Source organism: Carboxylicivirga mesophila (genome assembly GCF_018271975.1).
In the GTDB taxonomy this organism is placed as follows: Bacteria; Bacteroidota; Bacteroidia; order Bacteroidales; family Marinilabiliaceae; genus Carboxylicivirga; species Carboxylicivirga mesophila.
The window spans coordinates 1-57,671 of record NZ_JAGUCN010000028.1; the positions used below are offsets into that span (position 1 = coordinate 1).

The 57,671-nt window shown below is 41.1% G+C and carries 37 protein-coding genes (1 of these 37 running past the window's edge); 17 read left to right on the plus strand and 20 right to left on the minus strand.

Translation table 11 applies throughout. From position 1 onward, the window contains the following. Positions 1-412: 412 nt before the first annotated feature. From KEM09_RS18790 to KEM09_RS18815, 6 genes are all read left to right on the plus strand, one after another. Positions 413-1,141 (plus strand): hypothetical protein, encoded by a 729-nt coding sequence (locus KEM09_RS18790; RefSeq protein ID WP_212230653.1) that lies wholly within the window; start codon positions 413-415, stop codon positions 1,139-1,141. A gap of 123 nt (positions 1,142-1,264) precedes the next feature. Further along, positions 1,265-4,129 (plus strand): ELWxxDGT repeat protein, encoded by a 2,865-nt coding sequence (locus KEM09_RS18795; RefSeq protein ID WP_212230655.1) that lies wholly within the window; start codon positions 1,265-1,267, stop codon positions 4,127-4,129. Between the two features lie 243 nt (positions 4,130-4,372). Next, positions 4,373-4,723 (plus strand): hypothetical protein, encoded by a 351-nt coding sequence (locus KEM09_RS18800; RefSeq protein WP_212230657.1) that lies wholly within the window; start codon positions 4,373-4,375, stop codon positions 4,721-4,723. A gap of 58 nt (positions 4,724-4,781) precedes the next feature. Then, on the plus strand, positions 4,782-6,314 hold the full coding sequence (locus KEM09_RS18805; protein ID WP_212230659.1) for a TlpA family protein disulfide reductase: 1,533 nt from the start codon (positions 4,782-4,784) through the stop codon (positions 6,312-6,314). A gap of 11 nt (positions 6,315-6,325) precedes the next feature. Then, positions 6,326-7,390 carry a hypothetical protein gene (locus KEM09_RS18810; RefSeq protein WP_212230661.1) on the plus strand — a complete coding sequence of 355 codons (1,065 nt, stop codon included), beginning with the start codon at positions 6,326-6,328 and terminating at the stop codon, positions 7,388-7,390. A gap of 86 nt (positions 7,391-7,476) precedes the next feature. Further along, positions 7,477-8,310: an alpha/beta hydrolase gene (locus KEM09_RS18815; RefSeq protein ID WP_212230663.1), complete on the plus strand. Its 834-nt coding sequence runs from the start codon at positions 7,477-7,479 to the stop codon at positions 8,308-8,310. A 114-nt stretch (positions 8,311-8,424) separates the two neighbouring features. Here the strand turns inward: KEM09_RS18815 and KEM09_RS18820 are convergent, their stop codons facing one another. The 7 genes from KEM09_RS18820 to KEM09_RS18850 all read right to left on the minus strand — a co-directional run bounded on the left by KEM09_RS18820 (position 8,425) and on the right by KEM09_RS18850 (position 14,291). Then, complete coding sequence (locus tag KEM09_RS18820) at positions 8,425-9,447, minus strand: glycoside hydrolase family 2 protein (RefSeq protein ID WP_212230665.1); 1,023 nt, start codon at positions 9,445-9,447, stop codon at positions 8,425-8,427. A 5-nt stretch (positions 9,448-9,452) separates the two neighbouring features. After that, complete coding sequence (locus tag KEM09_RS18825; RefSeq protein WP_212230667.1) at positions 9,453-10,535, minus strand: beta galactosidase jelly roll domain-containing protein; 1,083 nt, start codon at positions 10,533-10,535, stop codon at positions 9,453-9,455. A gap of 64 nt (positions 10,536-10,599) precedes the next feature. Beyond that, positions 10,600-10,965 carry a hypothetical protein gene (locus KEM09_RS18830; protein ID WP_212230668.1) on the minus strand — a complete coding sequence of 122 codons (366 nt, stop codon included), beginning with the start codon at positions 10,963-10,965 and terminating at the stop codon, positions 10,600-10,602. A gap of 318 nt (positions 10,966-11,283) precedes the next feature. After that, entirely contained in the window at positions 11,284-11,976 is a 693-nt protein-coding gene (locus KEM09_RS18835) for a response regulator transcription factor (protein WP_212230671.1), read from the minus strand. Then, entirely contained in the window at positions 11,973-13,538 is a 1,566-nt protein-coding gene (locus tag KEM09_RS18840; protein WP_212230673.1) for a sensor histidine kinase, read from the minus strand. The genes KEM09_RS18835 and KEM09_RS18840 overlap by 4 nt, the downstream gene beginning before the upstream one ends. Before the next feature lie 8 nt (positions 13,539-13,546). Beyond that, the gene (locus KEM09_RS18845) at positions 13,547-13,771 is read right to left on the minus strand and encodes a hypothetical protein (RefSeq protein ID WP_212230675.1); all 225 of its coding nucleotides are present in this window, start codon (positions 13,769-13,771) and stop codon (positions 13,547-13,549) included. 67 nt (positions 13,772-13,838) lie between these two features. Continuing rightward, entirely contained in the window at positions 13,839-14,291 is a 453-nt protein-coding gene (locus KEM09_RS18850; protein ID WP_212230677.1) for a GNAT family N-acetyltransferase, read from the minus strand. Between the two features lie 155 nt (positions 14,292-14,446). Here KEM09_RS18850 and KEM09_RS18855 point away from each other — a divergent pair, with 155 nt between their 5' ends. The 9 genes from KEM09_RS18855 (at position 14,447) to KEM09_RS18890 (ending at position 39,092) form a co-directional block, all read left to right on the plus strand. Continuing rightward, positions 14,447-16,090, plus strand: coding sequence for a tetratricopeptide repeat protein (locus KEM09_RS18855; RefSeq protein WP_212230679.1), 1,644 nt, complete (start codon positions 14,447-14,449; stop codon positions 16,088-16,090). Between the two features lie 476 nt (positions 16,091-16,566). Then, the gene (locus KEM09_RS18860; RefSeq protein WP_212230681.1) at positions 16,567-24,093 is read left to right on the plus strand and encodes a S8 family serine peptidase; all 7,527 of its coding nucleotides are present in this window, start codon (positions 16,567-16,569) and stop codon (positions 24,091-24,093) included. 126 nt (positions 24,094-24,219) lie between these two features. Then, a complete protein-coding gene (locus KEM09_RS18865) occupies positions 24,220-24,642 on the plus strand; it encodes a DUF4625 domain-containing protein (protein WP_212230683.1) in 423 nt (140 codons plus the stop codon). A gap of 464 nt (positions 24,643-25,106) precedes the next feature. Next, positions 25,107-25,241, plus strand: a complete 135-nt coding sequence (locus KEM09_RS22045) for a hypothetical protein (protein WP_280516771.1) — start codon at positions 25,107-25,109, stop codon at positions 25,239-25,241. A 50-nt stretch (positions 25,242-25,291) separates the two neighbouring features. Further along, positions 25,292-32,884 carry a S8 family serine peptidase gene (locus KEM09_RS18870; RefSeq protein WP_212230685.1) on the plus strand — a complete coding sequence of 2,531 codons (7,593 nt, stop codon included), beginning with the start codon at positions 25,292-25,294 and terminating at the stop codon, positions 32,882-32,884. A gap of 77 nt (positions 32,885-32,961) precedes the next feature. After that, positions 32,962-33,387: a DUF4625 domain-containing protein gene (locus KEM09_RS18875; RefSeq protein ID WP_212230687.1), complete on the plus strand. Its 426-nt coding sequence runs from the start codon at positions 32,962-32,964 to the stop codon at positions 33,385-33,387. A gap of 176 nt (positions 33,388-33,563) precedes the next feature. Then, a complete protein-coding gene (locus KEM09_RS18880; protein ID WP_212230689.1) occupies positions 33,564-36,659 on the plus strand; it encodes a SusC/RagA family TonB-linked outer membrane protein in 3,096 nt (1,031 codons plus the stop codon). A gap of 14 nt (positions 36,660-36,673) precedes the next feature. Continuing rightward, positions 36,674-38,050: a RagB/SusD family nutrient uptake outer membrane protein gene (locus KEM09_RS18885; RefSeq protein ID WP_212230691.1), complete on the plus strand. Its 1,377-nt coding sequence runs from the start codon at positions 36,674-36,676 to the stop codon at positions 38,048-38,050. 88 nt (positions 38,051-38,138) lie between these two features. Beyond that, the gene (locus KEM09_RS18890; protein ID WP_212230693.1) at positions 38,139-39,092 is read left to right on the plus strand and encodes a Calx-beta domain-containing protein; all 954 of its coding nucleotides are present in this window, start codon (positions 38,139-38,141) and stop codon (positions 39,090-39,092) included. 453 nt (positions 39,093-39,545) lie between these two features. On the opposite strand, the gene KEM09_RS18895 is transcribed toward KEM09_RS18890, so the two are convergent. The 4 genes from KEM09_RS18895 to KEM09_RS18910 form a co-directional block, all read right to left on the minus strand. Next, positions 39,546-41,147, minus strand: a complete 1,602-nt coding sequence (locus KEM09_RS18895; protein WP_212230696.1) for a T9SS type A sorting domain-containing protein — start codon at positions 41,145-41,147, stop codon at positions 39,546-39,548. Between the two features lie 292 nt (positions 41,148-41,439). Next, entirely contained in the window at positions 41,440-42,318 is an 879-nt protein-coding gene (locus KEM09_RS18900) for a DMT family transporter (protein WP_212230698.1), read from the minus strand. Between the two features lie 76 nt (positions 42,319-42,394). Beyond that, a complete protein-coding gene (rarD, locus tag KEM09_RS18905) occupies positions 42,395-43,288 on the minus strand; it encodes an EamA family transporter RarD (RefSeq protein WP_212230700.1) in 894 nt (297 codons plus the stop codon). Positions 43,289-43,365: 77 nt separating this feature from the next. Then, a complete protein-coding gene (locus tag KEM09_RS18910; RefSeq protein WP_212230702.1) occupies positions 43,366-43,980 on the minus strand; it encodes an NUDIX hydrolase N-terminal domain-containing protein in 615 nt (204 codons plus the stop codon). Between the two features lie 317 nt (positions 43,981-44,297). Here KEM09_RS18910 and KEM09_RS18915 point away from each other — a divergent pair, with 317 nt between their 5' ends. Continuing rightward, positions 44,298-44,591 (plus strand): RNA recognition motif domain-containing protein, encoded by a 294-nt coding sequence (locus KEM09_RS18915; protein ID WP_212230704.1) that lies wholly within the window; start codon positions 44,298-44,300, stop codon positions 44,589-44,591. 70 nt (positions 44,592-44,661) lie between these two features. Here KEM09_RS18915 and KEM09_RS18920 read toward each other — a convergent pair whose 3' ends face one another. From KEM09_RS18920 to KEM09_RS18945, 6 genes are all read right to left on the minus strand, one after another. Continuing rightward, entirely contained in the window at positions 44,662-46,566 is a 1,905-nt protein-coding gene (locus tag KEM09_RS18920; protein WP_212230706.1) for a methyl-accepting chemotaxis protein, read from the minus strand. Positions 46,567-46,799: 233 nt separating this feature from the next. Then, positions 46,800-48,191, minus strand: a complete 1,392-nt coding sequence (locus tag KEM09_RS18925; RefSeq protein WP_212230708.1) for an MFS transporter — start codon at positions 48,189-48,191, stop codon at positions 46,800-46,802. Between the two features lie 113 nt (positions 48,192-48,304). Next, positions 48,305-49,762 carry a M28 family metallopeptidase gene (locus tag KEM09_RS18930; protein WP_212230710.1) on the minus strand — a complete coding sequence of 486 codons (1,458 nt, stop codon included), beginning with the start codon at positions 49,760-49,762 and terminating at the stop codon, positions 48,305-48,307. Positions 49,763-49,916: 154 nt separating this feature from the next. Continuing rightward, positions 49,917-50,492, minus strand: coding sequence for a porin family protein (locus KEM09_RS18935; RefSeq protein WP_212230712.1), 576 nt, complete (start codon positions 50,490-50,492; stop codon positions 49,917-49,919). Positions 50,493-50,548: 56 nt separating this feature from the next. Further along, complete coding sequence (locus KEM09_RS18940) at positions 50,549-50,950, minus strand: hypothetical protein (protein WP_212230714.1); 402 nt, start codon at positions 50,948-50,950, stop codon at positions 50,549-50,551. A gap of 57 nt (positions 50,951-51,007) precedes the next feature. Next, positions 51,008-53,419, minus strand: coding sequence for a DUF5916 domain-containing protein (locus KEM09_RS18945; protein ID WP_212230716.1), 2,412 nt, complete (start codon positions 53,417-53,419; stop codon positions 51,008-51,010). Positions 53,420-53,668: 249 nt separating this feature from the next. Here KEM09_RS18945 and tyrS point away from each other — a divergent pair, with 249 nt between their 5' ends. Continuing rightward, on the plus strand, positions 53,669-54,961 hold the full coding sequence (gene tyrS, locus KEM09_RS18950) for a tyrosine--tRNA ligase (protein WP_212230718.1): 1,293 nt from the start codon (positions 53,669-53,671) through the stop codon (positions 54,959-54,961). Positions 54,962-55,009: 48 nt separating this feature from the next. On the opposite strand, the gene KEM09_RS18955 is transcribed toward tyrS, so the two are convergent. From KEM09_RS18955 to KEM09_RS18965, 3 genes are all read right to left on the minus strand, one after another. After that, on the minus strand, positions 55,010-56,242 hold the full coding sequence (locus tag KEM09_RS18955; RefSeq protein WP_212230720.1) for a PP2C family protein-serine/threonine phosphatase: 1,233 nt from the start codon (positions 56,240-56,242) through the stop codon (positions 55,010-55,012). 155 nt (positions 56,243-56,397) lie between these two features. Continuing rightward, positions 56,398-56,964 carry an elongation factor P gene (gene efp / locus KEM09_RS18960; RefSeq protein WP_212230722.1) on the minus strand — a complete coding sequence of 189 codons (567 nt, stop codon included), beginning with the start codon at positions 56,962-56,964 and terminating at the stop codon, positions 56,398-56,400. A 109-nt stretch (positions 56,965-57,073) separates the two neighbouring features. After that, positions 57,074-57,671: the 3' portion of a DUF3108 domain-containing protein gene (locus tag KEM09_RS18965; protein WP_212230724.1), read on the minus strand. It continues 212 nt past the right edge of the window; only the last 598 of its 810 coding nucleotides appear in the window; its start codon lies off the right edge, out of view; it ends in the stop codon at positions 57,074-57,076.

Genomic DNA, 57,671 nt, shown 5'->3' on the forward strand with positions numbered 1-57,671 from the left:
TCGAAAATTATGAAAGAATAGCGGGCTATTTTGAATAAATTTCGGGAAGAAAATTGCTGTTTATAAGTGAAACATCTATGCATTGTCATAAAAAAACTAATCTACTGCGTTAAATTTTTCGAGCTAACTCGCTAGCCCTGCAAAATTTGCCTTGTATATCAATTCTTTATGACAATCTGAATTCTGAAATCTAAATCGAACTCAGGTTATTAGACAAAGCTAGAACATCCTGTGCGTTTATTTAATGATAAAAGTAATTAATGTACTGCCTTTGGTATGGTAATTAATTACTTGAGGTCTTTCACGCCAATAAAATCATCAGAATTTTTAAACCCCTTCCAACGTTTCGGCTAAAGCTTTCGTCATGCTAGTAAAGAAAGGAAAACAATTTACTAACAAATAATCTGAAAAAATGAAAGTACTTAAAAACCTATTTGTATTAGCCCTTGGATTGGTCATGCTAAGCAGTTGTAACGATGATGAAGGAAATGCCAACAGCAGTAAGGTGAAGGTGGCATTGAAGGCTTCTCAAACAGTGTTGAAGGCAGGTGGTGAAACTACTACAGATCCTTTATCATTGGAAACTTTCCAGATATGTCTGGGAGAGATTGAGTTTGATGTCAACGACGATATGGAAGATATGATACCGGGAGGCGACTCTATTTACAGTGATATTGAACTGGAAGGGCCTTTCCTGATTGACCTGCTATCGGCCGATGCCATTACCGGTATTGACCTGGCTACCGCCCATGTGCCTAATGCTGTATACGAAGAAATAGAGTTCGACTTTGCGCCTTACGACAAAAATGAGCCGGCCGGGATGACGGGCAATACTATCCTTGTAAAGGGCAGCTATGAAGGAACGGCTTTTACCATTGTTAGCGATGAGGAACTAGAGCTGGAGCTGGAATATGCCAATGGCTATGCGCTGGATGGGGCCGACTCGCGCCTGTTTATCGACCTCAACCTGGGACAGCTGAAAACCTTTGTGGCAGCCATTGATTTTACCAGTGCTGTGGCCGAGGAAGATGGCTCCATCCTGATTAGTAAAGACAAGAACAAGGTGATTTTAGACCAGTTTGAAACGGCCGTGGAGAATGCCTTTGATATTGATGAGGATGACGAAGAAGAGGAAGATTAATCACTCATATATCTGAATTCAATTAGCTTGATAAAGCGCTTCGGGATTGCTCGGGGCGCTTTTTTATTTTTTATTATATTTACTAATTAATATTATTCTATATCCCTTTATTCAAACTGTTCTATGAAGAAAATCTATCTACTAAGTCTGTTATTTGCTTTATTGTCAAATGTAAGTGGGCAGCGGCAAGTTACTAATATTCATAGTAATCCTGGCGATAAAAGCTCCTCTCCATCTGGATTTGTTGAATATAAGCAAATGTTATTTTTTAATGCCAGAACAGAAACTCATGGACGGGAGATATGGGTAAAAGCAGCTCATGATGAACCTGCTGCACAACTAAAAGATATTTATACAGGTAAACAAGGCTCTTTAATGAATTACCTCTCGGAGATGGCAGTTATATTAAATGGCGACATGTACTTTATTGCAACAGATGAAAAGTCGGCAGGCGAACTATGGAAAACGGATGGGACTGAAGCAGGGACGGTTAAGGTAACTGATTTTTTAAATCATAGAATATCTCAATTGACCTTGGTGGGCGATGAAATATATTTTCTCAGGCGGGATGATGATTTATTGCAGGTATGGAAGAGTGATGGTACAGCCCAAGGTACTGTTATGGTTAGAGGTGATTTAGCAATTTGGAACCAGCCCTCTTATGTTGGGAAGTGTAATAACTATTTTATATTCACTTTTCAGCCATATGGTACAAATGATAGCAAGGTATGGCAGAGTGACGGTACCCATGAGGGCACCTTCGCCCTGACCGATGAGATAGATGGCAATGGTGCAGGCCCCACCGGTACCTCCGATTTGACCCAATACATTGAGTTAAATAATGAACTGTATTTTGTTAGTCGTTACTACTTGCATAAAACTGATGGAACGCTGGCTAATACGCAGGAGCTTGCATACGTGCACAATGCTTCTACGCGTTTGATTGATTATGCAGATGTAGTAAAGTATAATGGAAAGCTGTATTTCTCCTTTTTTGAGGCTGACTACAATCGATTGTTTATATGGGAATCGGATGGAACTGATTATGGCACTAGGAAAGTATTTGATAGCTACACCAATGATTATTTTGTGCCTTCTAATCTGGTTGGTGAAGAGCAAAGCCTTGTATTTACATTTGGTAATGATGCAGGCGGAACCTCGCTGGTTAAACTAAATCTTGATGACCTGTCTTGGACGTATATTGATGAATTGTGCGATATTGTTGAACCTCCTTTTATTTTTATTGAGCATTGGGATACATATAAAATAAGTGCGTTTGGCGATGGTAAATTTCTGTGCGGGAGCTATGTGGCAGAAACTGACTTTAAGGCATGGATTTATGATTTTACTGGTAATACAATTCAGAGTCTTGATGCCTTGGAAGGAGTAACAGATATATTTGAGTATAATGGATTGTATTACACATCTATATTTAATAACAATATAGGCTATGAGTTATGGAGTACCGATGGTATAACTGCTAACCTGTCAGATAATATTAATACAGGTAAATATGGCTTATCTGATCAATCTTTATTGGCGTTAAATAATAAACTACTTTTTGTGGCCGATGAAGGTGAAACAGGCAGGGAACTTTGGGGCTATGATGGCTCTGCAACTTCACAGATTATTGATATTTATATCGGAAAAAACAGTTCGAGTCCTTATAACTTTGAACATATAAATAATGAGATCTATTTTACAGCTTTTCATCCTGACTATGGGCTGGAATTGTGGAAAACGGATGGTACAACAGAGGGCACCTTGATGGTTCAAGATATAATGGAAGGGGCTGCGTCTGGCTACCCAAGGTATCTTACTGAATATAATGGGGTGTTGTATTTTATTTACTACAAAGATGGGCATTATCATCTGTGTGAACTCAATGAAGGGAGTGTGGAGTTTATTTATGATTTGGGCGTAAACATGTATAATTCGCCGTTTAGTGTTTCTGAAATGACTGCCTCTGATGACGCACTCTACTTGGCCGTTGAAGGATCGGGTCATGATTTATGGACCAGCGACGGAACAGCAGCCGGAACAACAAAATTGATGGATTTAGGTAGGTGTAGTCAGTTAACCCCAACGGGCAATAATGTGTTTTTTGCGGCAGCATCAACCTATAATGGAGAAAATAAACTGTATGTGTCAGATGGTACTTCAGCAGGTACCGTTAAATTATCAGACGCCTCAAATGGGGCTCCTACGAATCCGCAAAACCTGACTGAACTTGGCAACCGCCTCTATTTTACGGCTGTTACGGCTGAACATGGGCGCGAATTGTGGTATACCGATGGTACCGTAGCGGGCACCAGCTTGTTGGCCGATTTGAATGCCGGCACCGAAAGTGCCTTCAGGAGCGGAAACTTATGCGCCCTCAGCGGTACGCTGTTTTTTTCATGCTCTGATGGTACTAATGGCTATGAATTGTGGAAGAGCGATGGCACAACCGCCGGGACTAAAATGGTTAAAGATATTGAAGACGGCAGTGGTAGTTCAAGCCCTTCAGGCTTAGTGGCAGTTAACGATTTGGTTTATTTCTCGGCTTACACAAGTGATGCTGGCTATGAGTTGTGGGCAACAGATGGCACCGAAGAGGGTACTATGCTGATGGCTGATGTTTGGAAGGGCCGTGAGAGCTCAACACCAACAAATATAATGACCATTGGAGATGAGGTGTTTTTTATAGCAGAAACAGCACAGTCTGGCCGGCAAATATGGCAAGTTGATTACAATGTGGTATCCGCCATAAAAAAAGTGGACCATAAGGCCGGCATAATATACCCTAATCCAGCCAATGGTTTTATTACGATTAAAAGTAACGAGCCGCTTACACGAATCGAAATTTATGATCAGCATGGGCGGCAGGTGTTGGCAAGTGATAAACCTACCGGACGAATTGATGTTGCACATCTGAAAAGCGGCTTGTACTTGGTGAAGATTTGCACAATAGAGCATTGTTTTATGGATAAATTAATAAAGCAATAAGATTGTAATGAGTATATGAATACAAAAAGCGCTCCGTTGTCCTGTAGGGCGCTTTTTTCCTTTAATTTGCTTCGTTGGATATGAGTTAGTGCGCGATTATAATTCGTTGATAATAATCATTAAAGGGATTTTAGGTTTTTATTAGACGATTATGCAACTATCATTATATTATAGTATAGGTAAATGCTACATTTGATATCGACTATAATTCTTAACCTTATGAAACCTAATAACCCAATCCTTATGAAACTGCCTGAATTTTACGTACTGGCAGTAGTTCTTTTGGCTGGTTATACACCGCCATTTCACTTTAATATCATAGCCATCGTATTGGCTGCATTGATTATTCTGCAAATCGTTTCTAAGAAACGCATCACAGGCATTTTGCTAAGTAGCTTGTTTATATTGGTCAACTTGTTTATGCTGGGTGCTTTAATTTCAGAGCTTTCCGAGTTTAGCCAGTTTAATAGTGATGCCCGACAAATGCTTTGGGGCGGATTGGCCATCTGGAGCATTAATATGTGCGCTGCAGGTTTGTTGTTGTATAAGTACTTTAAAAAGGATACGCTTAGCTGCAAACAAAACGGATTGTAGTTATTACCTGCCAAAAATATTATGTAAAAGTTTTTCCAAACCTAAACCTTACAATCGAATGAAGAAGTCGCTATTGCTCTTTTATCTCATGTTTCTATTTAGCCTTTTGTCAGCCCAAAAGCATAATGTCGTTATAGAAGGTCAGCTTTTGGGCTACGATGGTAGTGGTACAATTGGTTATACAATATCACCGGTGGCAGGTGCCAGGCCTTATACACTTTTGGAACCAGATAGTGCTGGGCGCTTTATTATTAGCACTCACATTAAAGAAACCGAGTATTTTAAAGTCTGCTGGACAGGAAAAGCTGCATCGCATTGGGTTGAATTGGTTGTGAGGCCTAATAATCGTTATTCATTTGTAAGTGAAGAGGATGAACGAGATAAGGATAAAGCCTGGGCAAGAATTAGTTTTCCGGATATATATTCATTGCAAACCGGTAACCAGGATGGCACGAAGCTATTTAAACTTGATAAAGGGCAGATGCTTTATAATATGATTGACAATGAAATTCATGGTACCTTATTTAATGTTAACTGGAATCTGCAGCAGCCACATACTTTACTCGATAGTCTTAATCATAAAATAAACAGGGAGTTGAGTCCCTTTAAAAAATTATTAAATCAGGGTGATATTGATCCTGAGTTTTATGAAATATCAAAGCTTAATATTGAATATAAATATGCAGAACGACTGGCCTCAACCATTCGTTCTGCTTTTTGGGCTCCAAAGTACATCATAAAGGATACCATTATTCAAAGGCAATTACTGGAAGTGTATCCTGAAATATTTATACGTTACCCTGTAGAGGCCTCAACAATACGCCACCTGGATAATATGGTATTTTATACGGATATGTATCTCGAGTTTTTGGAGGATTATCAGGATGGTATATATACCTACAAAAGACGAAAAGGTAATAGCGCCTTCAAGGCTATTTATGACAAATCAGTAAATATTCTGCCCAATGATGTGAATCAGCATTATCAACGATATCATACCCTCTGTAATGCAGCTAGTTTAGGTACAATTACCAAAGCACATCTCCAAAAATATTTGCAAGATCATCCGGAGCTTAAAGGTACTTATGATGGTGGGCTAATAGAAGATTTGCTTTTACCGCGTGTTGAGGAATATGAGAAGCTACAGAGCGAGAAATTGCCTGAAGAGTGCATTGTTGTTCACTCCGACTCGATTAATTCATTTGAGGAGTTATTTGATTATTTGGGGGCTAAACCTCTACTTGTCGATTGCTGGGGAAGTTGGTGTGCACCATGTCGTGCACAGTTTCAGTTTATGTCTGAGGTTAAAGAAAAGCTTAAAGAGAGAGGCATTACTATGGTGTATTTGGCCTATGAGTATAACGATGATACGCAGTTGCGTGAAAGTATTATTAAATCCTACAAGTTAGAAGGCTATCATATTGTAGCTAATAAGAACCTAAAGGCAGACTTACAACGTATTCAGGGCGATGGATTAAAGTTTCCCACTTTTATGATTCTGGATAAAGATGGTCAGATAGTGTGTAAAGATGCACCATTGGCCAATGATATAGATAGGTTGATTGCAGAACTGGATAAGTATATTAATTAAGAACTGTTTAAATGAAAACTCGTTTTGCTATTTTGTTTATATCTGTTATTGTGCTATACGCTTGTCAAACTAATAAGGACAAACTACAAGGCAAGTGGATTGAAGCAGATAATTTTGTCGATCCTTACCGATTAACCTTTTCCGATTTTTCGGTTAAGATGGAGTCGAATATATTTAACGGTGAAAAGCTCTACCACATCCGGAAAGACACTTTATATATCAGTGGGTTTGACAGTATTTATAAGTCATTAATAGTGTTTGATAATGAGCATCTGAAGTTAATAGATATTGAAGGTGATATCATCATCGAAATATATGAGCGGGATTCCTTTAAAGATTTAGTAGATTATTTCAATCACAAAAAGAAGCTTTCCGTTAATTTGCCACAACTGCGTTCTGACTTTAAAGCTACTGATTATAGCTATCACAACACCTTATTTGCTGATTGGCAAAACAACAAACTACTCATTTTCTTTAATGGGAAAGCGCATACGCTGTCGGATACATCGTACTTACTGATTGATAAGAAAGAATGGGCTACAAGAACGCTGCTGTATTTTGACAAAGAGGTAAGAGTTGGCGTGTTGAACCGCATCAAAAATGAGTTGCAAAGAGCTCAGTTAAATGCAGTCGGTTTTGCTGCAACTGATGATAGTGGGAACAGAACCATAATTGGTACATTACTGCCACCTCTTTATTCAATTGGAGGTCGATCGTTACCTCCACCACTGAATCTGATAAATAGAAAGGCAGATAATATCATGGTTTGCGTTAAGCCCGACTCACTGACCATTAACGGCAATAATAGTGACTGGGGTAATTGTAAAGATGCAGTCAAGCGTTTGATAAAAAGTAATCACAAGTCCATTATCAGGGTTGAGCTCGATGAGACCCTCAGTTATGAAACCTACCTCAATTGCATAGTTGAGCTGCAAAATGCCTATATCGAACTGCGCAATGAGTATGCCATGGTCACCTATGAGGTAGATAACTATCTGGAACTTGAAAGCGAGCAAATAAAAGAAGTTAGAAGTCAATACCCCATGAGGATTCATGAATTGATTAAGGAGGAATGAAGCTCACAAAGTTTGCCTTACTCAATAGCGTAAAGGATTTTACCTAGATTTGTTATCTATACAATCACCAACATTAATGTGACCTTATGAAAAATACACTCCTACTGATTGCCTTTGTCATCCTTAGCTTTAGCCTTGTAGCGCAAGAAAACTATATTTTAAAAGAGAATATCCACTACTATAGCGAGTCACTGAATCAATCGGATGATTATATCAATGAGTGCTGTTTGCTGGATGTGTATTATCCACAGGACAGTGCCGCTTATGCCACGGTTGTGTGGTTTCATGGAGGGGGTATTCAGGCGGGTCATAAGGAGATACCCGAGGCACTCAAACAAAAGGGTATTGCCGTTGTGGGTGTTAACTATCGGCTGCATCCGAAGGTGTTGGCGCCGGCATATATTGAAGATGCAGCTGCCGCTGTTGCCTGGGTTTTTAAAAACATTGAGCAGTATGGTGGCGATCCATCATTGATATTTGTGTCGGGGCACTCGGCAGGTGGCTACCTGGCCAGCATGGTGGGCATGGATAAGCACTGGCTGGCACATCACCAGGTAGAGGCCGATAGCATTGCCGGACTGATTCCCTTTAGCGGGCATACCATCACCCATTTTACCATTCGTAAGGAGCGGGGCATTGAAGGCACCCAGGCCGTTGTTGATGAGTATGCGCCAATTTACCATGTAAGGGCCGATGCTCCACCATTGTTGATGATTACCGGTGACCGTGAGCTGGAGCTTTTGGGACGTTACGAGGAGAATGCCTACATGATGCGCATGATGAAGGTGGTTGGCCATCCATCAATCCGGTTGCTGGAACTGCAAGGCTATGACCATGGTATGACTGAGCCGGCCTTTCCGTTGTTACTTAAGGAAGTTGACCGCATCACAAAGCAGAAGCGTCATAGGACAGAGCAATAAAAGTCCCCGGCGCTTTCAATACTTACCCTCGTCGGAAGATTGTTCGCAACTTTCCATTGTGGAGAAGTCGGCAGGGAGAAAGGCAATGCTAAAGCCTGAGCCTGCCATCAGTCACTATTTTGTGCGCCTGGCATTCCAATAGTTAATGTATTTATCCATGGTGATGATGCCAACCGGCCCTTCGTAGATGCCGCCTGTCTGGGTGCGGTCCTGAACACGCACAGCAATGGTCAGTTGCGCAGTAGCCTGATGCAACTTGGGCGGTATTGTGTAGCCCCTCAGTGCTTTCCAGGCATGGTTATAAGTGAAAAAGTAGTTGTCGTTGATCTCGCCGGTCTGCCCAATAAGCACTCCGTTGATATAAACTTCATCTACATCATCAATCTTTCCTAGTAGAATAACAAGGCGTTTCTCTTTCAGATTGTCGGGCAGGGTTATGGTTTTGCGATACCAGGCCATGCCATCGTAGTCGCTGTAGCCCTGATCTTCCCATGCACGTGGTACCATTAACTCATCCCAGTTACTATCGTTGTAGGCAACTGCTTTGTAATAGCTCTCGTCACCTGTTTTAAACTTCCAGTGGCCCTCCAATGGCAGGTCAGGCACAAGCGGGTTTATCTCTGCCCGTATGCGAATATTGCCCGAGATGATGCCTCCCTCATTATAGGCATCGTACACCCTGACGGCTATCACATTGGCCTGGTTGTAGCGAATATGTTGACTGGGTAATTTATACAGTCGATGGGCGTTGTAAGCTGTTTTAAAGGCGGGTGGGAACTGCCCCGAACGGTTGATGAGCTCGCCATTCAGGTATACTTCATCAGCATCATCGATATAGCCCAGGTCGAGCCATAGGCTCAGTTCTTTTGCTTCGGGGCCAATGTGCACCTCGCGGCGGTACCAGGCAAAGCCATCATAGCCATTAAAACCTTGCTGTTCCCAGGGCGATGGCACGCGTATCTGTTCCCACTCAAAATGGTTATAGTGGTAACGGGCCCAGTCGGTATTATCGCCTATGGAGAAATACCACTTGCCATTCAGCGATATATAGTCGCGCAGGTTCTGTGCGTCTGCCTTTCCAATCAATAGCAGAAAGGTAAAAAGTAACAGGATGCTATATTGAGACTTTCTGATCATATCCGTTAGTTGTTAAGCCATTCCCAAAATGTATTTATCCAGTCTGGCTCTTTTCGCACCATCTTTTTAAATGTATCAAATTGCTGACGGGTCATTACACCTATTGGTCCGTCGTATATACCGCCGTCAATGCCTGTATCAACCACCCTGATGGCAATGGTGTTGTCACCAACCGTGTTGATAATGCTTTGAGGTATCTCATAGGCACGCAGGGTGGTGTGTGACTGGTAGGAGCCAAACAGACCTCTGGCCAGCGATGAACGCAGGCTTCCTGGTGATACGCCACCAATGCGGGTACCATTCAGCCATGTCTTGTCTTCGTCATCAATACGACCCAACAGTAATACCAACTCTTCATTAGCCAGATGCGCCGGTAGTTTAAAGGATTTTCGATACCAGGCGATGCCATCGTAACCCGGCCAGCCTGCACTTTCCCAGAATCCTGGCACCTGTATGTCGCTCCAGTCCGAGTCGTTGTAGTTGGCTTTTTCAGCATTGTGCTGGTTGTGTATTGCAAATTTCCAGGTGCCTGCCAGGTTAAGGGACACCAGTTGTTCGGCCACATTGGTGTTGAGCGTAACGGGCCCTCTGATGATGCCGCCCTGGTCATAATAATCATACACACGTATGGCAATCACATTGGCGCCTTTTTGCCAGTAGCTGGACGGAATGGTGTAAAACCGTTCCTGGTTGTATGCTGTTTTGGTGTTTGGAGGCATCTTACCAGAGTTGCCCACAAAACGCCCGTTGATATACACTTCATCAATATCATCGATGCTGCCAATACGCAATACCAGGTCATGTTTGGGAATGATATCAAGGCGAATCGTTTTGCGATACCATGCATAGCCGTTGTAATCGTTGTAGCCTTGTGATTCCCATGAGGCCGGTACACGTATGCTGCTCCATTGCTCATCATCAAAATCAGGCTGCTTCCATTGTTCATCATCGCCTATCGAGAACTTCCAGTAGCCTTCAAGGTATTGTTCTTCCTGAAGGATTTGGGAGTTCGAACCGAGGGTGCTAATTATTAGCAGGCTAAGGGTAAGTGCGAAATATTTTAGTGTTTTGGCTACCATACGTATCATCAACGATTAAAAGTACATATTATCGGGTTATATCCAAAAAAGGTTAAAATCCAGGCGACGATTTTTAGTGCTCAACATGCTGAAAGTTGATAGGAAACCTAAGCATCTTACCTTGCAATGATGAGTTAACGGCATAAATATCTACCTCTTGAAGGGTTTCTGCCACGTACTTCATCAACTGTTCATCTTCACCAGTTACCTTGTGGAAAATCAGTTTGTTGTTTTTGTCCACTTTAAACTTAACAACCACATTCTCGCAGCAGTCTGGTTTTAAATAGTCAAAACTTGGGCCTCTCAAAGATCTTTTAAGCTCTTTGTTTAGTTGTTTCGAACATTTCTTAAAAGCTACTGCTTCAGGGGTGCGTGCAAATGTTGCTGTACTTAGTCCAACCATAAGTACCAATGCTGTGAAAAGATGTCTTGCTTTCATAACTCTTTGTTTTTGGGTTAATAATTGAATTACAAAAGCAAATGTAGAGGGGGCTTAACACCGCATCGTCAAAATGAAGTCATCTGTTGTCATTAATTGTCATCAAAATGTCATGGATGCTATAATGTGGTTGATTTGTTAAGTTGTTAAGCTGTTGAATTGAGCTGTTTGTTAGGGGTTTAAGGCGGGGATTATGTGTGTGAGTCTTATGTCATCAAGCTCGCATCTTTTATTAGCATTTGCATTCCAGATGTGATCCTTAAAATAAGATGTCATGCTTGAGTCTTATATCTTGCGTCTTTTATCTTGATTATTAATCTAATTATGAACCAGGCGATAGCCCATGCCATGCACGGTAATGATAATTTGGGGATCATTGGGATTGTCTTCTATCTTATGTCGCAGTTTCAATATGAAGTTGTCAATGGTGCGTGCGGTTGGCTGAAAATCGTAACCCCATACATTATCGAGCAGACTGTCGCGGCTGATAGTGGCATTCTTGTGTTTCAGCAGGTACTGAAGTATTTCAAACTCCTTGCTGGTCATTTTTACCTGTTCACCATCCACCCAGGCCGTATATGTGCCGAAATCTACTTTAAGACGACCAACCTGTGTTTCATGGTTTGTGGCAGATGGGTTTTGCATTTCGGTGCGGCGCAGCACAGCCTTAACCCGTGCCAGCAGTTCACGCAGGCTAAAGGGTTTGGTCAGGTAGTCGTCACCACCCGATTCAAGTCCTATCACTTTATCTATTTCTTCTCCTTTAGCGGTTAAAAAGATGATGGGCGTGTTGTTGTTCTCGTGCCTTACTTTTTTACATACATCAAAGCCACTGATATGTGGTAACATAACATCGAGCAAAACCAAATCAAAGCTATCAGTCAATATCTTTTGCAAGCCTTCTTTTCCGTCGGATGCCGTATCAACATCGTAGCCTTCAAACTCCAGATTATCTTTTATGCCGGATTGCATATCCGGTTCATCTTCAACAACTAAAATGCGTTTCATCATCCTTTTGTAGTTTGGTTATTAATGGGGAAGAGTATACGGAAGCAGCTACCTGCATGCTCCTCACTCTCCAGCTCAATCTGTCCGTTATGACCCTTTACAAGGTGCATCACAATGCTTAGGCCTAAGCCCGAACCTTTGGCATGGTGAGCCAGGGCACCCTTGGTTACCCGGTAGAACTTATCGAAAATGTGTTTCTGCTCTTTGGGTGATATGCCTATGCCCTTGTCCTTGACTTCAATAAACTGGTACTTGCCTTTTCTTCCGGTTGATATGGTCAGTTCTTTATTGTCACCGCTGTATTTAATACCGTTATCCACCAGGTTTATCAGGCACTCAGTAATGGCTTGTTTGTCAGCCTTAATTGGCTCTAGTTCCGGCGACAGGTTTTGCATCACTTTACAGCCTTTTTCGTTAAAATGATAGTGGTAATTGGTTAACACTTCGTCCACCACTTCATTTAAAGCTACCTGTCCAAAGCTTAGTTTCTGGCGGCCACTTTCTATGCGCGAGAAATTGAGGATGTTATTGACGATGCCAGATAGCCTTTGCGTTTCGCGATAGATGATGTCATAATATTTCAGGCGCTTGCTTTCATCTTTCAGGCGTCCCAATTGAAGTGTTTCGGCATACATGCTGATGAGTGCCAGCGGCGTGCGTATTTCGTGCGATACATTCGAAACAAAATCAGACTTTACCTTAGCCAGATGCAGCTCGCGTTTGACATTGCGGTAAAACAACCAGGCACCGGCAATGAGCAGCAGATCGACCAATATGAGCAGGCCAATGTTCTGCCTGGCTCTGTCGCGCGCCAGTTGTTCAATGCTAATGCCAACCGGCAATATACCCAGTTGGTAGTCGGGCAATAGCCAGATAGCCTGTTCCTTAATTACTTCATCAGGGGCTTCGTTTAGCAGGCTGCTGGCAATCAGTTCATTGGTTTTGCTGTGGCGCACTACAATAATCAGGTCGTCGCCAGCTACCATTTGTAACCGTGGCGATAAGACTTCGCTGATGAAGCGTTGGGCATTAACCAGCAGGATGTTTAGGTAATAATGGTTTTGCTGTTCACTCACAAACACCAGCATGCTGAGGTGCTGCCTGTATTCAAGATCGATGCCGATGATTTTACGGTAGCCACTCTTCATATACCGTTTGAGTTGAGCTATTTCATTACTGTTGGTCTGTAGTTGTGAAATAATTTCCTGCTTAAGTGTATCGTTACTTATCCGGAAATCATCCAGGTTTAATGACACCGAATCCAAAGGGTGGAGAATAAATGATTCCACCTGGGGAAAGCTGTTAAGTGGCTTTTCCAGTGTGCCCTCATAGTCTGCCGGTTGAATGTCTTTGTACAGAATATTTATCCAGTTGTTGGCAATGTCATCGGTGTATTGATTGATGGAGTATAATACAGATTCCAGTTGTTTGGTATAGATCGATTCAATAACTTCCTCCTGGTCATTCAGTTTCAATAACTCAACGGCTGTGAATAGCGAGGTGGGAATGACCAGCAGCATCCCAACAATTAACCAGGGTTTGATAATGAATCGTTTTTTTATCATTTAGAGTATTAGTCAGGTATTTTAATGTGTTCAGGTTCTTCTTGCTGAAAATGCTTCATCTCATCAATCACCAGCTGCATATCGTCTAAAAACGCCTGACTGCAACCTTTGGTTTTGGCAATATCCAGGTAGGCTTCCATTGTTTCAATCGCACATATATCGGTACCTGCAATGACGAATGCGGGCCAGTCGTTACGCAGGCATTTATGCAGTATGGCTTTTTGGTCTTTCATGTTTGTTGAGTATTTAGCCTAAAGGTAGAAAAATTAGGGCTTATAGGTTTAATGCGTCGTTTTATTACTATGAGTGATCGATTTGTAACTCCATTTTCAGGTGTGGAATACCATCTTCCAGGTATTCGTCGGAGATAATTTGATAGCCCAGGCTGCCATAAAAAGCTTTGAGGTACTTTTGGGCACTTATTTGGATGCATTTTACCTCCCATTGTTCAAATACCCAATCGCCAGCAGTGGTCATTAATTGCCGTGCCAGGCCTTTGAAACGGAAATCTTTATGAACCACTAAACGTCCAATAGAGGCTTCTTTAAAGCGGCTGCCGGGAGGTAGTATACGTGCGTAGCCTACCAGGTCATCGTTATCAAATGCCATCAGGTGATACGCCTGCTCATCGTTACTGTCTAAATCGTTGTATACGCAATTTTGCTCAACAACAAATATTTCGGCACGTAGTTGGAGAAAATTATATAACTCTTTTGTATTTAATGTATTAAAAGGAGATATTTTAAGATTCATTTGGTATATTTAATGTGAAACCCGGCTATGAAGATAAAATCTTTTTAATGCGGACGCAACCAGTTCCATATTTCTAACGTCTAAGGCGGGGGATACTTTAACTACTGCTTTTTTCAGAAATCAGGAATTACTTGGGGCTATTTTAAACGAATTACATGACTTTACGATTACATGAATCAGGAATAAATAAGGTAATTATTCTTCTTATCTGCATTTTTAGTTTCATCCAGACTACATCAGGTCAAGACCAGTTCGCTGTTGATAGTTTGTTGGCTAAGTATAGGGCTACAGATAATGTTTCTGAGCGCGTTACTCTGCTCATAAAAGTGTCTGATATGTATGAGCACATTGATATTAAAAAGAGTTTTGAGTATGCTAATATGGCCTATGAGGAGTCGGAGAAAACTGAAGAGCATAACCCCAAAGCTAATGCTTTAAATAATCTTGGAGTGGTATTTCTGCGTTCGGGTGCTTATGACAAAGCAACAGAAATGTTTCTGCAGTCAAAGAAATTGGTACAGGATAATGAAGATTTTATGCGTTTGGTTGGTTTGGAGCTTAACCTTGGAGCTGTACGATTTCACTTGGAGGATTATGATGGTGCTTTGGCACACTTTAACGAAGCTTTGGAGCTCAACTCAAAGCTATTGGCAGATGGAAATGATGTTTACATGAATCAGATTCAGATTTTCTATATCAATATAGGTAGCATTTATATGGAAAAAGGGAATTATGATGCTGCCATTGAGTATTTTGAGAAAGCTCTTGTTGAGTCGGTAAAAAATAATGATTTGGTTCAGCAAGGTATTGCCAGTAATAATCTGGGTGAGTTATATCTAAAAAGTGGAGCTTCCGAAAAAGCCATAAGGTATATTCGAGATGGTTTAGATGTTCGACTGGCGGATAACAACCTCCTCGGAATAGCTAGTTCTTATGATCTGCTAACAGCATATTATCTTTCAGTAAATGATATTGATAGTGCTGAGGTTGCCAATACATTAGCTATCGAATATGCTGAGAGAGTAGAGTCCCTGAATTTCATGGAGAAAGCCTATAAGCATCAGGCTGATATATATGAATTAAAAGGTAATTACAAGGCGTCCAACGAAGCTTTGAAGCAGTATTACGAAACCAAAAGGAAAGCTATTAATGAATCGGTAGTTGAGAAGACTACACGTCTTCAGTTAGAATACGATTTTAAGGAATTACAAAAGGAAAAATCAGAAGCACATTTTAAGCAGATGATAACCCTGTATGCAATCCTGGCAGTCGTTGTTTTTCTGCTGGTCATTTTTGTATTGCTTTTTAACTTGTGGAAAAGTAGGGCTAAACGTGTTCATTCCGAGAAAGAAAGTCTGGAGAAAGATCTGGAACTTAAAAACAAAGAGTTGACAACGAATGTGATGTATTTGCTGAAGAAGCATGAGTTGATCAATAATATCTCAGGGCGACTTTTACGCTTAAAAGCCAGGATGAAAACCGAAAACCGTGATGCTATTCAGCGTATTATTTTTGATTTACAGGGTGGGGCAGAGCCCGAAGTATGGGAAGAGTTTGAGTTACGTTTTCAGAATGTTCATACCGATTTTTATAAGAAACTGGAGAAAGTAGCTCCAGATTTAACCCCTTCTGAATTAAAAATATGTGCTTTCCTGAAGTTGAATATGAACTCTAAAGAAATTTCAGCATTGATTCATCAAAGCACAAAAAGTGTAGAGGTTAAGCGATCGCGTATTCGAAAAAAACTAGGGATTACCAATACCGATGTCAACCTTATAAAATTTCTTTCCGAATTATAAAGTTCGTATACTCCCTCTGTTCTATTCAAGTTTTAACAGGCACCTATTTGTTGATAGAGTGGCGGTATGTTCCTATGGCTTTTTGATACAAATGTTTGGGGATTGTTATTCATCAAACAGTATTAAATGGCCTCAAAATAGTATATAATTATTAGCTATAAGAAATCACTTGCCGGATTCTTTAACTATCAATCTATCAGTACTCAATGGTTGTGTGTAGTGGTATTTATACGGTTCTGAGATGGTATATAGTACTAATTCTATGGGCTTTTAACAGGTGATAGTAGTATCACTGTGCTACATTAATTTTCTCTCCAGACAGCGTCACTTAGATTGCATTGTTCAAAAAAGAAGTCGGACTTTTTTAATCAGGCTCATAATAGCTTTTCAGTTTTTCCAAAGAGAGCAAAAGATATGTTCGGTGATAAGGTAAAGCAATACAGAGTCACGTTCGACGTAATTAAAAACCATTACAAATGAAACAAAAACTACTATTAAAACTCCATTTGGCCGTAATACTAATGGCCATGGCAGTAGCTGTTGGTAATGCCCAACAGTATGTAGATGGAAAGTTGAAAGGGAAGGTTAGAGTGAAGCTGGAAGCAGCTAGTTTAAAATCTTTCTCTAAACTAAAGTCGACCAAAAATGGTATTGAAACCGGTATTGTTGCTTTTGATGCCGTGTCGGCTAAGGTGGCTGCCAGTGGAATGCAACGTGTCATTCCTTATGCACCAAAGTTTGAAGAGAAATATCGCCGTTATGGATTGAATCTATGGTACGAAATAGAGTATGATACGGATTTTGATCCTCAGGAAGTGGTAAATGAATACGAAAAGCTTGGTGAAGTATCGCATGCAGAAGTGATTCGGGAAGTATCACTTGGTGATGCACAGCCCGCAGCCGTATTTAGTTCATCTCAGGTTAACAATTTGCCTTTTGATGATCCTAAGCTAGGAAATCAGTGGCACTACCACAACGATGGAACCGTATTGGATGGGGCTGTTGCCGGTGCAGACATTAATCTTTTTGAAGCCTGGAAAACACAAACTGGTTCGTCTGATGTTGTGGTTGCGATTATAGATGGCGGTATTGATATTCTGCACGAAGATTTGAAAGATGCAGTGTGGGTGAATGATGCTGAGTTAAACGGCGAAAATGGCGTTGATGATGATGGGAATGGTTACATTGACGATATCTATGGCTATAACTTTGCAAAAGACAGGGCTGAAATAGAGCCTCATTTTCATGGTACGCATGTGGCCGGTACGGTTGGTGCGGTGAATGGTAATGGCAAAGGAGTGAGTGGTATTGCCGGAGGTGATGGCATTAATCCTGGTGTCAGACTGATGTCATGCCAGATATTAGTAAATAATGGTAATCCAGGGGGAATGGCTGAAGCCCTTATTTATGCCGCTAATAACGGAGCAGTCATTGCACAAAACTCGTGGGGTTGGCCTAGTCCGGATGTTTATGAGCAGTTGGTATTGGATGCTATCGATTATTTTGTTGCTGAAGCCGGTGCTTATCAGGGCTCGCCTATGAAAGGCGGAGTGGCTATTTTTGCTGCAGGTAACGAAGGGGTTGAAGGCAATTATTACCCTGGTGCATATGAGTCAACAGTGGCCGTTGCAGCCATCGATTATACCAATAAAATGGCCTCTTATTCTTCATATGGCGAATGGGTTGATGTTAGTGCACCGGGCGGTTATACAGGTGATGCAGAAGCTGGTGGAGTGTTAAGTACTTACCCTGATAATTCGTATGGATTTACTAATGGAACATCGATGGCTTGTCCACATGTTTCCGGTATTGCAGCTTTGGTTGTATCAGAGCATGGTGGTGCAGGATTCACAGCTGATCGCCTTAAGCGCCATTTAGTTACTTCTGTCAATGATTTGGAACCCTATTTAACGCCCAACCAAGTTGGTAAGCACGGTAGCGGGTTTATCGATGCGGCCAAGGCTTTGAAATCCGGTTCGGTGAGTAATCCACCGGCGAAGGTGACTGATTTGTTAGTTCAAACATCACAAGATGAGGCAAAAGTAGAATGGAGTGTTGTTGCTGATGCTGACGATGAGATTGGAAGCAGCTACACATTATATTGGAGTAAGAATCCATTTGATGCAAATACTTTGGCTTCGGCAGCCTCAACCGTCATCACACGTTATTTCGACAGTGTTGGCGATAAAGTAGAATATTCGCTTAAAGACCTGGCGCCAAACACAAATTATTATTTTGCTGTTAAGGCATTTGACCGTTGGGGAAATGAATCAGAATTGTCAGATGTGCAGATGGTGGCTACCAATAATGGTCCATCCCTTGAAGTGCTTGTTAATGAGCCGGCTTTAGCTATTGATGTAAAGAGCAATGCAATTGTGTCATCCACTATTCAGCTAAACAATAACGATGAGGGCTTGTTAAAGTGGAGCTCATATATTGGCTTGGCTTCAACAGAACTGGATGAATATAATCTTGGTATTTATCAACCCGTTAACGTTTCAAGAAGCTTTAGTACAAATATTCAGGCCAGCTCGGTTGAAAGTTATGAAACAGTTGAAGCGCCTGTTGCAATGGAAATGGACGATCGTCTGACGCTGAAGTCTTCAGCATCATATGTATACATTGGCGAGGAAGATGTGACGCTGACCAATTCGGCTGCAACGCGTTTTTTTGTTGAGAAAGGATTTAATGTAACCAACTTTTGGGTGGATTTAAATATAGATCCTGAATACGGACCTGCAACCATTGAGTTTTATAAAGGCCCGCAAATACAGGATGCCCAATTAATTACTTCTCAGAATATTGAGTCGGAAGGAGCCTATCAGATTGCTTATTATCTGGATGTGGAAGAGCAGGTTTATTTCGAACCCAATAATTATTACTGGGTAGTGGTGCACACTCCTGCGGGTAACCTATTTCCATTGGGTTTAACTAAAGAAAAAGAAGAGTATTACTCAGAGCAGTGTTTGTTTAGTTCAAATGGCGGACAGACCTGGGAGTTTGTTAATGATATTTATGGTGAGACGGACGATTGGGTGTGGAGTTTAACTTTACGCAGTTTATCGGCTCATTTGGGAGATTATATCACTTTGACTCCATCTGCGGGCGAAGTGTCTGGTAATAGCAGTGAGGCCTTGGAGTTATCGGTGAATGCAAATAATTTAATCGATGGAACGTACAATGAGCACGTTATTTTTGCCTCTAATGATCCTGATAATAAGTTGGTAAAAGAGAAAGTGAGCATTGATGTTGACGGGCATGATCCTATTCTTAAATCACAGTCTATCATTGACTATGGAAATTTGTTTATCGGTAAAACCAAAACCTTGGATATCCAGGTGGTTAATGAAGGATATGCGGGTTATTCTCTAAGCAAATGGCAAATTAGTTCAGACAATCCCGATTACAAAGTCAACAGTGTCAGTTCGCATTATATACCGGCAAGAGGTGAAGCAACGGTGCGTATTACTTTCACACCATCTGTGGCGGGTGCTCAATATGCAAACATCCTGATGAATAATGGAAGCTATTCGCATTCATTTAAGTTGGCCGGTACAGCAGTAGAACCAGCAGAGGTTACTATTACGCCTGCAACAGCCTCAATTGGCACTGGATTAACCGTTGGCGATGCCGTTGCACCGGTTTCATTTGATATTACTAATACAGGTAATTACCCGCTGAGCTATGCCATTCCTTCTTTTGCGGAGGGTTATAATGTAGAAGGCTTGGAACGACCAATTAATGAGTTTGGCTATTCATATACTTATGCCTTAGACCTTGGACCTAGTTATCAAAACTTGATAGGCATTGAGCACGGATGGAAAGATATCAGCACTGCAACTAATATACTTGATGACGTGAAGGGTATGGATTATGCCGTTGAATTGGATCTTGGATTCTCATTCCCGTTTTATGATCGTTTCTACGACAAAGTATGGGTTAACGAACAGGGTGTATTGGTTTTTGGTGAAAATGGTAACATTCGTATTAATAATGGAAATAACACCACGTTAAGCCGCATTCGGGAAATGGATATGATTTCGGCTGCAATGATGGATGCCAAATTTGACAGTCAGCAAGCTGCTGTGTTTTACGAGCGCTCAGAAGGAGAGTTCAGAGTTCACTACAAGTACATATCAATAGGCGGTCGTTCAGTTAATTTGCAGATTGTATTATATGCCAATGGAGATTTTGATATTCTGTTTGGTCAGGTTGCACGACTAAACAACGAGAAGCCTAACTACTTTGTTGGAATAACAGATAAAGAAAACGGACAACATGCATTTGCTTCCAACAGTGATTATCCATTATCATTTGGTGTTACAACAGATTATAACTCGCATTTCCACTTTAAGCATCCCGGTGAAAACATGGTGGTTAATGCAAGCAATGCTTTTGGTACATTATTGCCTAACGAAAGTGCTACTGTAACGCTTGAGTTTGATACGCAGAATGCTTTACAAGGTGATGTATTTCAACGTGTACCTATTGTAAGCAATGATGTAAATAATCCAATGTCCATCTTTGAAGTGACAGCTAACTTTATTTCAGGAGGCCAGGCTATTTTACAGCTATCAAATGATACGGTTGACTTCGGCGATATTTTAAAAACATCGGCTGCTGAACTACCACTGCAAATAATCAATACAGGAACGGCCAGCGAGGACATTGTTAGTATCGCATTTTCATCAGCTGATTTTAGCACCGATGTAGTTATTCCTTACGCAGTTAATCCTCGTCAATCGATATACTTGCCAATTGCAGCTAACACTTCGATGGCTAAAGAAGCCACAGGAACAGCAACCATCACTTTCGAAGGAGGAACTGTTTTTGAAGTAGAGCTATTGGCTAATGTAAAGGAGAATCCGGTTATTGGAGTTAATCCATCACAAGGATTTACAGAAACAGTGAATGCGCGTTCGTTTAAAGATGTGGATGTAACAATTGCCAATACCGGCTTAGGACAGTTGGAAGTGTCAGTGCTGCCTAACGAATGGTGTTATCCGGTGAGCACAGGTGGCCAAACTGGAGAAATAAGTGATTACGATTATTCCTATTCGATGGGAACAGGAAACGGTTGGGTAGATATTCTGGATGTAGCGAAAGAGTCTAACTTATTGGAAGAGTTTTGGTATAGTGGTGCTGCAAAGCCATACATTGCACTGCCATTGGATCAGCCATTCTATTATTATGGTCAAGAGTATAATACCATTTACATTGGAGCAATGGGGTGGATTACTTTTATTGAGCCGGTTGATGTAACAAATGTATTTGAAATGCCGAGGGAATTTCCGGCTGAAGATAAGTTTGTCGGAGCATTGGCACCAATGGTTGGCCCTCATAACAACGCACCGCGCACTACCTATGAAAAAACTGGTATTTATTACCACCGTTTTGAGGATGTGTTTGTGGTTACTTTCCATCAGTTTGTTGACTTAACTGGCGCTATGAGCAAACCATACAGTTTCCAGATAGTATTGCATGATAATGGTCGTATCGATTTTAACTACCGTCATTTTGATTCAGTTAAAGTATATGGTATCATAGGCATCGAAAGTCCCGATGAAAAAGAAGGCCTGGTAATGCACCACGAGTTGTTTAATGGCTCGTACGAACCGTTCTCATATTCTATCTTCCCAATTAAGAAAGAGGTGGTAGAACCGCAATCGGAGAAAGTGGTAACCATGCGTTTGGATACGAAGAATCTTTACGATGGTAATTATTATTACGATCTGCCAATTGCTAATAACTCAGTAGATGCTCCTAATGTGCAATTGCCAGTTAATTTAACCGTTGTTGGTCAGCCTGACATTACTGTTGAAAACATTACTTCTGAGGTATGGTATGTGCAGGATTCAGTCTATGTTGAGGGTTTCAAAATCAGAAACGAGGGAACCAAGGCTATTCAGTTGGCTTCGTCAACAACTACGGCAGACAGCGACCTAAAAGTTGAGTTTTATTATCCGGCTAATGGAAACATGGTGAGTGGATACCCTGAAGGTTATGTTGCTTTGGATGATTTTATTGGAAAGCAATTGTATGCGAACCTGTTTATGGGTCAATTACTAATTGAAGATGGAGCCATACTTGAGCCGGGTGAGGAATGGCAATGCTTTGTGACTTATTCGCCAGCACAGGTTGGTTCATCATCAGCTTCTTCTATGATATATGATATTGATGGAAATGTAGCCGTAACGTGGTCAGCTAGCATGACAAGCCTACTGCCACCTGTAGCCACTCTTGGCGATGATGTTATTGTGATGGCAGATAATCCTACACATCAGGAGGTGCGTCAGCTCGCTGTTGCAAACACCAATGGTAGCAGCACACTTGAATGGAGCGCCAAACTTCGCTTCAGCAGAGGCGAAGAAGCGCCGGAGGAGGCTTATGCCACACCAATGGCAACAGTTGCAAGTGATGTATTAAAGGCCGCTTTAGCACAGGATGCTGCCGTAGCTGGAACCGCAGGCTTAAAAGCAACTACAGCTTACAATCGTACTTTGAAGCATACCGATAAAGAAGAAGTTGAGAATTGGTTAGGTTTTGGATTTGCCAATGCCTTTATTTCGGCTACTAAGTTTACTGTACCAGATGATGGTTTCCTCTTATCGCATGTTGAAACATGGTACCGTCACGAAAGTCAGTCGACAGGTACATTGTATGTTGAAATTCTGGCCGGTGGAACTTCTATTGAGCATGCAAGCATCGTGGGGCAGGGCTCGCTGAAGTATGAAGAAGAAGGTTATGGTGACGTTGGAAAATTTCAGACGATTGCATTAGATGAACCGGTTTATCTTTATCCTGGAGAAGATTTTTATGTAGTCATAAAATATCCATTGGGAGTGAGTAATCCACAGGGGAAAATCAACGACTATGCCAATGCGACTGAAGGGCGTTATTTCTTCCAGTATGAGGGAGAATGGAGCGATATCTATGCGACTCAGTTCTACGATAACGCCTTTCTGGTGAGAGTACATGAGTTTGAGTTTAAGGAAATGACCTGGCTTAAGTTAGCTCAAAAACAAGGTACAGTTGAGGCCGGGCAAACATTTGATTTGGATATTACTTTCGATGCAGCATATTCGCAGGAATATGTTAATAAGGCTGAAATTGTGATTACAACCAATGATCCTGTAACCAAAGAGTTATCAGCTGATTTGTATCTGTTGATGAATAAAGGGCCACACTTTGAGCACATTGAGGGCAATAAGATGATTGAGGAAAATACAACTTCAACCCTTAAGTTCTCAGTGAAAGACATGGAGCAGGATAGTTACACAGTGATATTGGAAGCAGCTGCAGACTGGATGCAAATGACAACGAATGAAGGAGGTGTTGTGGAAATAACTATGACGCCGGATTATTTTGCCCAGGGACTGCACGACATCCAGTTAGTAGGAACCGATGAGCATGGCGAGCAAACCAGTTTCACCTATCCAATTGAGGTGATTAATATTAACCGTGATCCTTACTTTACTTATGGCGAGTTGAAAGATACGGTTATGGTATTGGAGCATGGAGCTCATGAAATTCCGTTTGAGGAATTGATTGCCGATTACGACATGGATGAAATGAGTTATAATGTATCACTTAGCAACGAGGAAATTATTGACTTGTTTGTTGGCGAATCGGGCATTGTATTAACACCTTTTACTATTGGTACTGTTGATCTGACCATCTCAGGTATTGATGAGCACGGTGCAAAACTAAATGGTAGCTTCAAGATTACAGTGGTGAATCGCACCGGTTTTGATTCGGTAGAAGATGGACGGATTGAGATTTATCCTAACCCGGCCTGCGACTATTTAATGGTGCGTTGGAATCAGCAAAATAGTGATGCTGTTACTATTCGTTTCATGAATGCAACAGGTGCTATGGTTGAGGAAGTAAAATCGAATGGTTCGGAGCAACGCATCAATGTTGGGCATTTGTCTAAAGGTGTTTACCTGGTTGAGGTAGTGTCTGGAAGCGAATCATATGTAACCAAGGTTATTAAAAAATAAGCAATTATAAAGGATCAGTGTAAATACTAGTTGACAGGAGTAGAATCGGAAGCTGATGCAACGGATTGTATTAGCTTTCCGGTTCTTCCTGATAATGTAGTTGGTCCTTTTTTAAATAGTTAGATTATGAAATGGTTAAATAAAATATTGTTGGCATCAACTCTGTCCATTTTAATGACATCATGTGGAGACGATGACAAAAGCGTTGACTTAGAAAAGCCGACAGCTGATATTGAGATAACGCGTGAGAATGGGACCTATAGTCCAGGATCATCCATCTTAATAAATGCCAACTTCTTCGATAATGTCGCTTTAAAAGAGTGCCAGGTATCAATAGCCAGCCTACGTTCATTAAAAGGTTGGGATACCGACTGGGATAGTGAGATGTATAAAATATCCCTGAGCGGAAAGCAAGTAAGCTTAAACAGTGTGCGCGTTTTGGAGGATATCCCAGTTGATATTTATTATGGAGAATACCGCTTATCATTTAAAGTGCTGGATGAAGCTAATAATTATAGCATTTATGAGATTGATATATTAATCGAATAGGTGATTATTTGTTATTGTGTAACCGGCCTATGTTTATAGGTCGGTTTTTTTATGCCTCAAAGTTGTCAGCTTATGTCAAGGTTCACTTCACTAGCTCTTAGGTTCAGTTTTATTTCTCTTTTCTAAATCTAATAAAGACTAATAAGTGATTATTTATTCAGTTTGATTGTATAAATCAAGCCCTTTAATACCATAAATAAGAGCTTTTTAATAGCAATTTAAGGCAGGCTGTATATAGTGTTTGTACTGAGTGTAATATGCAGATAAACAATACATTAAACAAGCAGTGTAGTGGTGATAAAGTGTTGTTGAAGGGGCATAGGAGTAATAATTCTAAGGGCGATTTTAAAAGTGCAGCAATATCGCTGTGTTAACTTTCTTTTAAGTACTTCCCAGACATAATAAATTGCCCGAAGATAGCGATAGAAATAACGTCATGATTTATTCAGATAAAATTTGTCAGGATGTCCAAGAAGAAAAAAGAAGAGATTTCAGATGAGCTAATAAAGCAGCTTATCGAGAATAATGAAGTACAGAAAGAAGCCCTTGAGAAAATATTAAAAGGGATGAAAATCAAATCTCAGAAGAAAGTAAAATAGTCCACAGATCGAGAATCCTTTAATCAAGGAGTGGAATTAAACAACTAGATATGAAACTAAAATTACAACACACTTTTCTGCTAATAGTTTTTGTACTGCTAGGCAATGCACTAATAGCGCAGAAATATGTTGATGGAAAGCAAAGAGGCGCGATTCGTGTGAAAATGCACGCCATGCTTCAGGCTAACCTGAAGAGTATTAAAACAACCCGCAAGGGAGTAGAAACAGGAATAGTAACATTTGATGCTGTGTCGCAACAGGTGGCTGCTTATAATATGAAAAGAGTATTTCGCTACTCGCCAAAGTTTGAAGAGCGGCATCAGCAAGCGGGGCTACACTTATGGTATGAAATTGAATTTGATGAAAACTTAAACCCGGAAGAGGTGGCTCGTCAATACAATCAATTACCAGAGGTGACTTCAGCAACAATCATTCCTGAGGTTACATTGATTGGTGGAGACATCGAACCTCAGATAAGTAGTAGCGAAGCCGTAGCTGCATTTAATGATCCTATGTTGGCAAAGCAGTGGCACTACGACAATGATGGCTCGCAAAGTTGGGCCGAGCAGGGAGCTGATATTAATCTGTCAAAAGCCTGGGAGCTTGAAACAGGTTCATCAGATGTGATTGTAGCCATCATTGATGGTGGTGTGGAAGCTGATCACCCTGACTTGAAAGATGCCATGTGGATTAATGAAACAGAGCTAAATGGTATCGAGGGTATTGATGATGATGGCAATGGGTATGTTGATGATGTTTATGGATATAACTTCGCTAAGAAGAATGGCAGTATCACAACGCATTACCATGGTACACACGTGGCTGGGACTGTTGGAGCTGTAAGTAACAATGGAGAAGGAGTATCTGGTATTGCAGGAGGAGATGGAGTAAATCCTGGTGTGCGCTTAATGTCATGTCAGGTGTTTACCGAAGATGGCGGAGCCGGTGGTTATGCCGAAGCGATTGTATATGCTGCCGATATGGGTGCTGTTATTGGCCAGAACTCCTGGGGATGGAGTACCGATGGTGCTTATGATCCGGCTGTTTTGGAAGCCATCGATTATTTCAACGCCAATGCAGGTTCTTATGCAGGAAGTCCAATGAAAGGCGGTGTATCCATTTTTGCTGCAGGTAACCTAGGGTACGAGTTAGATATTTATCCAGCAGCTTATGAACCATGTATCGCGGTTGCTTCTATCGGACCAGACTTCAAAAAAGCACCTTACTCAGTCTATGCTGATTGGGTAGATGTGAGTGCTCCCGGAGGAAATGTAAATCTAGACAAAGAAGCACAAGTACTAAGTACATATGGCGATGGTGGTTATGCCTGGTTACAGGGAACGTCTATGGCTTGTCCTCATGTATCCGGTATTGCAGCTTTGGTGGTCTCTAAGTTTAAAGCGAGCGATTTTACTGCAGATAAACTAAAGCAACACTTGCTAACATCGGTGCATGATGTGGAGCCTTATCAGGTTGAGAGTGTAAAAGGAAAAATGGGGAATGGTTACATTGATGCCTGGATGGCTCTTCAATCTGGCGATCCTTCAATTGCCCCTGATCCTGTAAGCGGGTTCAGTGTACAAACTTCACAGGATTTTGCCACATTTATCTGGACGGTTCCTGCTGATGGCGACGATGAAAAAGCCGTTAGTTATAATCTTTACTGGAGCAAAGAACCATTCACCGAAGCTAACTTGCAATCGGCAGGCTCAACAGTGGTGAATAAATTCTTTGCCAATGTTGGCGAGGAGCTTAACTATAGTATTGATAAGCTGGATGCCCAGACCAACTATTATTTTGCCATAAAAGCATTCGACCGTTGGGGAAATGCTTCTGAATTATCTGAGGTTGTGATGGTGGCGACCAATAATGGTCCTGAGATTGTGTTGGGCGATGAGGTGGCCTTTACAATTGATGTTAAAACAAATGCTGCAGCATCGGAAGTGTATAGCTTCCAGAATGTTGGAGAAGGTGTATTGAACTGGAGAGCTCACATTGGCTTGGACAGTTTAAGCCTGGCCCCATTTGCCGAAAACACAGTAAGCTATCCAAACTTCATTTCGGCGCCGGTGTTAACCGGTGTTGGTTCCGACAATGTATTGGTTGATGGCATTGTGGCTACGCCTAACTATGCGTCCATTGATGAGCGTATGCGTTATGTTGAATATTCGACCAATGCCACAAAAATTATTGGAGAAAATGATACAACCATAACCAACTCAGCTGCTACCTGGTATCAGGTAACCGAGCCAGAAGGATTTAATTTGACACATATGTGGCTCAACCTGAAGGTGAATCCTGAGACAGGACCTATCGTTGTGGAGGTGTGGAAAGGTTCAGTATTGCGCGATGCTGAATTATTGTCTGCTCAAAACTACAAAACAAAAACTGCTGCATGGACCTCTCATTACGTGCAATTGGAAGAACAGATACACTTTCAGCAAGGCGATGTATATTGGGTGGTTGTACATATTCCATCAGGTAACTTATATCCTTTAGGTATTGCAGAAGAAATGTCTGAGGAATATTCTGAGAGATGTTTCATGAGCTTTAATGGCGGGCAATCATGGCGTTCATTGGCTGCCGAAATCAATAAGGACACATACGTTTGGTCGTGGGTGATGCAAAGCACTATGAACGACTTAGGTGATTACATTACGTTTACACCAGATGAAGGTGTGTTAACAAGTGGAAGCACACAAGAGCTGGCTCTTGATATAGATGCCAGTAATCTGATTGATGGATACTACGAAGATAATGTGGTGATCATGTCTAATGATCCGAAGAATCCGGTTGTTAGAGGAAAAGTTAAGTTTGATGTTACAGGACACGATCCAAAGCTTAATTCTGCCAAAACAGTAGATTTCGGTAACGTATTTGTTGGAGCAACAAAAACAATTGATGTACAGATTGCCAATGAAGGCTTAAGAGGTTATCAGTTGCCGACCAATGGCTATACTTCAAGCAATCCGGATGTATTTATTACTGATGAAATAGTAAGCGGTGAAACAATACCTGCTCTTTCTGAAGGTTGGGTGCGTATTACTTTTGCACCAAATGCCGAGGGTATATTTAACAGTACAATTAGCCTTACAAACAATCAGGGCTACTCGCATTCATTCACTGTACATGGAGTATCTGTTTTACCAGCTAACATTATAGTTGCAGATAATGAATCAGGTACATCTGAAGTAACCATTGCAGGTGATTTAACAGTGGGCGATGCCATTGCCAACCGTACATTCACAATTACCAACTCGGGTAACTATCCGCTGCACTACAAAGTGCCTAAGTTTGCGCCTGACTATGAGGTAGAAGGATTGGTTAAACCTATCAACAATTTTGGCTATACGTATGATTATGCTTTAAAAGCAGAAACGCCAGATCCGGTTGAGCACAACTGGGAAGATATTATAAGTACCGGAACGCATATTGTTGAAGAGTTAAGAGGACCTAAGTTTGCTGTTCAGACGGATATTGGTTTCTCATTCCCGTTCCGCGATCGCTTCTATAATAAAGTTTGGGTGAATGAGCAGGGAGCTTTGATATTCGGCGAAGAAGGAGACAAAAACCTGGATTGGGTATCTGGTTCGGAATTAAATCCAACCTGGTTGCGTGATTATGATATGGTGACTGCGGTGATGATGCAAGCCAGTTTCCGTGATAACTCTCAGATTTGTTACCGTCGTGAAGATGGTATGTTCCGTGCACAATATAAAAATGTGGTGTATGGCAACACAGTAGGTGTAGATATGCAGATAGTGCTGCACGCCAATGGTGATGTTGATATTTTATTTAAGAAATCTGCTTACAATTCATCCTACCTAATCGCTATGGTTGATAAGGATAATAGCGATATTGCATTTATCTCTAACAGTCAGTATATAGTGCCGTTGGCTGGAGGAATCAAGAGTATGAATTCTTATAACGAATTTTTTCACTTCTACCATCCGGGAGAAAATATGATTATGGATGTCACCAATCCATCAGGCACAGTACAACCTGGTGAATCAGTGAGCTTAGAAGTATCTTTTAATACAGAAAGTGTACTGCAGGATACTGTTTATGAGCGTTTAGCTATTGTCAGCAATGATCCGGACAGTCCAGTGACTAAATATACTGTCAATGCTAACTTTGTAGCAGGTGGCACACCAGCTTTAACGGCTGAAGAAACAAGCATTGATTTTGGAGATGTATTTAAAACAGATGTAGTAGAATACATTACCAAATTAAGTAACTCAGGAACCGCTGAGATTACCATTACCGATATTCAGTTTCAGAATAATGGAATGTACAGCACCAGCAAAGCGGCAGAGCTGCCACTTGTGGTTAAGGCTCGTCAGTCGGTTAATATTCCTGTCATGATTCATACAGGTGTTCAGACCGATGTGGCTGCGGGTCAGCTTAACGACATCATGATCGTAACCGATGAAAACGGAGCGACTTATGAAATTAATCTCACCGGTAATGTGGTGGAGAATCCGCTGATTAGTGTTACGCCTGTTGAAGGTATTACACAAACATTGAATGCTGGCGAAACCATTGACCGTCAGTTTACCATTGTAAATGACGGAGCCGGAGAATTGGAGTATGCTTTTGTACCTAACTTGTGGTGTTACTTAAAATCAACCGAAGGTGCGGCAGTAGCTGACTTTAAGGAGTTTGATTATGTGTTTGATGAAGGAGATGGCAAACAGTATATCGATATTACCGAAAGTGCTGCACATACCAACCTGGAATCTAAGTTCCTGGATGATTTCATCCCGTATTTTACTTTACCATTGAAGAATGAATATGCTTATTTCGGTCAGAAGTATAGCACACTGTACATTTCGTGTATGGGATGGGTGTCATTTATCGAGCCAGATATTACAGATTTTTCATACCGTCCATTACATATTCCAATTGTTGATAAGATGCCGGGTGTAATTGCACCAATGGCAGCTTTCCACCTGCCATACTACTATTCACAGCGCCAGAAGCAAGGAATCTATTACCAGGAAGAGAGCGATAAAGTTATCGTATCATGGGAAGATTTTTATCCTGTTGCGGGTGGTCGCATCGAATATAGCTTCCAGGTGGTTATTCACAGCACCGGACAAATCGATTTTAATTACAAAGATTTGGAGCGTCCAAGTATCGCTGCTGTCATTGGGGTTGAAAATCCAAATGAGGAAGATGGCTTGCTTATCTGGCGTGATTACATGCCAACAATGCCAAACAATAGCGAAACATTATCTTATTCTATTTTCCCGGTTGAGAAGAAGCGAATAGCGGCTAACAGCTCTCAGGTTATTGATCTTACCTTGGACGCCACAAGAGTGAACGATGGTGTATATACTAAAGATTTCAGAATCATTAACAATACTGTTGGAAGTCAGGAAGTAAATTTACCAGTTGAACTGACTGTTGTTGGAGAACCTGAACTGGGCGTGCAAGGCAACGATGCCGGTATGGTTTGGTACGTCGCAGGGGAGGCGTATACATCTAACTTCACAATTCGCAATACCGGAACCAAAACCGTTTATTTGGACCATGCTTTATTAGAGCAACATCCTGAATTACAAATTGATTACACATACGCTGAAGTACTGGATAGTCGTGGTAATGTGTTAGTTCCTGCAGGTGTTGTGCCAATTCTTGATTTTGTTGGTCAGGAGGCTTATGTTGAGGTGTGGGGTCGTTTTGGACCAGTACCTTACCTGGTTGGAGATGGTACTAAACTGGCACCTGGCGATGAGTGGAATCTGAGGATGACGTATACACCAGCTGCACCGTCGTTGGCAACATCAGTATTGCGATTGATTGATGCAGATATGGCCGAAGCATTTAGCTGTCCGTTGTCTATCGAAAGCAAAATGCCACCAGCTATAACTGTAAGTGATGATGTTGTGACGGTGAATGCCGATGACGAGTCACTTGTTACCAGTCGCGATTTAGTTATTGGTAATATCAATGGTTCGGGTACGCTTGAGTGGAACATTGACCTGATTTTCAATAGAGGTCAGCAGGCAGAGGCTACAACAGCCAGTGCTCAGCTAAAGGCTACCAACTCATCAGAACAACTGCAAAAAGGAGAAGCCACACAAGCGGAAGTATCTTTAAAGGCTGCTGCTGCAACTTACAATCGTACCTTAAGCTATACCGATGCGACAGCTAAGAACAACAATATTGGTTTTGGAGCAGGCTTAGCCTTTGTGTCTGGTACTCGTTTCGAAGCACCTGAAAGTGGTTATTTATTGTCTCATATTGAAACTTTCTATATCCGTGAGAGTGTACTGAATGGAGTTATCTCGGTTGAGATTCGAGCAGGTGGAAGCAGTATTGTTGATGCCATTCCAGTGGGTAAAGGACATTTAAACCTTGCCTTTGACAATGCAGATTCAGATGTGGGCGAGTTTGTAACGATTGAATTGGATGATCCGGTTTATATATATCCTGGTGAAGATTTTTATGTCATCATCAATTATCCATTGGGTATCAGTAAGCCACAAGGTGTGGTATATACCGATTTCGACCAGATTGTACCTAACCGCTATTTCTTTAACTACCAGAATAACTGGTTTGATATGAATACTCAGCAAGGCTTCCAAGACATGGTGTTTATGGTGCGTGCTCACGAGCTTAGCTACGAAGAAAAAACATGGGTAAGTATAGCGCCTGGTCAAATGAATGGTACAACTGCTGTCGGACAGGAGTCAAGCATACAGCTTAATTTTGTGGCAGCCAATGCACAAGAAATTCGAAACAATGCACAGTTGAAGATTTCGAGTAATGATCCAATCAATAATGAGTTAGTAGTGGATGTGAATCTACTAATGAATGAAGCTCCTTATGCTGAGTTGATTAGCGGAAGTCAAAAGGTGGAAGAGACACAAATCGCAACGCTTACTTTTAAAATAACTGATAACGAAGGGGATGCAGTAAGCAACGAGTTGGTTACTGATATCGACTGGATCAGTTATCAGGATAACTCGAATGAGGTTGTACTTACCGCTACTCCGGGTTATGATGCTCAGGGAGTTCATCGAATTGAGGTTGTTTCAACAGACGAGCATGGTTTACAGCGTAGTACACCTTTTGATATACAGGTTATTAATGTCAATCGCACTCCTGAATTTGCAGTGGCACTTAAAGATACCACGGTAATGTGGGAGCATGGCGATTTCGAAATCGACTTTTCAGAAGTGATTACGGATATTGATAATGATCCGATGATCTACTCCATTACTGTTGATAATGAAGATGTACTGGAGTTATTATACAATGATGGAAGAGCGATTCTGAAGCCTGTTATGATTGGCGCAACAAATGTTACGCTTACCGGAAAGGATGTTCATGGCGCTCAGGTGCAAGGAAGCTATACTATTACAGTGATTCACCGTACGGGTGTTGATGACAATGCTATCGCAGGCTTGGAAATATATCCTAACCCGGCAGTTGATGTTCTTAATATCACCTGGTTTGACAATGCGGCCGAGGCGAATCTGAGGTTAACGAATGCAACAGGTGCGGTAGTGCTTGAACAACAAGCCGCCGGAACTTCAAGCCAGTTGAATATTAGTCATCTGAGTAAAGGAGTTTACATGCTCGAGATGCGTGTGGGTGAGCAAGTAAATGTACAAAAAGTGGTTAAAAATTAATAAATAGGTAAGGCATAGATGGAGGGGAATTACACTTGTAATCCCTTTCCTTCCAGCCTGATAAATTACTATATGTTATGAAAAAGTTACTAAAAAATATAGCAGCCCTCATCCTAATCATAGTTAGTTTAAATGCTTGCGGTTCAGATAGTGAAGGGGCAGATTTAACAAAACCAACAGCTGATATTTCGTTAACACGCGAAAGTGGAATCTATTCACCAGGTTCTTCCATATTAATCAATGCAGATTTTATGGATGATCAAGCTTTGAAAGAATGTCAGGTGACTATTGCTAGTATCCGCTCACTGAAAGGATGGGATACTGACTGGGATGCCGAGATGTACAAAATACCGTTGTCGGGTAAAGAAATGAGTTATACAAGCACCCGCGTGCTGGAAGATATTCCAGCCGATATTTATTATGGCGATTACCAATTGTCATTCAAAGTGTTGGATGAATCAAACAATTACACCGTTTATACAATAGATATTACGATCGAGTAAAAGCACTTCCTAGTGAAGAGGAAGCAAACTAATAGGTCGGAAACATCCTGTTTCCTCTTCACCATCAATTAATGATACAATACTGGATACAATATATTTTGGTGCAGAAATTAATTCTGGATTTGTAGCTCTGTACCAATAAGAAGGGACTAGTTCAAATATTAAAAACTAAATTTATGAAACGTGTTTTACATGCGTTATTGTTCTTCTTTGTTTTAGGAGTTGGGGTAATCAGTGCCCAAAACCAAACAATTACAGGAACAATAACAGATGCTGCTGATGGTTCGCCCATACCGGGCGCAACTATTTTGGTAAAGGGAACAACCATAGGAACCATAACGATGTTTGATGGTACTTATACGTTAGAAGTTCCTGCTGATGCCGATGTTCTGCTTTACTCTTTTGTGGGTATGAAAACCCAGGAGATAGCCATCGCTGGCCAAAACATAATCAATGTGATGCTTGAAACCGAGTCTATCGGCGTTGAAGAGGTGGTGGTTTCGGCCTATGGTACAAAGGGCAAAGTAGGCTTAAAAGGGGCCATCTCGGTGGTTGAAGCCAAAGATTTGGAACAAGTGCCGGTAGCGACTTTTGATCAGATGCTGCAGGGAAAAACAACCGGATTGCAGATATCAAGCGGTTCAGGTCAGCCTGGTTCAAGTAATACTAAGGTACGTATTCGTGGTACGGGTTCTATTATGGGTGGTAACGACCCGCTTTATGTGGTAGATGGTGTACCGATTGAAGCCGGTGCATTTGCCAGTTTAAATGCCAATGATTTTGAAACCGTGAGTGTTTTAAAAGATGCCTCTTCCACTGCCATTTATGGTTCACGTGCAGCTAACGGAGTGATCTTGATCACCACTAAACGCGGAAAAGAAGGAAAGACAAAAGTAAATGTGCGCCACCAATCAGGCGTTTCGGTTAAAACGCAAGAGAAGTTCTCGATGATGAACACCCAGGAAAAGCTATGGTTTGAAGAGATTGCCAAAAAAGGACCTGGATGGGAATTGAGTCAGTCTAACCCGCTTTATAACTCCCTTTCATCGGATGCTAAGAGGCATCAGGATGCTGAGCTGGCACGTTTAAGAGGTATCGATACCAATTGGCAGGATATCATATTCAGGATGGGGCAAACGCATAGTACTGAAGCTAACTTTATGGGAGGTAGTGAGAAAACAAAGTTCTATGTATCCTTTCAGAATTATTACCAGGAGGGTTTATCAAAGCGTTCTGATATCAACCGCTACTCGGGCCGTATCAACCTTGATCACCAAATATCTGATAAAATTAAAGTTGGCTTGAACTCCAGTATTGGCAAATCAAAAATTAACCGCATCGAGAGTGAAGGGGGCATTGCCCTGCAAAATCCATTTGCAGCCGTTTATCTGGCTAACCCCTGGGAAGCACAATACACCGAAACAGGCGCTTTAAATAGTGGTAAGTATTTATACCAAAATCCATTTCTGACTGAAGATGAAAATGCGAAGCGTTATGGCGAATATGGGAATGTAGGTTCCAACGTATTAGACCAGATGATGTATTCGACATACATTTTGGAAGAAGTGAAGTTTGTTGGGGCATTAAACCTGGTTTGGAACATTACAGAGCATCTTTCAGCCAAGACACAATATGGACTTGATTACCGTCAGAATGTTACAGAGCGCGAGATTCGTCCGGAGGCCTATTCAGCACAGCTGCTCAATGATGGTGAATCGGGACGTGATGGCCAGTTGAGTGGCTCGTTTGGCCAACGAACAGAAGCTAACTTTACCAATACCTTGGACTATAAGCGCATGATAAGTGACCGTCACCTGTTTTCGGCAGTAGTTGGATCTGAATACATCCACCGACAATCTTTTGGATTTGGCGGAACAGGTTATGGATTGGACCCCAAACGACCAGGTTCATTTGCTGCTATCACTCCTATTGATTTAGGCTCGCCAACGACAGAAAGTAATTATTACAGAACAAGTTTCAGTGGTGGCGAAAGTGAGAGAAAGTTATTCTCATTATTTTCGCTAGTCAACTATACTTACAACGATAAATATACTTTAAGTGGTAGTTTGCGCCGCGATGGCTCTTCAGCTTTTGGTGCTGACAACCAGTATGCCATTCTTTATTCGTTTGGTCTTACCTGGGATGTGACGCGCGAGGATTTTATGAGCAACTATCATTGGATTAATAACCTAAAGTTTCGAATCAGTTATGGCTTAACCGGCAATCAGATGGGGCTGGATGATTTTGAAACTCTAACAACCTGGGGACGATCACGGTATGTTAATAAAGAGGGATACGTCTTAAGTCGTTCAGGTGATCCTACTTTGCAATGGGAGATTGCAAAGAAGTTCAACATGGGTTTTGATTATAACTTATTTGCCAACCGCCTCAACGGGTCAATAGATGTATATAATGATATCACCGATGAGTTATTTGTGGTTCAGAAATTCTCATCATGGGCAGGTGTTCCGGGGAATGCTAAAAAAACCAATGCCGGTAAAGTAAGAAACCGGGGAGTTGAGGTGTTGATTAATTACGATGTCATACGTAACAGTGGGCTGACATGGACCATAGGTACCAACTTTTCATACAACGATAATGAGGTGCTTGACCTTGGGCAAGTGAGCGAATTCGAGTCAGGTACCTCTATTGTGCGTAAAGGCTTGCCACTAGGTTCACACTACACGGTTGAATGGGCTGGTGTCAACCCGGCCAATGGTAATGCCATGTATTACACTAAAGATGGCGAATTAACCGAAAATTACAGTGCTGATGACAATGTGGCTGAGTTTGGAACGTTCAATGCCCCAATTAGTGGTGGTTTCAATACGCGTTTAAGTTATAAGGGTATTGAATTAAGTGCACAGTTCAACTACGCATATGGCTACTCACGATTTAATAACCAAACATTTTTCCAGGAGAACCCGAACTTTGCTCAGTACAATATGTCAACAGCCATGTTGGATGTATGGCAGCAGCCAGGTGATATTACCGATATTCAGGGCGTGCACTCACCACGTCAGTTTTCATCAAAAGATATTGAGGATGCTTCATTTATACGCTTGCGTAATTTAATGCTGGCCTATAACATTCCCACACGCTTGTTAAAACGCACCGGTTTTATTGAAGGATTCCGTATTTACGGACAGGCCCAAAACTTATTGACATGGACTAAATGGACGGGTTTTGATCCGGAGGACAGTGATAATATTGCCAAATATGAGTATCCAACGCCACGCATCTTTTCAATTGGATTGGATTTTACATTCTAAAACCTTGCTTACTAATGAAACAATATAGATTAACATTAATATCCACTGTAATTGGCCTATTAACACTAGCAACTTCATGTGACTTGGAGCTGTCGCCAGTGGATGAAATTTCAGATGATAAAGCCTTTATCACAGTTGAAGATTTGGATAAAGGGAGAATTGGTGTAATGACCCATTATGGTGGGTTTAGTGCCATTGGTACAACCGATAGGGCCAGTGATGATTTACGTTATTCAAATTCTAACCGTGGTGAAGGTGTGGCAATGCACGATTGGGTGTATAATGCCTCTACGAGCGATATATTTGGTACCTGGGATGGTAATGCTCACTTAGTTGATGCAGCCAACCGTATTATTGAAATAGCCGGACAATTTGATGCTGAAGATCCTATTGTTCAGAAAGCGATAGCGGAGTGTTTATTTGCCCGCGCGTTTGGTCATTTTGAAGTGTTAAGAGCCTATGCGCCAGATTATGCACCCGATGCCATTGGAATACCTTATATGCGTAAATCTGAGCTGGTGCAGCCAGCTCGTCTGAGTCAAAAAGAAGTATACCAGTTTATTCTCAAGGATATTGATGAAGCTATTCCGGCTTTGGACCAGTATGCCGAGGGTAATTATCTGGTTAGCAAGTCGGCCGCTTATGCCCTTAAAGCGCGTGTAGCACAATACATGGGCGATTGGAATATGGCCATCAATGCGGCAGATAATGCGGTGGGTAACGGAGGCTATCGATTAGCTGAAATTGATGAAGTACACCAGGTTTGGGATGATGAGGTAGATGGCGAAGTTGAAATTATCTTCAGAAAACAAATCCTGAAATCCCGACTAGGTGATTATTATACGTCAAGCTCCAATGGCGATATACATTTTCATCCATCATACGCCCTAATGGATATGTATGAGGAAGATGATATTCGTAAGCAGATTTATTTTGGCAAAAATGAAAGCGGAAAAGATGTGGTGGCTAAGTATGACGGACGTAAAGTAGGTGAAACCAACGTAGTGGACCTTAAATATTTTAGGGCGTCAGAGATGTTGCTGATAAAGGCTGAAGGTTATATAAACACCGATCGTCTGCCTGCCGCCGAGGCAGAAATTAATTTACTGCGCTCCAAACGCATTATTTCACCTGACCCCATTGATATGACAACAAGGGAATTGGCAATGAAAGTATTGCAGGATGAGCGCCGAAGAGAGTTGGCTTACGAGGCGCATCGCTTTTACGATTTGCGTCGCTGGAACCTGGGTATTGAGAGAACCGATGAAGATGCCCCCAGTGGTCGTCCAAAGGTGTTAGAAGCAGGTGATTATCGTTTTGTATTTCCAATACCTCAGGATGAGATGTTTGCCAACGATAACATGGTGCAAAATGCAGGATATAGTAACTAAAGGTTGATTTGTATTAGTCGATGGGCACTGATTATATGTTAAACTGTGTAATTATCCCATCGATTAAACGCTCTAAAAAACAACAATAATGAAGAAAATAAATAAAATAATAGCTGTGTTTATTGCAGGACTTATTCTTTTTAGTTCCTGCGGTGAAGCCGAAAAGCAGACATTTAAAGATAAGGATGCTTTTTTTGGTTTTGAAACAACTTCATCGGTGATGTTGGAAAACGATATTCGTACGCTTCGCATTCCTATTGCCTTAGCCAAAAGCACTGGAGTAGGTGAGGTAACCTTTGAAGTCGTTACTGAGGATTTTTCTAACCCGGCCATTGAAGGTGAGGATTTTACAATTAAAAATGCAGGCAATACAGTATCCTTTGAGGGTGACTATATTAAGAATGTTGAGATTAAGATGATTGACAACTACCTGCGTGACGGGGACAAAAAATTTAAGTTGGTACTGAAAGAGAACAATATTGGAGCTACCATTGGTTTAGCTAATGAGGTTAAAACAGAGCATATTGTCACCATTAGTGATAATGAGCACCCACTAGCTGCGCTCATTGGCGTTGATTTTGAATCAACCGAACAGTCGATAAGTAAAGATAATGATGGTGATCAAATTGCACCTTATGTGCTACCTGTTGAGATCAGACCGGAAACAGAAGAAGGTCGTGATGATCTCCTGCTGGTAAAAGGTTTGCTGGGTGTTGCACAGGAAGTAAGAATGCGTTTTGATTTAGAAACCGGCATTGTGACACTTGAGAAGAATCAGAATTATACCGATGTTTTGGATCCGTATTTTGGGATAAATATACAGCTGACTTTTTTCGGTTGGGAGTGGTATGTTAAAGAAGATGGCACTGAGGGTGTGAAACGCTTTGATGAAGCTGTTGGTACTTTTGATTTGGACAAGCGGGAAATCGTATTTGAACAAGGTTATCTGGCGCAGATTACTGCTCCGGGCGACCATCCTTACTTAGGAAAGGCCTATAATACTCTGGTGATTGAGCACTCACGAATTGCCAAAAAACAATAAGAGCTCATTTAATTATTCTATATCAATCTATTGGGCCACTCCATGTTGGGGTGGCCTTTTTGCGATTGTATTTCGACGATACTATCCAGTTTAGTATCTGTGCAGAATAACGTAAGATTCTTCACTTCATGGCTGTTATACTTCCCTTAAGCAAGCTTTTGAGTCAACATGTTAATTTATTAAGCGCTTGTTTTCAAAATAGCAAAGCCGAATCAGATGGTTTAAGAATTAATCTATTTAGCTGCACTTCTATTGTTAGCAGGTTTATATAATAACTAAATTAATTAGCGATGATAGGCACCTTGTATCTTATTTTTAGTTGATGACTAATCATCCAATGGGCTTGTATTCTTTTGCAAGCCATTTCGAATGCCTTATAGTGAGCTATCGCTAGGTACAACAAAAAAGGGCCACTCTAATGAGTAGCCCCGAAGTAAAACTGCCTGAACAAGCTTATTTTACCATGATCTTCACAACTTTAGTATTGCTTCCTTCGCTGATTTTCAGCAGGTACACTCCCGATTGTACGTTGTAATCAATTTGTCCGTTTATTACTGCACCTTGCTCAAGCAAGCTGCCCGATACACTGTAAATTTCGTATGTTGCATTTGTATCTATACCAGCAACGTTTACATAACCGTAAGATGGGTTTGGTGATACGGTGATTGAGTTATCAATAGCTCTTTCTATTGAAGTCGCTGTGCCAGCTGGGTCATAAACGAATAGCTCCTTGTAAGTTGATGAGAATGTCCCATCTCCGTTGTCAATAGCATCAGGATCTTCAGCTGTGAAGTAAATCTTATCATTGAATGGATAAATGCCAGAAATAAAGTTTAGGTCAGTGGTAATCTGCTTTAGTGTAGTTCCATCATAAGCCCATAATGGTGTAACTTTATTTGCGTAATCATATGGAATTGAATTATATTCGCCTTCAAAATACATAATACCATTACTCACTACCACGTTAGATGCGTTTCTTATTTCAAAACCAACATTTAACTCCTCAACTGCATTGGTTGTAGCTGTTGGATCACAAAGAAAAATGCTCCAGGTGTCAGCTCCAGCTGCTTTACCTTTAACCACTAGCTTACCATCAAATACTCCTAATATATCAGTATTGTTTGCGCCTGTCTCTAGCCCATCATTTACTGCAGTAACTAATTCAGCACTATAGCCATTAGATTGACTTACCATCCAAATTTGACCTTTGCTATCATTTAGGTAAATAACACTATTAAGTTCTGTAAAGTTTTCTGGGTTACTAGCATCTGGATATCCATTTCCATCAGCATCACCAGGAGCAAGATCAGAATAGACGATGTTATGACCCATTATCATATGATTGTAGGTCACAATCAGTTCAGTTCCTAAAGAGCCATCAGCCTTATCGCCTGCTATTACAATTACCTCATTAGCAGGCCCGTTAAGCAATAAAGGTTTTGTAGAAGCTAACTTGTACTCTCCTTTTTGATTTGGAATTATGGCAGGAGCTTGTGATACATCGCCATTCCATTCGATTAAGTAATAATTATCATCTGTTTCATCAGCAGGGTCTCTATGAATCCAAACAACATTTTCACCTGTAAGACCAACAAAACGATTATGTAAGTTATTTTGTGGTAACCAGTCAATAGCTACTTCTTCAGATGTTCCGGCAATATCATTTATTTTAAATAACTTTTGCACACCTGATCCATTGACAGCAACACAATAAATTTCGTCTTTTAATACGAAGAACTTTGAGGGATTAGAACCATTTTGATAGCCTTTGCTATCAACGCCTTGATATAAATCTAAAGGTAAGAAGTTGGAGGCTGTTCCATCTGTTACAAACGGTTCAAAGATATTCTTTGGAGGAAAAAACATTGGGTTACTAGATGGCTCTTGATCAACAACTCCTGAGAAAACCAGCATACTGCTATTGCTAATAATGTCTGTTGGTGTCGCACCATAACCTTTATCTGCATCATGGTAATCTTTTACTATTTCCACTGTCTGTCCTATTGCCATACTGCTTATGGCACATAAGAGAATAATTAAGTAATTTTTTTTCATAATGTATTATTTAAATGTGTTAGTTCGCATAGGTCACTATGCAAAAACTGAATGTAGATCATGACTATTGTCATACTTGAGGCAATGTAGCAGGAGGAATTGATTTGATAATAGGAGTTAACACAGCATTACTGCTCCGTTTTAAATATGCTCCTTAGAAATAGTGTATCAGCACCTTAATGAGGACATAATAATACCACTCAGCTATTGTGTAAAGCGCTGTTGTGTAATTGGATAGGTAATTTGGATTGTTCCTTTTCTTAAGGATGTTTTTTACAAATATAAGTACGGTTTAGCGCTTTAAGCGGGTAATATTCACCAGGTAAATGCCACCAATCACAATGATGCCACCAATAATTTGCCACGAGGTAAGCGCTTCATCCAGAATAAAGAAAGCGGCAATGGCTGTAATCACGGGTTGACCTAAAAGCGTTGGGGAAACTGTAGTGGCTTTTAAATGCCCCTGCGAGTAGTTGATTAATGCCCAGCCGCCCACATGCACGCCAATGCCGTATACCAGCCAGATTAGCCAGGTGGTGTTGCTGTAGCCGGTAAACGAATAGGGACTAATAATGACTGCAATGCCGGTTGTGACAGCTGCTGCCATGCTACTTATAGATAGATACAGGAGTGTGCTCATGTGTGAGCGTCCTTGCTGAGTAAACAGGTGGTAGATGCCATAAAAGATACCGGCAATTATACTGATGGTAATGCCGGCAATTAATCCATCCTTTACATACCAGCTGCGGGCTGCCATCATAAACATACCGGCTATGGTAACGGCCAACCCGAACCAAAAACCTTTCGACTGTCTTTCTTTGAAGATGAAAACGGCTCCAAGACCTACCCACACTGGTGCCAGGTTGGCCATAAGTGTGGGAATGGTGGCATTGCTTATTTCGATGGCCCACGACCATAAGCCTGTATCTACCCCAAAGGCAATTCCTCCCAACACAGGCATTAGCAGTGCTTTGAGTGAAAGCTGATGTACTTGTCTCCATCTGCTGATTAAGGGCAAAAGCAGCACAACTGATGCCAATCCTACCCGGTAAAAGGCAGTCACAATGCCAGGTGCTTCAGCCGACTTGATAAGAATCGCTGAAAAACCGATGATAATGAGCCCTGCAAATAAGGCAGCATAAGCTTTAAAGGTAGATGGTTGAACGGGCATCCTCTTAAAATTTCTTCAAATGTAAGTGGTGCTGCATTAGCAGCATATGATTTTCATCTTTGTTTTTGACATGAGCTCATCGTTGTTGCTTCTTTTTGTAGCTCAAGAATATTGAATAACTGTATATAGCAAGGGCCATCCAGATGGCTGCAAAGGCTACTTGTTTCTCCTGAGGAAATCCTTCGTGGTAAATAAACAGGCCCAACAGGAGCATAATGGTAGGGGCGATGTATTGCATAAAACCTACTGATGTGAGAGATATACGTTTGGCACCCAGTCCGAACCAGTATAATGGCAAGGTTGTTACCACGCCGGCCATAATTAGTAATGCATCGGTTTGAAAGCTCTCGGTAAACAGGTGGCCATTACCACTAACCATGCCCCATATGATATAGCTCAGGGCGAATGGCGTGAGCACCAATGTTTCGATGGCCAATGCAGGCATAGCATCTACTCCGCTCATCTTTTTTAACAGGCCGTATAGTCCAAATGATGCAGCCAAATAAATGGATATCCAGGGGAAACGGCCATAGTCAACCGTCAGGTATATAACGGCTGACGCTGCAAGTAGCAAAGCGATGAGCTGCAGTTTATTTAGACGTTCTTTCAGAAACAGGATGCCCAATGCCACATTAATTAGCGGTGTAATATAATAACCCAGGCTGGCTTCTACAATGTGGTTGACGTTGACAGCATAAATGTAAACGCCCCAGTTGCTGCCTACCAACAAGCCGGTAATGGTGAGTGTAGAGAATGCCTTCTTATTGGTGAATATATTGCGCAGCTTCAGTTGCTTCTTCCATACCAGAAAGAGTAACACAAAAATCAACGACCAGAAAATACGATGCGCCAGTATTTCAAGTGCCGGTATGTGGTTAAGTAACTTCCAGTAGATAGGCAGTAAACCCCAGGTTAAAAATGCCTGGAAGGTATAAAGATAGCCTGAGGCCTGAGTATGTTGTGTTGACATGCGTAGCTGGTTATGCGACACAAATATATAGAATTTCGCGAGTACTGCTTTTCATGTCAGATAAGTACCATAGAGATTTAATCACATACAACCGGCAGTTCAGGGTGCATAGCCAGATGATACAGCTCCTTAATTTGTGATTCAAGGATGCGATCTTTTGATAGTGGTGGCAAGCTATCAATGGCAAACCAATCAGCTTCTTCAATGTCAAAGTTACCGCGCAATGTTCCGCCAGTCACTTCGCAAAAAAACATGATTTTATACACATACCAGGGCTGTGGCGGATGCGGGTGGCAGCGCTTGTCGTAAATGGCTAACACTCGTATAACTTTAGACTGTAGACCCGTTTCTTCTTCCACTTCTTTAACCACTACTTCAGAAGGACTGTGGCCTATGTCGGCCCAACCACCGGGTATCGACCAACGACCGTCCATCTTTTCCTTAGCCATCAATACTTCATTTTTATCATTCAGAATCAGTGCCCGCACATCCACTTTGGGTGTTGGGTACTCTTTAGGCGGCAGGTAATACGTGTCAAAGGCTTCAACAGGGTGGTCGGCAATGGCCGCCATCAATTCTTTGCTTAAATCAACCAGCTCCTGGTTACGTTCAACTTCATAACCGTTTTGTGCATATACCAGTCCCGTTTCGGCCAATGCTTTTATTTTCTTGAATGTATTCAGATAGTCCATTTGTATTGAGCGTTAGTTGTGGTATGGCTTTAACCTTGATTTGTCACTAATTATCTGGCAACTAAAATTAGTAAAATACCATGAGTAAGCCGATAAAGTTTAACACTCTTTATGGTCAAATAATATGTAACACCTAATTATTTAGCTACCTTTGCACATATTTTAAAAGATTGAATTTTGATATTATACTGATTTTTAGTCCTTTCTTCTCTTCCTAAGAAGTCAACTACACTTCAAATCTTCAATTCTCCTCTCTTTTTAAAATGTTTTTATTGGCACTTGTAGGTGCTGTGGTTTAATTTTTTAAGTGTTATAGCATGAATATTTTTATTGCGGGTTTGACAGATAACGTCTGGGATGAAGATTTGAAAGACCTATTTGAAGAGTACGGTGAGGTAACTTCCGCTAAAGTTATCAAGGATCGCGAAACGCGAAAGTCAAGAGGATTTGGATTTGTTGAGATGCCTGATGATGCAGCTGCCAAGAAAGCCATTCATGAGCTTGACAGGGCTGAATATGATGGCAAGATCATTAATATTAAAGAAGCCCGACCAAAAGAAGGCGGCCGCCAGGGTGGTGGTAACCGAGGAGGCAACAAGCGACGTTTTTAATGTATTTTATACATACAACAAAGCCTGGGTATATTACTCAGGCTTTGTTGTATATGCTCGTTTCTGGCTATTACTGTTTTTTGGTATGAAAGAAGCTGACTATCTGTTTGAGGTTTTCGGCTTGCGAGGTGAGTTGTTCAGAGCTGGCCGCCAATTCCTCACTTGACGATGCATTCTGTTGAGTTATCTGGTTAAGCTGCTGCATGGCTGAGTTAACCTGCTCGGCTCCTTTTAGTTGTTCGTCGCTCGATGATGATATCTCATCCACCAGTTCACTGGTTTTTTGCACCTCGGGTGCTATTTGTTCCATTTGCTCGCCTACCTTGCCACTCAGGTTAAGACTCGAATTGGATAAATCAATTATCTGCTTGGCCGAAGCCCGACTTATCTCAGCCAGTTTACGTACTTCTGTAGCAACTACGGCAAAACCTTTCCCTTGTTCGCCCGCCCTGGCTGCTTCTACTGCTGCATTAAGCGATAGAATATTGGTTTGCTGAGCAATTTCATTGATGATATTAATCTTCTGTGCAATGGCTTCATTGGCTTCAACCGACTCAATGGTTGAGCGGTTGATGTCTTTGATATTTGTATAAACCATTTGCGACACTTTACGTGTGTTATTAGCATTAAGTGCATTGTGCTCTATGTTACTAACCATCTCTTCCATGGTCGACGACACTTCTTCAACTGAAGCCGCCTGTTCGGTGGCTGACTTAGATAACTGCAAGGAGGTGCCGCTCACATGATGACTGGCCCCGGCTATATCTTCTGCCCCTTTGATAATATCAGATACTACAGCCTCAATTTTCGCAATCATATTTTGCAAGGCTTTCGCCAAAGTGCCAATTTCGTCATTTTGATTTATTGAAATTGTTGCGGACAGATTTCCTTCTGATAGTTGTTCCGAAAAAGTTACACATTCCGACAATGGCTTGGTAATGGAACGACTGACCAGTCTAATAATGAGAATTAGTAAGGTGATGGCTATGATAAAGATAACACCCAGAATCATCACGTTTTCTTTAATGATATCGGTTATCTCAGATTTGTAATAGGTAATTACAATGTAAGCATCAATGTCGTTTACAAATCTAAAATACAATACCTTATCCTCGCCTTCCCATAGGTATTCAATTTTACCTCTCTCACTATTGCTGTTGATAATTCGCTGAAAGAAATCTGCATTTGCTGTATTGTGACCTTCTTTAGTAGGGTGGATTAGAAACTCACCATCGCTTGTAACCATTAACGGATAGCCTGATTTCAGGTACTTCTTACTTCGAAAGACATTTTTAATACCATCCATATCTTTCTCTTTTACTCCAACGTAAATGATACCCTCAACTTTACCATTGATAAATAAGGGCTCATAGGCAGTGAGATACCAGTCATCAACAACGAAAGCACGACCATAAAAGCTATCTCCTGCAATTATTTTTTGCGCAACCGGAGAGTCGTTACTTATATAAGTATCAATTCCGCGTTCCCCGTTCTGTTTCTTAACGTTGGTGGATATGCGCAGAAAGCCTTGCGGTATTTTTTGGAACACTGTGGCAGTGCCGTTCATTATCTCACCAACTTCATCAACAAGCTCGTAATTGTGAAAGATACTTTGTTCACCATGCATCAGCGTAGGAATCGAAATAGTTGTCTGTTCCTTATTTAGCTGATTAATAGCATTCACTACGACCTTGTTATCATCATCAAGTTCGAACTCCTTTAGTGAAGCGATTCGCTTCATCATTTTAACCCCGGATTTAACAAAAGCCTGTCGGTCCGCAATTTGTACTTCCACAAGACGCTTCAAATCCTCAGTTTGCATAAATGAGGTTGAGTCCATTTCTGTGGTAATTTGTTGGTACTGTTTGAACGATGAATATGTTCCGACCGATACAACAATAATGACTACAATTGAACCCAATATATAATTCAATCGCATGCCAATCTTCAGATTGTTTAAAAAATCTATCCCCATAACAACACACTTTTGTACACAATTCAACACCTCTGCATCTCACCATTGCAGATTATCATCAAAAAGAAGCTGTTCTCACACTTTAACGGAAGGTATACGCTGCTATACGCATAACGTTAGCAGAAGTTACGGCGGAATAATGAGATATAAAAGCCCGGCATACTAATAAAGATTAGGGAAATAAAAAAGCCCGAAGCAAATGACTTCGGGCTTTATAGGATTATATGTTTGCCTTACTTATTCTCGAGTGACTTTAAATATTTGTCGTAAAAGAATAGTGCCACAACAGCAGCTAATCCGATAACCAGAATTACCGACCAAATTGATGCAGGATTGTAAGTGCTCCACAGGTGGTTTGTTAATTCATTGGTGTTCATGTTCATGGCTGATGCAGCTTGTTCGAAGTACTCATTCTGTGTCAAGCTTTCATCAATGTTCAAACCTTGGGCAGCTACCTCTTGTTTTACGAAAGTGGTTTTATCAGACATCCATTGATATACATTACCTGAAATAAATCCGGCAAAAACATTACCTAAGAAGACAGGAATAAATGAATAGCCCATATATAGTGCTTTCTTTTCTGCTGGTGCAATGCGACCTATGTATTCAGTAATTTTAGGTGAACCGGCCATTTCTCCAATCGCAAATATATAGATAGCAACTAAAGTGAAAACAACATTTTGGGTGGTTAATGTAAGTGCCATACCAATCGCACAAACAAGGAACCCTGCCATCATAGAACGAAGAGGACGCCATTTCATAACAATACTTGATACAATAACCTGGAAGAGGATAATGTACATGGCATCAAAGTTTGTAATGAATTCAGCTTCCATTTGTCCATTTGCAGTACCATAGTTCTCACTAAAGAATGGTGCATACTCTTGAAAAAATAGATACATTGACGATGTATCAACCCATTGCATAATAAAGACAGGAAGTGTGAAAAATAGTTGGTTATACATGGTCCAGAAACCAGCAACAATAAGCAGGAATACTACAAATTTTCCGTCAGCTAATACTTCGAAGATATTTGTGAAAACCTTCTTCATAGAATCACCAAAACTTTCATTCGATTCTTCTCTTTCTGGCTCTTTATAAAAAAGTAAAAGAATAAAGTTAATGGCAATAATACCTGCAGAAATATAGTAAACCAATGTATATGAAGAGTTCTTGAAAAGCAAAGTTACTAGAGGGCCGAAGAATGCACCTAGGTTAACCATCATATAAAAGATACCAAAACCAATAGAGGCTGTTTCCGATGTGGTTGATTTAGCAACTGTGGCAGAGATGATTGGCTTAAAAAGAGCGGCGCCAAGAGCTAAGTATAAGTATATGAGAAATACGCCTGTGAAAGATTTGAACAAGGGCATCAGAATAAATGCCGATGTATAGATGATGAAGGCGATAAATAACACGCGTTTATACCCAAAGCGGTCGGCTATAGAGCCCGTAATAACAGGTAGAAAATAAAGGATCCCTGTGCCAACGCCCATGATAATACCCTTCTGAGCTTGAGAAAGCTCTAATCCTCCGACATCAATCGAACTGGTGAGGTAATTGGCAAAGAGCATGAAAAAGCCATACCAGGCGAATCGCTCAAAAAGTTCAATAATATTAGCCACCCAGAATACCTTTGGGAATTTCTTAAATGTTTGTGCAATGTTTGACATATGTATACAATTAGTTTTTTCAGAAACGGCTAAAATAATTGCTTTAGTGTATAAACCAAATGTATTTAGTCATCTTGTGTGTTAAAAGCCGATTTTTGGGTGGCTAAAAAGGCGGTTGTAAAAATCAGTTTAACCCGTTGCTCCATTTCCCGATAGTTAATCTTGTCAGGCGTGTCAGTTGGTTTATGGTAGTCAGGATGCAGGCCACTGAAAAAGCCCAGTACAGGGATGTTAATGCGGTGAAATGCATAATGATCCGATAACCTTAAAAAGTTACCAAAGCCTTGTGTTTTGTTGTAGTCGTATTGTATAGTTAATGGCGTGAGCAGGTTGTTGGCTACATGTAATAGTGAGTCAAACTCGGGATAATGGTTATTCCCAATAGTGTAGATATAGTTTGATTTGTGGGTGGAGTCAATGCGCCCAATCATATCAACATTAATATTGGCCTTGATATTAAAGGCATGTTCTTGTGGATGATCGGCAAAATAAAATGCCCCCAATAAACCTTTTTCTTCACCTGAGGTGGCTAAAAACACAATGTTTTTGTCTAGTTTACCCTTCAGTGGAGCAAATGCTTTTGCCAGCTCTATGACAGCTGCCGTGCCGCTGGCATTGTCATCGGCACCAACACATATACCATCATATCTTTCACCCACATGGTCGTAATGGGCCGAAATTACAAGCGTTTCTTGTGATTTAGTTTTGCCGGGCAGATAGCCGGCAACATTATTGGCATTGGCTTTTTCAATGATAATAGGGCAAGCGATGGTGAGTTCGGGTTGTGGTAATTGTTTAATGGCTTTGGCTGTGCTATATCCAGATATTGTTTCAAGCGAGTTGTTAAAGAGCGACTCTAAACAATCCTGACTGATAGCAAATGCTTTTGTAAGATTATTGCTAAAAGATGGCCGTGAGCGATAGATGGACTGCTTATTGTGTTTTGCTTCCATTTGTGCACTCAGTTTTGAAAAAGCATCCGAATCCGATTGATGTACCATAACTAATGCTATTGCACCATCTCTTTTGGTCTTACTGGCCAATGAATACCAGCTATTAAGGTTATCTACCAGAGCTACTGCAATTTTGCTTTTCATGTTGAGGTGCTCGGTTATCGAATCGTTACCATTTCCAATAAAAATACATTGGCCACTAATTGAGGGCTCTATTGGTGCAGTGCTCAGATAAACAATGTCTTCATAATGAGTTAATTGTTTGTCTTTAAGCTTAAACTGGAAACTATCCCAGCGCCAGCTCCATAGTCCGATATTTTGAAGGTATGTGCTGTCGTTGAAAGGTTTAAGTCCGACCGACTTAAAATGATTAACAATGTAGCGCGCTGCTTTATGTTCGCCCTCCGAGCCAGTATCACGTCCTTGCAGGCTGTCTGATGCCAATACATAAACATGTTGCTTTAGGCTTGTTGAGTCAATGCTATTCAGGTATTTAGATTTAAACTTGGGTGATTGGGCATTAGCAGATAAGGTGAGTATTGCCAGGGAAATGATTAAGGTTATTTTCATGGTTTTTAAGGATTACATTGTTTTTGTGCATTGAATAAGTTTAAATATAGTCCATTTTTTTTAATGTAAGAGATAAAAAAAAGCCGGCGTTATTGCCGGCTAAATGCTATTTCTAACGTTAACCTGAATTAGCATAAACGTTAGATTCAGATCATCAGAAGCGCTTACCGATAGTAATACCAAAGGAATAGGCACTGTATTCTTCTTTAAAGTCGTAGGTAAACATAGGGGTTAGTTCCCAGCCATTTTCAATCTCCACTTCATACTCAATTCCTGTTTTAAGCACAAAGAAGGTTTCGGTATCGTGCTTTTTAAATTCCCACTCAACACCTGGTCCGGCAAGAATACCTATGCGGTGCGTTGGTTTGTATTTGCCAACGGCTGATACAACTACCACGTTATTACGCTCCAGTTCATCATGGTTACTGGTGGTAATATAATATTGGTCAAGCTCCACATCACCAATGAGGCCAAGGGCCCATTTGTTGTTTAAGGAGTAATAGTAGTCAACTCCAATGGTTGGCACCCATTTTCCTGTGCTCTCTTCATGAGTTTCATGCTCGTAAAAGGCCGACGGAATGTGAGTAAAACCGGTGTAAAGCGACAGTTTGTGTTTGCCATGACTGCTTGTTTCATGGCTTGAGTGTGTTTCGTGCCCGGCATGATGTTCATGCTGAGCCATGGCATTAATTGATAATAATGCCACTGCAACAATAAGTAATTGTTTCATTCTGCAATTTAATTAATTAGTTATGTTCAAGCAGGGCAAAGGGAGCGGGGTATTGCTTAGTATTTATTGCCTAGTATTACACCATTTAGGAAGCCATTGATAAGGGCACTGCCAATATCGTTGGAACCATGTGGGTTAAAACTATCACGTATGCGATTGGTACCAGTATAGCTAAAAAAATCGGCCGGGTAATGTGCCTTATAGGGCATGAGCATGACAGTTGAGTTTTGGGTTACCTGAAATTGCTCGTACATACCCCATTGCTTATAAAGATATATCGGGCGGTTGTGCTTAGTAATCTCGCCAGAATTAATATCCAGTTGAATAGGCGTGTAGTTTAATTTCAAATCCAGGCTAACCTGTGTCTCCTGTTTGAGACTATCGGCCTGGTAGGTATATTGGCCATAGCAGAACAGGCTGCTGCATATCAACAAAAAAAACAGTTTAACTTTTTTCATTTCGATGTTTTGCTAGGATTGTGCGGCAAAGTTACACTTTATTCTTTTGAATTAATATCAGGTGCTCTTTTTAAACACCGAATTGTAATCAATGTAGTAGAGTAATTTAAACGAGAGTGTGTTTATCTGTGGGCTGTTTCTGACTATGTCTAGATTCTTCTTGTAACCTTTTGTAACTGTTTCTTCAAGGTGAAAAATGGAATTTTTCCATCCCAATGTCATTTCCGAACCAGGGGCAAATACCCATCGCACTACCATATCAACATTGAAAGCATTAAAGTTATGATCGTGATTGTCATTATAAGCGTGATCAGGTAGCAGGCTACCATCTTCCTGCAATAAATAGAAGGACAGGTTTTCAACGCTCGACCAATAATGCCTGCTTCGAAGTCTCAGGCTTAACTTATTATTGAACGTATAAGCCATTTCAAGAATGTTTTCGACAGTGCCCAGGTTACGCTGCGAAAAATGAATAGAGTCCTGAGCTTCATTCTTATCGACATAGCCATAATCATTATTCTCAAAATCATATCCCAACTCGTAGTCAAGAATTAGCTTTTGCCCTATTCGCCATTGTATACCACAGCCCATCCAGTTACCATCTTGGTTACGTTCAGGCCTGGCATAGCCTCCAAAGTAGCCATAGGCACTTATTTTTTTGGTCCAGTCGGTGTGCATAAAAAGATTAATGCGGTAGCCAGGTGGTTTATAAAAATAGCGACCTTCAACACGCGTCTCATCATAGTTGTGCTCTTCCGACATCCAAACCCCATGTACTTCGAAGCCATAATTATTCATAAACTGGCCTTCGGTATATACGCTCAATTCCTGATTTTTAATGGCAAATGGCTCCATGTTCATATCATGTATGTAACTGATTTGACTCATCCACTGCCTGAAAATGCTGAACGGTTCAACCTGCTGAAATCGTATAAATGCATCCGTATCGAAAAGGTTATTGCGCCTGAGGTAACCCATGTCATTGGGGTTATAATCTTTTGAGTAGGCTTCTTGCGACATGCCATATTGCCATTTACCACCATTTTTAGCTAGCTCCAATTCGGTAAACCAGCCTGTTTCTTTATCTTCTGCACCTCTGTGGCTGATGCCTCCTTTACCGCTCAAGGCAAAGTTCAGGCTTTTATCGCGAAACTGAAATTCAGTGCCGGTGACATTGGCCATAAATGCGTGATCGTACATGAGCATGTTGGTGTTGATAAGACTGATGTATGAGTTGTTTTTTAATGACTGATCCACCACCGTTACATTGTAGTTGGTAAATGGTTGTATCAGAACCTCACGCTGTTGGTTGGTGATTGTATCTCCCAGTGTGGCATGCGAGTTGAGTGACATGGCGTTGAGCACACCAATAGCCGTGCCGCGTTTGGTGCGTCCCGATATTTTGGTGGCATTTACCAACTGGGTTTCAGACGGGCGATCGGCAATGATTTCGTTTTCATGCAGGGCATCGTCGGCATCGCCTGCAAATTTGGGCCGGCTGCCAATGCGTCGCGAATAGAAGATATCGGCGCGATCAAACAGTTCCATTCCCTCGGTGAAAAACTGGCGGCGCTCATCGTAATAGATTTCGTAAGGCGACAGGTTGAGTTGCTTATCATCCGACTGTATCTGTCCAAAATCAGGAATAAGCATCATATCCAGTGTGAAACTTTCATTGATGCCATATTTAAGGTCCAGGCCGCCTTTGTAAATGAAGTCTGTTTCGCCGCTATTTTCGTTGTGCTCCAGGTAGGTGGCCATATAGGGAGTAAACGATAGGCGTGTGGGTGGTTTGATGTTACTAATACCAGTAAGTTCTCCTTGTTGGTGGATAAAACCAGAGATATTCCGATCAATAAAACTCCATGAATTATTGGAATTGTACCGGCGTATATTCCGAAACATATTTAATCCCCAGGTATGAACATCTTTTTCGGGAAATCGCAGGGCAGAATAAGGAATACGCATTTCAATTGTCCATCCCTCATTGGTTATGCGGGTTTTGCTTTCCCATACAGCATCCCAGTTCGCATCTTCACGGTCACGGTCACTTTTTATGGCTTTGATGTCGGTTTGCACACCTGCGGGTGTAATAAAAAAACCATAAGAGAGTTGTCCTTCGTTATATGGGTCAAAGTAAACACCAAAATAATCGGCGGCGCCAATGTTATCTCTTTCAGACAAGTAATTGTAAATACTGTCGGGTGCAGAGTCATACAATATGGCTCCAAGGTATACCGCTGTTTGGTCATAAAAGAAGTACACCTCGGTTTTTTGCATCGCCGGCTGCCCATTATACGGTTCAAGCTGCACAAAGTCGGTGGCTGCAAAGGCACTTTGATATGACCCATCATCGAGAATTCCATCAATTTTTAAGGGTTGATTGAGGTAAATTGCTTCAACCTGTTTCTTTTGTGCTGTGAGCTGCAGACAGCTAATAAAAGTCAGCAGCAGGAAGATAAGTTTCATGCTTAGTGATAGTAGAGTTTAGTGTGTGTTAAAAGATGACTAAAAATACTAAAAAGTTGATGATTCAGAGGTTAATAGCATGTTAAAACCCTCAAGAAGTTCTCTTTGTGCATGGTATATTATCAAATTGTAGTTTTTACTTGCAAAATGGCATACAATTGACATTGTGTTTTTATTATCTTTGTGCTTTTGTTATTAACACATGTATAATAGTGTCTTGCTTAAGACAATTAAAATAATGCACTTACCATGAATTTTGTAGAAGAATTAAGATGGCGTGGTATGATCCACGATGTAATGCCAGGTACAGAAGAGCAATTGGAGAAAGAAATGACATCGGCTTATGTGGGTATTGACCCAACAGCAGATTCTTTACACATTGGTCACCTGGTAAGTGTAATGATGCTAAAGCATTTTCAGGTATGCGGACACAAACCAATTGTTTTGGTTGGTGGCGCAACTGGTATGATTGGTGATCCTTCAGGTAAATCGGATGAACGCAACCTGCTGGATGAGGAGCAGCTGCGTAAAAATCAGAATGGCATTAAAAAGCAGCTGTCAAATTTTCTGGATTTTGATTCTGATGCAGAAAATGCGGCCGAAATGGTAAATAACTACGACTGGATGAAGGAGTATTCGTTTCTTGAATTCATTCGCGATATTGGAAAGCATATCACGGTTAATTATATGATGGCTAAAGATTCGGTTAAAAAGCGCTTAGACGGAAGCTATAAAACCGGTCTCTCTTTCACTGAGTTTACCTATCAATTGGTACAGGGAACTGATTTCTTGCACCTGTATAATGAGAAAAATTGTAAGCTTCAGATGGGTGGTTCTGATCAGTGGGGTAATATCACAACTGGTACCGAGCTAATCCGCAGAACAGGAAGTGGAGAAGCCTTTGCACTGACTTGTCCGTTAATTAAAAAAGCTGATGGTAAGAAATTTGGTAAGACTGAGTCTGGTAATATTTGGTTGGATCCTGTTCGTACATCACCTTATGCTTTTTACCAATTTTGGTTAAATACATCAGATGAGGATGCGGAGAAATATATTAAAATCTTTACGTTGCTCTCAAAAGATGAGATTGAGACACTGATTGAAGAACACAAAGAGCAACCACATAGACGGGCACTGCAGCAACGATTAGCAAAAGAAGTAACTATTATGGTGCATTCTGAAGAGGCGTATGAGGCGGCAGTGGAAGCATCTCAAATACTATTTGGTAAAGCTACAACAGAAGCGTTGCGCAAGATTGATGAACAAACACTATTAGCAGTGTTTGAAGGAGTACCTCAGTTTTTTGTTGATAAAGCTGTTCTGGTTGAAGGTATTAATATTGTTGATTTATTAGCCGAAAAAACAGCCGTCTTTCCATCCAAAGGCGAATTGAGACGTACCATCAAAGGTGGGGGCGTAAGCATGAATAAGGAAAAAGTGACAGATGCAGAGATGACTGTTAAAACAGATGCCTTGCTAAATGACAAGTATTTATTGGTGCAAAAAGGTAAGAAGAACTACTTTTTAGTAATAGCACAATAATAAGCGAATAAACAACATAACTAAAGCAGGCCGGTTGGTCTGCTTTTTTTATTTGAATTCGAGGCCAATGAGTGAGATGTCGTCAAAGGCTGCACCATCGCTTTCAATACGATCGATGATTGCCCTCAGACCCTGAAAATTCTGTTCAAGTGGATGGTTGTTGTTCATAATTGCTTCGACTTCCTCTGCGCCCGATTCCACCTGGTAGCCATCGTCCAATTCCACCAAGCCATCAGTAAAAGCCAATAATTTAGAGCCCTTGGGAATGTGTACCTTACCCACTTCAATGGATGGAATGAAGTCGAGCATACCCAATCCAATGCACCCACTTTCCAGGTGTATCAGATGCTGTTTTCGGGTGTCGTATAGTAAGGGTGGCAGGTGACCAGCATTTACATAGTTCAAGCGACGGGTTATCAGATTATAACGGCCTATAAACAAGGTGATAAATTTCTCGTTATTCGCACTTTCGTTGACACGAGCATTCAGCTGATGAACCAGTTTCTTCAGGTTGCAGCGATACGAAAAGAGTGAGCGAATAACCGCCTGGAAGTTGGACATCAGCATTGCGGCTGACATACCTTTACCTGATACGTCGGCAATACAAAAACCAATGGTATTCCTCGACAGGCGAAAAACATCGTAATAATCACCGCCAACGCCCATGTGAGGCTGGTAATACGTGTGAATATCCAGCTTAGAGGTTTTGGGTAATTGGTGCTTGCTTGGTACCAGTTGATTCTGAATTCTGGAAGCCAGTTCCATCTCTCTTTTTATGGCTTCCTGCTCAAGTAGCTCCTGCTGCATGCGCTTGTTTTCAACAAACACAATGATCAGGTTCGAAATAATCTGAATCAGTTTTAGGTGCTTAATCGTTGGGCTAATACCCTGTTGTTCCTCCTCAATATCTCCAATGAGTACATAGCCAATGGCCCTGTATCTGTGAAACAGCGGGATAACCGCATCAAAGCCTTTCAAATTGGGAGGGTGCGATAGGGTAATACTCTCAATGGTATCATATTGCAACAAATCCTTTTCTACATCAATTGCAGCGGCTTCTTCTTCTGTAACACCAGAAGCTAAAAGGTTCTTCCACTCTTCGTTTGAAAAGGTGTATACAAGTACTTTGCCCACTTCAAGTTCTTCACGGAGAAGTATTTCAAATTCGGAAAGCAAATCATCGATTGAGTGATCCTCATTTATGGTTTGCGCAATATCAAGGATGATATTTAATCGATCCTTGTAAAGTCGTAGTCTTTTCTTTCTTAATTGCGTAACCATATCCGGATAACTCTTTCCAACTAAGGTATTAAAAAAAACCTATAAAAGTCAGGAATTATTGCTACATCGTTGTTTTGGGCTATAAAATACCCTGTTATAAGCTTTTTATAAATGGTTAATTTAAAGTCTATAACAGGGGGTAATGTTGTGCAAAATTATTTTACACGCTCAACATATGAGTTGTCGGAGGTGTTAATTTTGATTTTGTCGCCAGTGTTAATAAATAAAGGCACCATGATGGTGGCTCCTGTAGTTACTGTGGCAGGCTTTAATGAGTTAGTTGATGAAGTATCGCCACGAACACCAGGTTCGGTATAAGTTACCTCAAATACCACGTTAGTAGGCAGGTTTACCATCAATGCTGTTTCTGTATCAGCATGGTATACTACTTCTACTTCCATACCTTCATTAAGTAAAGATGTATTATCAATCAGCGACTCTTCGATAGGAATCTGCTCAAATGTTTCGGCGTTCATGAAGTGATAGCCCATGTCATCTTTATATAAGAACTGATGAGGACGACGCTCAACACGTGCTTCATTCACTTTAACACCTGCGTTAAATGTATTTTCAATAACCTTTCCGGTAGATACATTCTTAAGTTTTGTTCTTACAAACGCAGCTCCTTTCCCAGGTTTAACGTGTTGAAACTGTACAATGAAGAATAACTGTCCATTGTACTCAATGCACATTCCATTTCTAAAATCAGCTGTAGTTGCCATACTATTGAAATTGTGATTATTATTATCTTAAAAAACGGTGCAAAAATAAAGGAATTCGTGTAAAAAACGAATTGTAAGAATGAAAAGCTACCAGCTGAGATTGATGTTCTTAATGTCTTACACTACTAAACGGGTGCTTGAGGCCTTTAAACGATTCGAGGTTGCAGGTGAAAGAGCCTACTGCCAGGTCGAACCTGACACGAACCGGAATGCGATTGCTGTCACGGCTAATCCATACCTGCATGTCATCTTCTGTTTTAAAAGCACGCCCCACTTCTGTTACCGGCGAAAATTTGTAACACTCAATTTTGCCAAAGTTGGTTTTAATGACCTCGGTGCCGCGGTAGCGTATGCGCAGAGGGAAGTTTTCATCGGAGAAGTATGTCATGAACTCAATGACTTCACCCACCTCCAGTTCTTCATTAAATTTATGGTTACGGGCAAAGTAAAAGGCTGAGAGAATATCAAGAATGCCCTCCTGAACCTTGTGTACGCCTGATTTTTTAGAAATAACCTGGGATGAATCACGGTTATATTCTACTTCATTGTAATAGCGGTAACGGCCTTCGCGAATACTGCGAATGGCTTTTATTGGTTCATTGGTTTTTACATCAATGAAACTTTCGTAGCGGTCTCTGATTTTGTAAAGTACATCGGCTACGCCAACTGTTACGCCCTTGCCAACTATATGGTGCGTAGCGATATTG

What these genes read in the sequence shown, in the direction of transcription:
- KEM09_RS18920 (WP_212230706.1), bottom strand. Translation starts at nt 46,566, where the DNA reads ATGGGGATAGATTTTTTAAACAATCTGAAGATTGGCATGCGATTGAAT.
- KEM09_RS18845 (WP_212230675.1), bottom strand. Translation starts at nt 13,771, where the DNA reads ATGAAAGACCAAAAAGCCATACTGCATAAATGCCTGCGTAACGACTGG.
- KEM09_RS18830 (WP_212230668.1), bottom strand. Translation starts at nt 10,965, where the DNA reads ATGAAAGCAAGACATCTTTTCACAGCATTGGTACTTATGGTTGGACTA.
- KEM09_RS18870 (WP_212230685.1), top strand. Translation starts at nt 25,292, where the DNA reads ATGAAACTAAAATTACAACACACTTTTCTGCTAATAGTTTTTGTACTG.
- KEM09_RS18900 (WP_212230698.1), bottom strand. Translation starts at nt 42,318, where the DNA reads ATGCCCGTTCAACCATCTACCTTTAAAGCTTATGCTGCCTTATTTGCA.
- KEM09_RS18910 (WP_212230702.1), bottom strand. Translation starts at nt 43,980, where the DNA reads ATGGACTATCTGAATACATTCAAGAAAATAAAAGCATTGGCCGAAACG.
- KEM09_RS18860 (WP_212230681.1), top strand. Translation starts at nt 16,567, where the DNA reads ATGAAACAAAAACTACTATTAAAACTCCATTTGGCCGTAATACTAATG.
- KEM09_RS18820 (WP_212230665.1), bottom strand. Translation starts at nt 9,447, where the DNA reads ATGATCAGAAAGTCTCAATATAGCATCCTGTTACTTTTTACCTTTCTG.
- KEM09_RS18840 (WP_212230673.1), bottom strand. Translation starts at nt 13,538, where the DNA reads ATGATAAAAAAACGATTCATTATCAAACCCTGGTTAATTGTTGGGATG.
- KEM09_RS18865 (WP_212230683.1), top strand. Translation starts at nt 24,220, where the DNA reads ATGAAATGGTTAAATAAAATATTGTTGGCATCAACTCTGTCCATTTTA.
- KEM09_RS18855 (WP_212230679.1), top strand. Translation starts at nt 14,447, where the DNA reads ATGACTTTACGATTACATGAATCAGGAATAAATAAGGTAATTATTCTT.
- KEM09_RS18915 (WP_212230704.1), top strand. Translation starts at nt 44,298, where the DNA reads ATGAATATTTTTATTGCGGGTTTGACAGATAACGTCTGGGATGAAGAT.
- KEM09_RS18790 (WP_212230653.1), top strand. Translation starts at nt 413, where the DNA reads ATGAAAGTACTTAAAAACCTATTTGTATTAGCCCTTGGATTGGTCATG.
- KEM09_RS18935 (WP_212230712.1), bottom strand. Translation starts at nt 50,492, where the DNA reads ATGAAACAATTACTTATTGTTGCAGTGGCATTATTATCAATTAATGCC.
- KEM09_RS18850 (WP_212230677.1), bottom strand. Translation starts at nt 14,291, where the DNA reads ATGAATCTTAAAATATCTCCTTTTAATACATTAAATACAAAAGAGTTA.
- KEM09_RS18835 (WP_212230671.1), bottom strand. Translation starts at nt 11,976, where the DNA reads ATGATGAAACGCATTTTAGTTGTTGAAGATGAACCGGATATGCAATCC.
- KEM09_RS18945 (WP_212230716.1), bottom strand. Translation starts at nt 53,419, where the DNA reads ATGAAACTTATCTTCCTGCTGCTGACTTTTATTAGCTGTCTGCAGCTC.
- KEM09_RS18955 (WP_212230720.1), bottom strand. Translation starts at nt 56,242, where the DNA reads ATGGTTACGCAATTAAGAAAGAAAAGACTACGACTTTACAAGGATCGA.
- KEM09_RS18880 (WP_212230689.1), top strand. Translation starts at nt 33,564, where the DNA reads ATGAAACGTGTTTTACATGCGTTATTGTTCTTCTTTGTTTTAGGAGTT.
- KEM09_RS18805 (WP_212230659.1), top strand. Translation starts at nt 4,782, where the DNA reads ATGAAGAAGTCGCTATTGCTCTTTTATCTCATGTTTCTATTTAGCCTT.
- tyrS (WP_212230718.1), top strand. Translation starts at nt 53,669, where the DNA reads ATGAATTTTGTAGAAGAATTAAGATGGCGTGGTATGATCCACGATGTA.
- KEM09_RS18885 (WP_212230691.1), top strand. Translation starts at nt 36,674, where the DNA reads ATGAAACAATATAGATTAACATTAATATCCACTGTAATTGGCCTATTA.
- efp (WP_212230722.1), bottom strand. Translation starts at nt 56,964, where the DNA reads ATGGCAACTACAGCTGATTTTAGAAATGGAATGTGCATTGAGTACAAT.
- KEM09_RS22045 (WP_280516771.1), top strand. Translation starts at nt 25,107, where the DNA reads ATGTCCAAGAAGAAAAAAGAAGAGATTTCAGATGAGCTAATAAAGCAG.
- KEM09_RS18810 (WP_212230661.1), top strand. Translation starts at nt 6,326, where the DNA reads ATGAAAACTCGTTTTGCTATTTTGTTTATATCTGTTATTGTGCTATAC.
- KEM09_RS18895 (WP_212230696.1), bottom strand. Translation starts at nt 41,147, where the DNA reads ATGAAAAAAAATTACTTAATTATTCTCTTATGTGCCATAAGCAGTATG.
- rarD (WP_212230700.1), bottom strand. Translation starts at nt 43,288, where the DNA reads ATGTCAACACAACATACTCAGGCCTCAGGCTATCTTTATACCTTCCAG.
- KEM09_RS18795 (WP_212230655.1), top strand. Translation starts at nt 1,265, where the DNA reads ATGAAGAAAATCTATCTACTAAGTCTGTTATTTGCTTTATTGTCAAAT.
- KEM09_RS18825 (WP_212230667.1), bottom strand. Translation starts at nt 10,535, where the DNA reads ATGATACGTATGGTAGCCAAAACACTAAAATATTTCGCACTTACCCTT.
- KEM09_RS18815 (WP_212230663.1), top strand. Translation starts at nt 7,477, where the DNA reads ATGAAAAATACACTCCTACTGATTGCCTTTGTCATCCTTAGCTTTAGC.
- KEM09_RS18930 (WP_212230710.1), bottom strand. Translation starts at nt 49,762, where the DNA reads ATGAAAATAACCTTAATCATTTCCCTGGCAATACTCACCTTATCTGCT.
- KEM09_RS18800 (WP_212230657.1), top strand. Translation starts at nt 4,373, where the DNA reads ATGAAACTGCCTGAATTTTACGTACTGGCAGTAGTTCTTTTGGCTGGT.
- KEM09_RS18940 (WP_212230714.1), bottom strand. Translation starts at nt 50,950, where the DNA reads ATGAAAAAAGTTAAACTGTTTTTTTTGTTGATATGCAGCAGCCTGTTC.
- KEM09_RS18890 (WP_212230693.1), top strand. Translation starts at nt 38,139, where the DNA reads ATGAAGAAAATAAATAAAATAATAGCTGTGTTTATTGCAGGACTTATT.
- KEM09_RS18875 (WP_212230687.1), top strand. Translation starts at nt 32,962, where the DNA reads ATGAAAAAGTTACTAAAAAATATAGCAGCCCTCATCCTAATCATAGTT.